General features: G+C 59.4%; 49 protein-coding genes and 1 pseudogene (1 of these 50 running past the window's edge). 25 read left to right on the top strand and 25 right to left on the bottom strand.

What is annotated here, in order from left to right:
- Window positions 1–161: 161 nt before the first annotated feature.
- Both HBH25_RS08730 and uvrD read right to left on the bottom strand, forming a co-directional pair.
- Window positions 162–1,016 carry a Tim44 domain-containing protein gene (locus HBH25_RS08730; protein WP_168083499.1) on the bottom strand — a complete coding sequence of 285 codons (855 nt, stop codon included), beginning with the start codon at window positions 1,014–1,016 and terminating at the stop codon, window positions 162–164.
- Between the two features lie 167 nt (window positions 1,017–1,183).
- Window positions 1,184–3,370: a DNA helicase II gene (gene uvrD, locus HBH25_RS08725; RefSeq protein ID WP_168083498.1), complete on the bottom strand. Its 2,187-nt coding sequence runs from the start codon at window positions 3,368–3,370 to the stop codon at window positions 1,184–1,186.
- Between the two features lie 173 nt (window positions 3,371–3,543).
- On the opposite strand from uvrD, the gene HBH25_RS08720 reads away from it, so the two are divergent.
- From HBH25_RS08720 to HBH25_RS08710, 3 genes are all read left to right on the top strand, one after another.
- A complete protein-coding gene (locus HBH25_RS08720) occupies window positions 3,544–6,429 on the top strand; it encodes a GGDEF and EAL domain-containing protein (RefSeq protein ID WP_168083497.1) in 2,886 nt (961 codons plus the stop codon).
- Window positions 6,430–6,504: 75 nt separating this feature from the next.
- Window positions 6,505–7,371, top strand: coding sequence for a transcriptional regulator HexR (gene hexR / locus HBH25_RS08715; protein ID WP_168083496.1), 867 nt, complete (start codon window positions 6,505–6,507; stop codon window positions 7,369–7,371).
- Window positions 7,372–7,464: 93 nt separating this feature from the next.
- A complete protein-coding gene (locus tag HBH25_RS08710; RefSeq protein ID WP_168083495.1) occupies window positions 7,465–7,665 on the top strand; it encodes a PA3496 family putative envelope integrity protein in 201 nt (66 codons plus the stop codon).
- Here the strand turns inward: HBH25_RS08710 and HBH25_RS08705 are convergent.
- Entirely contained in the window at window positions 7,628–8,569 is a 942-nt protein-coding gene (locus HBH25_RS08705; protein WP_168083494.1) for a LysR family transcriptional regulator, read from the bottom strand. The genes HBH25_RS08710 and HBH25_RS08705 overlap by 38 nt on opposite strands.
- 166 nt (window positions 8,570–8,735) lie before the next feature.
- On the opposite strand from HBH25_RS08705, the gene HBH25_RS08700 reads away from it, so the two are divergent.
- The 5 genes from HBH25_RS08700 (at window position 8,736) to HBH25_RS08680 (ending at window position 16,739) form a co-directional block, all read left to right on the top strand.
- Window positions 8,736–10,151 (top strand): acetyl-CoA carboxylase biotin carboxylase subunit, encoded by a 1,416-nt coding sequence (locus HBH25_RS08700; protein ID WP_168083493.1) that lies wholly within the window; start codon window positions 8,736–8,738, stop codon window positions 10,149–10,151.
- A 95-nt stretch (window positions 10,152–10,246) separates the two neighbouring features.
- Window positions 10,247–12,055: a sodium-extruding oxaloacetate decarboxylase subunit alpha gene (gene oadA, locus HBH25_RS08695; RefSeq protein ID WP_168083492.1), complete on the top strand. Its 1,809-nt coding sequence runs from the start codon at window positions 10,247–10,249 to the stop codon at window positions 12,053–12,055.
- A gap of 130 nt (window positions 12,056–12,185) precedes the next feature.
- A complete protein-coding gene (locus tag HBH25_RS08690; protein ID WP_168083491.1) occupies window positions 12,186–13,931 on the top strand; it encodes a sensor histidine kinase in 1,746 nt (581 codons plus the stop codon).
- Window positions 13,928–15,256, top strand: a complete 1,329-nt coding sequence (locus tag HBH25_RS08685; RefSeq protein WP_168083490.1) for a sigma-54-dependent transcriptional regulator — start codon at window positions 13,928–13,930, stop codon at window positions 15,254–15,256. The genes HBH25_RS08690 and HBH25_RS08685 overlap by 4 nt, the downstream gene beginning before the upstream one ends.
- 163 nt (window positions 15,257–15,419) lie before the next feature.
- Complete coding sequence (locus tag HBH25_RS08680; protein ID WP_168083489.1) at window positions 15,420–16,739, top strand: MFS transporter; 1,320 nt, start codon at window positions 15,420–15,422, stop codon at window positions 16,737–16,739.
- Window positions 16,740–16,794: 55 nt separating this feature from the next.
- Here HBH25_RS08680 and HBH25_RS08675 read toward each other — a convergent pair whose 3' ends face one another.
- From HBH25_RS08675 to HBH25_RS08665, 3 genes are read right to left on the bottom strand one after another with little or no spacing between them, the layout of a single operon-like run.
- Entirely contained in the window at window positions 16,795–17,469 is a 675-nt protein-coding gene (locus tag HBH25_RS08675; RefSeq protein WP_168083488.1) for a GNAT family N-acetyltransferase, read from the bottom strand.
- A gap of 8 nt (window positions 17,470–17,477) precedes the next feature.
- The gene (locus HBH25_RS08670) at window positions 17,478–17,924 is read right to left on the bottom strand and encodes a GNAT family N-acetyltransferase (RefSeq protein ID WP_168083487.1); all 447 of its coding nucleotides are present in this window, start codon (window positions 17,922–17,924) and stop codon (window positions 17,478–17,480) included.
- The gene (locus HBH25_RS08665) at window positions 17,921–18,580 is read right to left on the bottom strand and encodes an FMN-binding negative transcriptional regulator (protein WP_168083486.1); all 660 of its coding nucleotides are present in this window, start codon (window positions 18,578–18,580) and stop codon (window positions 17,921–17,923) included. The genes HBH25_RS08670 and HBH25_RS08665 overlap by 4 nt, the downstream gene beginning before the upstream one ends.
- A 97-nt stretch (window positions 18,581–18,677) precedes the next feature.
- On the opposite strand from HBH25_RS08665, the pseudogene pdxR reads away from it, so the two are divergent.
- Window positions 18,678–20,169: pseudogene (pdxR, locus tag HBH25_RS08660) on the top strand (MocR-like pyridoxine biosynthesis transcription factor PdxR).
- Window positions 20,170–20,203: 34 nt separating this feature from the next.
- Here the strand turns inward: pdxR and HBH25_RS08655 are convergent.
- From HBH25_RS08655 to HBH25_RS08645, 3 genes are all read right to left on the bottom strand, one after another.
- A complete protein-coding gene (locus HBH25_RS08655) occupies window positions 20,204–21,208 on the bottom strand; it encodes an asparaginase (RefSeq protein ID WP_168083485.1) in 1,005 nt (334 codons plus the stop codon).
- A gap of 3 nt (window positions 21,209–21,211) precedes the next feature.
- Complete coding sequence (locus HBH25_RS08650; protein WP_168083484.1) at window positions 21,212–22,627, bottom strand: alanine/glycine:cation symporter family protein; 1,416 nt, start codon at window positions 22,625–22,627, stop codon at window positions 21,212–21,214.
- 227 nt (window positions 22,628–22,854) lie between these two features.
- Complete coding sequence (locus HBH25_RS08645; RefSeq protein ID WP_168083483.1) at window positions 22,855–24,279, bottom strand: aspartate ammonia-lyase; 1,425 nt, start codon at window positions 24,277–24,279, stop codon at window positions 22,855–22,857.
- A gap of 174 nt (window positions 24,280–24,453) precedes the next feature.
- On the opposite strand from HBH25_RS08645, the gene HBH25_RS08640 reads away from it, so the two are divergent.
- The 5 genes from HBH25_RS08640 to HBH25_RS08620 all read left to right on the top strand — a co-directional run bounded on the left by HBH25_RS08640 (window position 24,454) and on the right by HBH25_RS08620 (window position 28,031).
- On the top strand, window positions 24,454–25,353 hold the full coding sequence (locus tag HBH25_RS08640) for a LysR substrate-binding domain-containing protein (protein WP_168083482.1): 900 nt from the start codon (window positions 24,454–24,456) through the stop codon (window positions 25,351–25,353).
- 165 nt (window positions 25,354–25,518) lie between these two features.
- Window positions 25,519–26,010, top strand: a complete 492-nt coding sequence (gene purE, locus HBH25_RS08635) for a 5-(carboxyamino)imidazole ribonucleotide mutase (RefSeq protein ID WP_168083481.1) — start codon at window positions 25,519–25,521, stop codon at window positions 26,008–26,010.
- A 2-nt stretch (window positions 26,011–26,012) separates the two neighbouring features.
- On the top strand, window positions 26,013–27,095 hold the full coding sequence (locus tag HBH25_RS08630; protein ID WP_168083480.1) for a 5-(carboxyamino)imidazole ribonucleotide synthase: 1,083 nt from the start codon (window positions 26,013–26,015) through the stop codon (window positions 27,093–27,095).
- A gap of 99 nt (window positions 27,096–27,194) precedes the next feature.
- The gene (locus HBH25_RS08625; protein ID WP_168083479.1) at window positions 27,195–27,440 is read left to right on the top strand and encodes a GlsB/YeaQ/YmgE family stress response membrane protein; all 246 of its coding nucleotides are present in this window, start codon (window positions 27,195–27,197) and stop codon (window positions 27,438–27,440) included.
- A gap of 57 nt (window positions 27,441–27,497) precedes the next feature.
- Window positions 27,498–28,031 carry a DUF3299 domain-containing protein gene (locus HBH25_RS08620; RefSeq protein WP_168083478.1) on the top strand — a complete coding sequence of 178 codons (534 nt, stop codon included), beginning with the start codon at window positions 27,498–27,500 and terminating at the stop codon, window positions 28,029–28,031.
- 92 nt (window positions 28,032–28,123) lie between these two features.
- Here the strand turns inward: HBH25_RS08620 and HBH25_RS08615 are convergent, their stop codons facing one another.
- On the bottom strand, window positions 28,124–29,020 hold the full coding sequence (locus HBH25_RS08615; RefSeq protein WP_168083477.1) for a D-hexose-6-phosphate mutarotase: 897 nt from the start codon (window positions 29,018–29,020) through the stop codon (window positions 28,124–28,126).
- A gap of 57 nt (window positions 29,021–29,077) precedes the next feature.
- Window positions 29,078–29,479: an acyl-CoA thioesterase gene (locus tag HBH25_RS08610; protein ID WP_168083476.1), complete on the bottom strand. Its 402-nt coding sequence runs from the start codon at window positions 29,477–29,479 to the stop codon at window positions 29,078–29,080.
- Between the two features lie 209 nt (window positions 29,480–29,688).
- Between HBH25_RS08610 and HBH25_RS08605 the strand changes: the two genes are divergently transcribed.
- The 8 genes from HBH25_RS08605 to HBH25_RS08570 all read left to right on the top strand — a co-directional run bounded on the left by HBH25_RS08605 (window position 29,689) and on the right by HBH25_RS08570 (window position 39,744).
- Window positions 29,689–30,978: an MFS transporter gene (locus tag HBH25_RS08605; protein WP_168083475.1), complete on the top strand. Its 1,290-nt coding sequence runs from the start codon at window positions 29,689–29,691 to the stop codon at window positions 30,976–30,978.
- A 40-nt stretch (window positions 30,979–31,018) separates the two neighbouring features.
- On the top strand, window positions 31,019–32,038 hold the full coding sequence (locus HBH25_RS08600) for a PstS family phosphate ABC transporter substrate-binding protein (protein ID WP_168083474.1): 1,020 nt from the start codon (window positions 31,019–31,021) through the stop codon (window positions 32,036–32,038).
- Between the two features lie 81 nt (window positions 32,039–32,119).
- The gene (locus HBH25_RS08595) at window positions 32,120–34,390 is read left to right on the top strand and encodes an ABC transporter permease subunit (RefSeq protein WP_168083473.1); all 2,271 of its coding nucleotides are present in this window, start codon (window positions 32,120–32,122) and stop codon (window positions 34,388–34,390) included.
- Window positions 34,391–34,404: 14 nt separating this feature from the next.
- Window positions 34,405–36,069: a phosphate ABC transporter permease PstA gene (gene pstA, locus HBH25_RS08590; protein WP_168083472.1), complete on the top strand. Its 1,665-nt coding sequence runs from the start codon at window positions 34,405–34,407 to the stop codon at window positions 36,067–36,069.
- A gap of 46 nt (window positions 36,070–36,115) precedes the next feature.
- The gene (gene pstB / locus HBH25_RS08585) at window positions 36,116–36,949 is read left to right on the top strand and encodes a phosphate ABC transporter ATP-binding protein PstB (RefSeq protein WP_168083471.1); all 834 of its coding nucleotides are present in this window, start codon (window positions 36,116–36,118) and stop codon (window positions 36,947–36,949) included.
- 65 nt (window positions 36,950–37,014) lie between these two features.
- The gene (phoU, locus tag HBH25_RS08580) at window positions 37,015–37,773 is read left to right on the top strand and encodes a phosphate signaling complex protein PhoU (protein WP_168083470.1); all 759 of its coding nucleotides are present in this window, start codon (window positions 37,015–37,017) and stop codon (window positions 37,771–37,773) included.
- A 149-nt stretch (window positions 37,774–37,922) separates the two neighbouring features.
- On the top strand, window positions 37,923–38,843 hold the full coding sequence (locus HBH25_RS08575; protein WP_168083469.1) for a response regulator: 921 nt from the start codon (window positions 37,923–37,925) through the stop codon (window positions 38,841–38,843).
- A 4-nt stretch (window positions 38,844–38,847) separates the two neighbouring features.
- Window positions 38,848–39,744, top strand: a complete 897-nt coding sequence (locus HBH25_RS08570) for a peptidoglycan DD-metalloendopeptidase family protein (RefSeq protein ID WP_168083518.1) — start codon at window positions 38,848–38,850, stop codon at window positions 39,742–39,744.
- Here the strand turns inward: HBH25_RS08570 and HBH25_RS08565 are convergent, their stop codons facing one another.
- From HBH25_RS08565 to HBH25_RS08545, 5 genes are all read right to left on the bottom strand, one after another.
- Window positions 39,745–41,085, bottom strand: coding sequence for a hemolysin family protein (locus HBH25_RS08565; protein WP_168083468.1), 1,341 nt, complete (start codon window positions 41,083–41,085; stop codon window positions 39,745–39,747). It abuts the gene before it with no gap.
- A gap of 135 nt (window positions 41,086–41,220) precedes the next feature.
- Window positions 41,221–42,534 carry a phosphate regulon sensor histidine kinase PhoR gene (gene phoR, locus HBH25_RS08560; RefSeq protein WP_168083467.1) on the bottom strand — a complete coding sequence of 438 codons (1,314 nt, stop codon included), beginning with the start codon at window positions 42,532–42,534 and terminating at the stop codon, window positions 41,221–41,223.
- A gap of 32 nt (window positions 42,535–42,566) precedes the next feature.
- Window positions 42,567–43,256 (bottom strand): phosphate regulon transcriptional regulator PhoB, encoded by a 690-nt coding sequence (gene phoB / locus HBH25_RS08555; protein WP_168083466.1) that lies wholly within the window; start codon window positions 43,254–43,256, stop codon window positions 42,567–42,569.
- 146 nt (window positions 43,257–43,402) lie between these two features.
- The gene (gene ubiA / locus HBH25_RS08550) at window positions 43,403–44,293 is read right to left on the bottom strand and encodes a 4-hydroxybenzoate octaprenyltransferase (protein ID WP_168083465.1); all 891 of its coding nucleotides are present in this window, start codon (window positions 44,291–44,293) and stop codon (window positions 43,403–43,405) included.
- Window positions 44,293–44,859: a chorismate--pyruvate lyase family protein gene (locus HBH25_RS08545; RefSeq protein ID WP_168083464.1), complete on the bottom strand. Its 567-nt coding sequence runs from the start codon at window positions 44,857–44,859 to the stop codon at window positions 44,293–44,295. Before HBH25_RS08545 ends, ubiA begins: the two co-directional genes overlap by 1 nt.
- A 78-nt stretch (window positions 44,860–44,937) precedes the next feature.
- On the opposite strand from HBH25_RS08545, the gene rd reads away from it, so the two are divergent.
- Entirely contained in the window at window positions 44,938–45,105 is a 168-nt protein-coding gene (rd, locus tag HBH25_RS08540) for a rubredoxin (RefSeq protein ID WP_168083463.1), read from the top strand.
- Window positions 45,106–45,289: 184 nt separating this feature from the next.
- Window positions 45,290–45,559: an HU family DNA-binding protein gene (locus HBH25_RS08535; RefSeq protein ID WP_168083462.1), complete on the top strand. Its 270-nt coding sequence runs from the start codon at window positions 45,290–45,292 to the stop codon at window positions 45,557–45,559.
- Between the two features lie 72 nt (window positions 45,560–45,631).
- On the opposite strand, the gene HBH25_RS08530 is transcribed toward HBH25_RS08535, so the two are convergent.
- From HBH25_RS08530 to exbB, 6 genes are all read right to left on the bottom strand, one after another.
- On the bottom strand, window positions 45,632–47,032 hold the full coding sequence (locus tag HBH25_RS08530) for an aminoacyl-tRNA deacylase and HDOD domain-containing protein (RefSeq protein WP_168083461.1): 1,401 nt from the start codon (window positions 47,030–47,032) through the stop codon (window positions 45,632–45,634).
- Window positions 47,033–47,107: 75 nt separating this feature from the next.
- Window positions 47,108–49,183, bottom strand: coding sequence for an ATP-dependent DNA helicase RecG (recG, locus tag HBH25_RS08525; protein ID WP_168083460.1), 2,076 nt, complete (start codon window positions 49,181–49,183; stop codon window positions 47,108–47,110).
- The gene (locus HBH25_RS08520; RefSeq protein ID WP_168083459.1) at window positions 49,180–50,115 is read right to left on the bottom strand and encodes a hydrogen peroxide-inducible genes activator; all 936 of its coding nucleotides are present in this window, start codon (window positions 50,113–50,115) and stop codon (window positions 49,180–49,182) included. The genes recG and HBH25_RS08520 overlap by 4 nt, the downstream gene beginning before the upstream one ends.
- 90 nt (window positions 50,116–50,205) lie before the next feature.
- Entirely contained in the window at window positions 50,206–50,937 is a 732-nt protein-coding gene (locus HBH25_RS08515; protein WP_168083458.1) for an energy transducer TonB family protein, read from the bottom strand.
- Window positions 50,934–51,359 (bottom strand): TonB system transport protein ExbD, encoded by a 426-nt coding sequence (gene exbD, locus HBH25_RS08510; protein ID WP_168083457.1) that lies wholly within the window; start codon window positions 51,357–51,359, stop codon window positions 50,934–50,936. The genes HBH25_RS08515 and exbD overlap by 4 nt, the downstream gene beginning before the upstream one ends.
- A gap of 2 nt (window positions 51,360–51,361) precedes the next feature.
- Window positions 51,362–52,303 carry a tonB-system energizer ExbB gene (gene exbB, locus HBH25_RS08505; RefSeq protein ID WP_168083456.1) on the bottom strand — a complete coding sequence of 314 codons (942 nt, stop codon included), beginning with the start codon at window positions 52,301–52,303 and terminating at the stop codon, window positions 51,362–51,364.
- 156 nt (window positions 52,304–52,459) lie between these two features.
- On the opposite strand from exbB, the gene HBH25_RS08500 reads away from it, so the two are divergent.
- On the top strand, window positions 52,460–53,311 hold the full coding sequence (locus tag HBH25_RS08500; RefSeq protein ID WP_168083455.1) for an NAD-dependent epimerase/dehydratase family protein: 852 nt from the start codon (window positions 52,460–52,462) through the stop codon (window positions 53,309–53,311).
- 5 nt (window positions 53,312–53,316) lie between these two features.
- On the opposite strand, the gene HBH25_RS08495 is transcribed toward HBH25_RS08500, so the two are convergent.
- The 3 genes in view from HBH25_RS08495 to spoT are tightly spaced (at most 50 nt apart) and all read right to left on the bottom strand, a layout consistent with a single transcriptional unit that may run on beyond the window.
- On the bottom strand, window positions 53,317–54,048 hold the full coding sequence (locus tag HBH25_RS08495; RefSeq protein WP_168083453.1) for a hypothetical protein: 732 nt from the start codon (window positions 54,046–54,048) through the stop codon (window positions 53,317–53,319).
- A 50-nt stretch (window positions 54,049–54,098) separates the two neighbouring features.
- Window positions 54,099–54,479, bottom strand: coding sequence for a RidA family protein (locus HBH25_RS08490; RefSeq protein WP_168083451.1), 381 nt, complete (start codon window positions 54,477–54,479; stop codon window positions 54,099–54,101).
- 19 nt (window positions 54,480–54,498) lie between these two features.
- Window positions 54,499–54,772, bottom strand: partial view of a bifunctional GTP diphosphokinase/guanosine-3',5'-bis pyrophosphate 3'-pyrophosphohydrolase gene (spoT, locus tag HBH25_RS08485; protein ID WP_168083449.1) — the 3' end only. It continues 1,835 nt past the right edge of the window; 274 of the gene's 2,109 nt are visible here — the last part of the coding sequence; its start codon lies beyond the right edge, outside the window; its stop codon occupies window positions 54,499–54,501.

Here is a 54,772-nt window from a genome sequence, read left to right as displayed (position 1 = left end):
GAAGAGATCGCCGAGGTCGAGCAGTTGCTGCTGAATGGGCATAAAAAATCCGATACCAGTGGGCTGGTATCGGATTTTCTAGAAACCCCGGCTTGGACTCAAATGCTTAAGTGAACAGCATTACGGCGCAGGGCCGGGGTTTTGTATGCCGCATTAGCGGTTTAACCGTTCTGGCGAATACCTGCAATAACCCAAGGTTGGTTCTCACCTTGTTGGCGTTCCATGTTCCAGCTTTCGCTAAAGGCCTCACCTTTATCGAAGCGGGAATCCTTCGATACGCCCGTGAAAGTCAGCGTAGCGATAGTGCGATCTGCACGGTCATCGATGCCATCAAGCTGCACCGACAGGTTATCGATGTAGGTGGACTGGTAGCCATCACCTAGCGCTGCACGTTCCTGACGCAGGAATTGCAACATCTGCGGGGTTACGAATTCGGCGATCTTGTCCATTTCATTGGCATCCCAGTGCTTTTGCAGCGCTTGGAAATGCTCGCGGGCAGCACCCAGGAAGTTCTGCTCGTTGAACCAGGCTGGAGCCTGAATCACAGGGCGCGCCGAGGCACTGCTGCTACCACCAAAAGGCGATGCAGGGGTTGCCAAAGGCTCTGCCTCACGCTGGTACGCTGGATGGCCGGCCATGGCCATTTGAGGTTGTTGCTTGCGACGGCGCGAGGAAATGAACCGGAAGATTACGAAGGCGACCAAGGCCAGCAGCAGGAAGTCCAGGAACTGGAACCCCTCGAAGCCATCACCCATGAACATGGAAGCAAGCAGGCCGCCCGCGGCAATACCGGCCAGAGGGCCAAGCCAACGCGAAGCGCCACTCGGCGCGCCTGGTGCGCGACCCGCCTGGGCCGGCGTGGTGGCTGAAGGTTGAGAAGGCGAGGCCTGGCGTGTTTGATGGCTAGGCGCGTCACCGAAGGACTTGCCGCCACCAAAGCGTTTGGCGGCGCTGGCGTCAAGGCTCAGCGTAAGGCTGAGGCAGAGCGCCATGGCGATGCTTAAAAAACGTTGCATGAAGGCATTCCCATTTAATGGATATATAGCAATGGCCATGTTGCACGCCACTTGGGGAGATAGCCAGCAGGAGATTGTTTCCGGCTTTTACGGAAAATTCCTACAGCCTGCACGCCCTACGTAAGCAGCGCGCGGGCATACAGGCTATTGGCTCAGGGAAAGAACATTTATTCCAACGGGACCAGCTTGGCATAGCCCAGCATCAGCCACTTGCTGCCCTCGTCGAAATTCACTTGGACCCGGGCCTGGGCGCCTGCACCTTCGAAGTTGAGGATTATGCCCTCGCCGAATACAGCATGCTGCACCCGTTGCCCCAGGTTAAAGACCGTATCTGGAATACCTGCCTGCCCAAATATACTGCCCATGTTGGGCTTGGCTGCCCCGCCGAAGGGGCGGCTCACGCTGTTGGACAGCCGTACCTCCGTAAGCAGGTTGGCAGGAATTTCACGCACAAACCTGGATACCTTGTTGTAGGTTTCGCTGCCGTACAACCGACGGGTTTCCGCGTAGGTCATCACCAATTGCTGCATGGCCCGTGTAATGCCCACATACGCCAGCCGGCGTTCTTCCTCTAGGCGGCCAGGCTCTTCCAGGCTCATCTTGTGCGGGAACAGTCCCTCTTCCAGGCCCACCAGGAACACGAAGGGGAACTCCAGGCCTTTGGCACTGTGCAAGGTCATCAATTGAATGCTGTCTTCATGCTCCTCAGCCTGGGTATCGCCTGCCTCAAGTGAGGCATGGCCCAGGAATGCCGCCAGGGGGGTCAGGTCTTCCTCGCCGTCAGCGTTTTCAAAGTTGCGTGCAGCGCTGACCAACTCCTCAAGGTTTTCTACCCGGGCCTGGCCTTTTTCGCCCTTTTCCTCTTGGTGGTAGAGGATCAGGCCTGCTTGCTCGATGACCGTCTGCGTCATCACATGCAAGGGCATGGTCTGGGTGCGTGCAGCCAGGTCTTCGATCAGGTCCATGAAGGCCTGCAGGGCATTGGCTGCTCGCCCCGTGACACCTTTATTGGCCACCAGCTGGCGCACTGCTTCCCACATAGACACATCGGCATGGCGGGAATGCTGACGAATAGCTTCGACTGTTTTTTCACCAATACCACGGGGAGGAACGTTGATCACTCGCTCCAATGCGGCATCGTTGCCACGGCCATCCAGCAGGCGCAGGTAGGCCATTGCATTCTTGATCTCAGCCCGCTCGAAGAACCGCTGGCCGCCGTAGATACGGTAGGGAATACGCTCGCGTAGCAGCGCTTCTTCCAATACGCGAGACTGAGCGTTGGACCGGTACAGAATTGCGATATCGCTGCGGGCAAGCCCAGTTTTTATGGCGCTTTCGATGGTTTCCACGACATAGCGGGCTTCATCATGCTCGTTATAAGCGGCGTAGAGGCTGATAGGGTCACCCTCCCCACCATCGGTCCACAGCTCTTTGCCCAGCCGGCCACTGTTATTGGCGATCAGGGCGTTGGCGGCATTGAGGATACCGGCTGTGGAACGGTAGTTCTGCTCCAGGCGAATGACTTCGGCGTCTGGAAAGTCCGTCGTGTATTGGCGGATGTTTTCAATACGGGCGCCACGCCATCCGTAAATGGACTGGTCATCGTCGCCGACGACCATCAGGCTCTGCCCGCCCTTGGCCAGCAAGCGAAGCCAGGCGTATTGCACCGCGTTGGTGTCCTGGAACTCGTCCACCAGCACATGGCGGAAGCGCCGTTGGTAATGTTCCAGCAGGGTGGCATTGTCCCGCCAGAGGTCGAGCGCACGCAGCAGCAGCTCTGAAAAGTCGATGACGCCAGCGCGTTCACAGGCCGCTTCGTAGGCCTCGTAAATGCTTCGCATAGTGGCCAGGAACAGGTCGCCCTTGGGCTGGATGTGTTGAGGGCGCAGGCCCTCGTCTTTCTGGCCGTTGATAAACCATTGGGCCTGGCGCGCTGGCCACTTCTGGTCGTCGAGCCCCAGTTCTCGGATCACACGCTTGACCAGGCGTTGCTGGTCATCGCTGTCCAGGATCTGGAAGTTCTGGTTGAGTTTTGCTTCCTGCCAGTGGGCGCGCAATAGCCGGTGGGCCAAGCCATGGAAGGTACCTACCCACATTCCGGCCGGGCTGATGCCCATGAGCTGCTCGATACGATGACGCATCTCGGCAGCGGCCTTGTTGGTGAAGGTAACGGCCAACAGCGAATGCGGCGAGGCATGCTCCACCTGCATCAACCAGGCGATGCGGTGCACCAGCACACGGGTTTTGCCAGAGCCAGCGCCGGCCAGAACCAACTGACGCCCTACGCTGGCGGCTACTGCCTGGCGTTGGGCATCGTTGAGCGAATTGAGCAACAAGGAGAGGTCATCATGCATGGCGGGCATTCTAGGGTGCAGGGGCGGGCTACAGCAAACGTCGCTTACGACCGGTGTGCTGATAGGTGACGAAGTATCGAAAAGCCACCGCGGGCAAAGGGCCATTGGCGGCATTCGAGGAAATCTTGTGTATGCTGCCATTCATCATGCAGGTCTGAACAAGAATAACGCTTATGGCCCTTGAATACCGCTCCCCGGGGCAAATTGCGCCTGTGCGCCAGGCCTTGGAACAGGATTTTTCTGCAAGCCTTGCAGTGGAGCGCACGCGGCTGCTCTATCAAGGCTCGCTTGTGCCTACGCTGTTGATGCTGATTACAGGGCTGGTGTGTGCCTGGATTCTCTGGTCTCCTGGCCACCATGGGCTGGTCAGCGTATGGCTGGGGTGGCTTATGACGCTTGTAGCGCTGCGAGTGATCCAGGTCGCAGCGTTTGATGCTTCCATGCCTGACCGGCAGGCATCACCCGTGTGGCGCCGGATGTTCCTGTTCGGCTCGGCCGCCAGTGGGCTTTCCCTGGCCGGTGCAGCCATCCTTCTCGCACCTTTCGACAGTTTTCTGCAGCAAGCCTGGATCTTTGGCTTGCTGGGCGCAGCCGCATTATCGGCAAGCATCGCCTATGCGGTGAGCTTTCCTGCCTTCCTAAGCTTTGCTGTTCCCTGTCTTGTTCCGCCTGTCATCTGGCTGTTTATGCACGGGGGCCTGCACCAGCAGGGTTGGGCTTGGCTTGGCCTGATGCTGTTGGGCGCACTGTGTGTGGTGGCCTGGCAAGTCAATCGGTTGATCGAGCGTGGGTTACTTCGGCGTTTTCAGAACCAGAGCCTCATTGCCAGCCTGCAGGCGGAGCAAGCCGTCATCACGCGGTTGAACCGGGAAATGACCGAGGAAATGGCCCGTCGTAGCGCTGCGGAGCGTGAGTTGCGTGCTGTCCAGTCCAGCCTCGAAGCCCATATCGCACAGCGTAGCCAGCAGCTGGATGAGGCGAACCAGGCGTTAAGCAAGAGTCAGGCACGCCTGGCGTTGGCGCTGGAAGCCAGCGAGCTGGGGTTATGGGATTGGGACCTGCGTACTGACGAAGTGCATCATACGGCGCTGGAGCGGTTGGTTGGCCTCGCGGCGCTAAACACGCCACTGCTGCTCAAGCACCTGCGCCCGCGGCTACACCCGGATGACCTTCCAACGCTTAAGCGCACCCTGATTGAACACCTCAAAGGCCGTAGTGTGGATTATCGCGTTGAATACCGTATACGGCACGACGATGGCCGGTGGTTATGGATTGAAGACCGCGGTCGCGCGGTGGAGCGCACACCGGGGGGGCGCGTGTTGCGAATGCTGGGTACCCGACGTGATATCACACGGTTGCGCGAACAGGCACAACAACAACGTTTGGCCGCAACCGTGTTCGATGCCATGAGCGAGGGCATCGTTGTGCTGGACCCGGATTTCAGGGTGCTGACGATAAATCAGGCATTCAGCCGCATAACAGGTTACCTGCCCTCGGCCTGCCTGGGCGAGCTGCTGCTGGACCTTCCTTGCAGCCGTGACCTTCGCCGCCATTTTCCTCAGATTCATCAGGCTCTGCTTGAACAAGGCGCCTGGCAAGGCGAAGTCGTAGAAACCCGCTTGAATGGCGAGCTGTACCCCCAATGGTTGCAGGTGACTGCCATTGTGGACGAGGCGGCCAGCCTGCGCCAAGTTGTGGTCTTCTGCTCGGACCTAACGTCACGACGCGCTTCTGAAGAGCGCTTGCATTACCTCACCTACCACGACGAACTGACCGGGCTAGGGAACCGCAGCCTGTTCCGCCAGCGTCTGCACGATGCCACCCAACGTTTGCGACACAACGGTCGCAGCCTGGCGCTGCTGCATATCGATCTGGACCGTTTCAAGCTGCTCAATGACAGTTTTGGCCATGATGCGGCTGATCAAGTGCTGCGCCAGGTGGCCAAGCGCATCGGGGCCGCCTTGCCTGAGGCAGATACAGTCGCCCGGCTATCGGGCAATGAATTCGGCGTATTGTTTGATGCCTACGCCAGCCTCTCCGGCCTGATCCAGGTAACCACGCGGCTGCTGGGCAAGATTCGAGTACCGTTGCGCCTCAATGGCCATGAGCTGACCATCACAGCGTCCATCGGGATCAGCCTGCTACCTGATACCACGCGTGAAGGGGCGGTGCTGCTCAATCAGGCTGCCATGGCGATGCAGGAGGCCAAACGGCTGGGCGGCGACGGCTTTCAGTTTTTCACCGAGCCTCTGCAGGCCGATGCCCATGACCGGCTTCAGCTTGAGCACCAACTGCGTCGGGCGCTGGAGCTGCAGCAGCTCGAAGTGTTCTATCAGCCCAAGCTGGACCTCACGAACCAGGCCCTGAGTGGGGCTGAAGCCTTGGTGCGTTGGCATCACCCGGAGCGAGGGCTGATGGCCCCAGGCACTTTTATCGAGTTGGCCGAAGAAACCGGGCTGATTACGGCCATTGGTGAGTTTGTATTGCGTACCGCCTGCCGTCACGCGAGGGAGTGGCAGCGTCATGGCCTGGGCGACCTGCGTGTGTGCGTGAACCTGTCGGGCCAGCAACTTCGGTATGGAAACCTGGTGAGCCTGGTGCGCCAGGTACTGGCCGAAAGCGGGCTGGCACCTACACTACTGGAGCTTGAGCTGACGGAAAGCCAGTGGCTGGACAATGTCAGCGCCATTCACGCAACTTTTGCACAGTTGAGGCAATTGGGGGTCAAGCTCGCTATCGATGACTTTGGCACAGGCTATTCGGCACTCAGTTACCTTAAGCGGCTTCCCGTAGACTTCGTGAAACTGGACCAGGCATTCGTGCGTGAACTGGAAGACAGCCATGCGGATGCTGCTATTACCCAGGCGGTCATCACCATGGCCCACGGGCTGGGCTTGAAGGTCACCGCCGAAGGGGTAGAAACCAGTGGCCAGCTTTCAACACTGCAGGCGCAAGGTTGCGATGAGGTTCAGGGCTACCTGATCGGCCGCCCAGCCACAGCGGCCGCGTTTGCACAGTGGCTTGTGGTACGGGGAAGCGAAGGTGTTCCCCTTGTTTGACTGGGCCTGTAACAGCCCATGTAGTATAACTACAAAAAACCGTGGCCCAGCCCGACACAATACGAGTCCTCACTTTTGAACCTTCTGCAACACATTGCCCAATCCCGTCACCTGCTACGCAAATCGGAGCTCAAGGTGGCCGATCATGTCCTGCTTGACCCCGCCGCGGTGATGCACAGTTCCATGGCAGACCTGGCCCATCACGTGGGCATCAGCGAGCCAACGATCGTGCGGTTCTGCAGGGCCATTGGGTGTACAGGGTTCCAAGACCTCAAACTCAGGCTGGCGCAGAGCCTGGCGGCCGGCGCCAGCTTCGGCCAATTCGCCATCCACGAAGACGACTCGGTCGAAGACCTTAGCCTCAAGATCTTCGATACCACGCTGCACACGCTGATGGAGGTGCGCGAAAAACTGGACACCGACGCCTTGCAGCGGGCAGTTACCGTCATGGCAAGCGCCCCTCGCGTGATGTTCTATGGTTTTGGTGCTTCCGGCGCTGTGGCGGCAGACGCCCAGCACAAGTTCTTTCGTTTGCTGCTGACCGCGGCTGCCTATTCGGACCCGCACATGCAAGCCATGTCTGCAGTTACCTTGCAGCCGGGTGATGTAGCGGTGTGTATCTCGCAGTCAGGTCGCTCCAAGGACCTGCTGATAACCGCCAACCTGGTGCGTGAAGCAGGGGCGGCCCTCGTGACCCTGTGCCCCAGCCAAACGCCGCTGGCAGAGCTGTCCACGGTGAACCTGGGCATCGATGTGCATGAAGACACTGAAATCTACACGCCCCTTACGTCCCGTATCGCCCACCTGGTGGTGATCGACGTGCTGGCCATGGGGGTTGCCATGGCCCGTGGCCCTACGCTGGTCAACCATCTCAAAAGCGTGAAGCGCAGCCTGCGCAGCCTTCGCCTGTCACCCAAGTCGATCAAGCACCCGGAAGACTGACCTGGCTGTAACCTGGCCGTCACTGGGCTGCCCTTAAAGCGTAACGCGGCCTTGCCATCGTGTAGCTCTCGCACACTTACCGGGAGAGGCAGCATGGCGCGTTCCTATGAAGGATCAGGCAACAGCAAGACTCGCCGTCAGGAAGAAGACGCTCGGCGGATGGCGTTCCGCCGCGCCATTGAAAGCCGTATCGAGGCGCGCAGGTTATTGGCCAGTACGTTCGACTTCCCTGAGCTGTACGCTTGGCAGGCCGGCGTTACGGACACGCGGCAAAGCGTTCAACCACGCTATTGAGTTGTGCGCGGTCCTCTCGAATAAATGCCAGGAACGCCGCCGCTACGGGCGACGGCCTTCTGGCCTTGGCCTGTACAAGGCACCAGCTGCGGCGCAGGGGTAGCTCGGCTACAGGCAATTCGCGCAACAGGCCGGCCCGTAGTTCGCCTACCACGGCGTGCCGGCTGAGCAGTGCCAGCCCAAGGCCGGCCATTACCGCCTCACGCTGGGCCTCGGCTGAGCCCATTTCCAGTGTCTGCTTGAAGTGCACCCGTTTTTCCTTCAAAAAAGCTTCGCAGGCCATGCGTGTTCCTGAACCGGTTTCCCGGACCAGTAACGGCCAGGGCTCCAATGCGCTCAGGCTCAGTTCGTGCACGTCGCATAAGGGGTGATCCGGGGCGGCAATGGCAATGATGTCGTTGGTCAGGAAGGGTAGAAACTCCAAGTCCATGCCTTGGGGTACCAGCGACATGATCAGCAGATCGTCGCGGTTGTCCACAAGGCGGCGCAGGGCTTGTGCGCGATTGACCACACTTAGCGTCAGGCTCACTTCACGGTGCTTGCGCTTGAACGCCGCAAACAGGTGCGGCACAAAGTAGGTAGCACTGGTTTCAACTGCCAGTTTCAATTGGCCCTGAAGCGAACCCTGCAAGTGTGAGAGCTGCATGTCGAAATTGTCGAGCCGGCCAAAAATGTCCCGGCTGGCCGCTTGCAAGGCTTCTGCCGCCTCGGTCAGGTACAGCTTTTTGCCCACATACTCAAACAGTGGCTGCCCCACCACTTCTTCCAACTGCCGGATCTGCAAGCTCACTGCGGGTTGAGTCAGGGCCATCTCCTCAGCGGCGCGGCTAAAGGAGCGCAGGTCACACACCTCGTTGAAGATGCGTAGCTGGCGAAGGGTAAGCCGCATGAGGGAGTGACGCATATCGCTCCAGAGATGCTGGGGAAACGCTGACTATAAGCTTTTGCTTATGCCTGGCCCAACAAACTCTGATTATTATTTATCTATCCCTGGGGTTAGGGTGAACAGGTGCCTGGCAACGCGTTACAAGGCACCGTACGTTGCCGCCTAATGGACGAGGGAAACCAGCGTGATAAGAAAAATCCTCATCGCCAACCGAGGCGAGATCGCGGTTCGTATTGTTCGGGCGTGTGCTGAAATGGGCATTCGCTCGGTAGCCGTCTACTCGGACGCCGATCGCCATGCCTTGCATGTAAAGCGCGCGGACGAAGCCCATAACATCGGCGCCGAGCCACTGGCGGGCTACCTGAACCCACGCAAGCTGGTCAACCTGGCAGTAGAAACCGGGTGTGATGCCTTGCATCCAGGCTACGGTTTTCTATCGGAAAACGCAGAGCTGGCAGATATCTGTGCGCAACGAGGCATCAAGTTCATTGGCCCTTCGGCCGACGTCATTCGCCGTATGGGCGACAAGACGGAGGCCCGACGCACCATGATGGCAGCCGGTGTGCCAGTCACGCCAGGCACCGAGGGCAACGTGGCAGACATTGCCGAAGCGCTTCGCGAGGGTGATCGCATCGGCTACCCGGTGATGCTCAAGGCCACCTCAGGTGGCGGCGGGCGTGGCATTCGCCGCTGCAATAGCCGTGAAGAGCTGGAGCAGGCCTTTCCCCGGGTGATCTCTGAAGCTACCAAGGCCTTCGGTTCTGCCGAAGTGTTCCTGGAGAAGTGCATCGTCAACCCCAAGCACATCGAAGCGCAGGTGCTAGGAGACAGCAGCGGCAACGTGGTGCACCTGTTCGAGCGGGATTGCTCCATTCAGCGGCGTAATCAGAAGCTGATCGAAATCGCACCCAGCCCCCAGCTTACGCCTGAACAGCGGGCGTATATCGGTGACCTGGCCGTACGCGCCGCCAAAGCCGTCCACTACGAAAATGCCGGTACCGTAGAGTTTCTGCTTGCCGAGGGCGAAGTGTATTTCATGGAAATGAATACCCGCGTGCAGGTGGAACACACCATTACCGAAGAAATCACCGGCCTTGATATTGTTCGCGAGCAGATCCGCATCGCCTCGGGTTTGCCCTTGTCGGTCAAGCAGGAAGACATTCAACATCGCGGCTATGCGTTGCAGTTCCGCATCAACGCCGAAGACCCGAAAAACAACTTCCTTCCCAGCTTTGGCAAGATCACGCGCTACTACGCGCCAGGCGGCCCTGGGGTGCGAACCGATACCGCCATCTACACCGGCTATACCATTCCACCGTTCTACGACTCCATGTGCCTGAAACTGGTGGTGTGGGCGCTTACATGGGAAGAGGCCCTGGACCGCGGCCTACGTGCCTTGGATGACATGCGGGTTCAAGGGGTGAAAACCACGGCGGCGTATTACCAGGAGATCCTGCGTAACGCTGAGTTCCGGAGCGGGGAGTTCAACACCAGCTTTGTGGAAAGCCACCCCGAACTTACCCAGTACTCGATCAAGCGCAAGCCCGAAGAACTGGCGCTTGCCATCGCCGCCGCCATTGCCGCCCACGCCGGGCTCTGAACAGCCGCTGCAAGCGGCGAGCCCCAAGTGAAGGCACAAAGGCGTTCACTTGTAGCTTACGGCTTGAAGCTTGGCGCTAGAAAGGAACTGTGAACATGCCCAAGAAGATCTTCGTCACCGATACCGTACTGCGCGATGCCCATCAATCCCTGCTTGCGACCCGTATGCGTACCGAGGACATGCTGCCCATCTGCGACAAGCTGGACAAGGTGGGTTACTGGTCACTGGAAGTCTGGGGTGGTGCCACCTTCGATGCCTGCGTGCGCTTCCTCAAGGAGGACCCTTGGGAGCGCCTGCGTCAGCTGCGCGCGGCGCTGCCAAACACCCGCCTGCAGATGCTACTGCGCGGCCAGAACCTGCTGGGCTATCGGCACTACAGCGACGACGTGGTACAGGCGTTCGTGGCGCGTGCGGCCGCCAATGGTATCGACGTGTTCCGTATCTTCGACGCCATGAATGACATCCGTAACCTGCAGGTAGCGATCGAGGCGGTGAAGGTGGCCGGCAAGCATGCGCAGGGCACCCTGGCCTACACCACGAGCCCTGTGCACACCGTGCAGGCGTTCGTCGAGCAGGCCAAACAGATGGAAGCCATGGGCTGTGACTCTATCGCAATCAAGGATATGGCCGGCCTGTTGACCCCTTATGCCACAGGTGAACTGGTCAAGGCGTTGAAGGCCGAGCAAAGCCTGCCCGTATTCATTCACTCTCACGACACCGCTGGCCTGGCTGCCATGTGCCAGTTGAAAGCGGTGGAAAACGGTGCCGATCACATTGATACCGCTATTTCCAGCCTGGCGTGGGGCACCAGCCACCCAGGCACAGAATCCATGGTCGCCGCGCTCAAGGGTACGGAATACGACACAGGGCTGGACCTGGAGCTACTCCAGGACATTGGCCTTTACTTCTACGCCGTACGCAAGAAGTACCACCAGTTCGAGAGCGAATTCACTGCTGTGGATACCCGTGTACAGGTGAACCAGGTGCCGGGCGGCATGATTTCCAACCTGGCCAACCAGCTCAAGGAGCAGGGCGCCCTCAACCGCATGAACGAAGTGCTGGCCGAGATTCCGCGCGTGCGCGAAGACCTGGGCTATCCGCCGCTGGTCACCCCTACGTCACAGATTGTAGGAACCCAGGCCTTCTTCAACGTGCTGGCAGGCGAACGCTACAAGACCATCACCAACGAAGTGAAGCTCTACTTGCAGGGTGGCTATGGCAAGGCGCCGGGAACAGTAAGCGAGCAACTGCGCCGCCAAGCCATTGGGAGCGAAGAGGTTATCGATGTTCGCCCGGCCGACCTGCTTAAACCTGAAATGAACAAGCTGCGCGCCGACATTGGTCCCGTGGCCCACAATGAAGAAGATGTGTTGACTTTTGCCATGTTCCCGGACATTGGTCGCAAGTTTCTCGAAGAACGCAATGCAGGCACGCTCAAGCCTGAAGTTTTGCTGCCTGTACCAGAAGCCGGTGCGGTGACGTCTGGCAAAGGTGAAGGTGTGCCTACTGAATTTGTGATCGACGTTCACGGGGAAACCTACCGCGTGGACATTACCGGGGTAGGTGTAAAGGCCGAGGGCAAACGCCACTTCTACCTCAGCATTGATGGCATGCCGGAAGAGGTCGTATTCGAACCGCTGAATGAGTTCGTAGGCGGCGGAGTAGGCAAGCGCAAGCAGGCCAGCGCACCAGGAGACGTTAGTACGACCATGCCCGGCAATATCGTCGAAGTGTTGGTCAAGGAGGGCGATCAGGTCCACGCGGGCCAGGCCGTTCTGATTACCGAGGCCATGAAGATGGAGACTGAAATTCAGGCACCCGTGGCAGGCACAGTGAGCATCATCCATGTGGCCAAAGGTGACCGCGTGACACCTGGCGAAGTACTGATTGAAATCGAAGGGTAGTTAAAGGTTTTCCTCAGGGGCTTCGGCCCCTTTTTTGTGTGCAAGGCTTACAGCACACAGGCGGCCAACTGGTATACGCTGCTCCCCCTTTACAGGCGCCGCCCTTGGGGCCTGTATTCGGGGTTACATCATGACCTACCGACATTTGCGTCTGGCCCTCATTCTGATCGTGGTGTTCGTTGGCACCTTGATCAGTGCTTCGCTCGCCATGCGCCATGCCTCCCGAGATGCCTTGCTCGAAGATTCGAGGCTGTCCGAACAGCGCTTGAACCTGTACGCCAATAACCTGGGCACCTTGATCGAACGCTATCGTGCGTTGCCAGCCGTGCTGGCACTGGACCCGGAGCTCGTGGATGCCTTGCGCCGGCCAGCCAGCGCCCAGCGGCAGCAGGAACTCAACATCAAGCTGGAGCAGATCAACAATGCGGCTCAGTCCTCGACGCTGGAGCTGCTTGATCGCAACGGTTGGGCCGTAGCAGCCAGCAACTGGCGCACACCTTACAGCTACGTGGGGCATAACTATGCGTTTCGGCCGTATTTCCTGCAGACACGCACTCAAGGGACAGGTCGCTTCTACGCGGTAGGCGTCACCAGCGGTGTGCCAGGGTATTTCCTGTCTAGCGCCATTACCGATGACAGCGGCCAGTTTCTAGGCGCCGTGGTCGTGAAGCTGGAGTTTCCACAGGTGGAACACCAATGGCAGCAGGACAGTGACCTGCTGATGGTCAGCGATTCACGCGGCGTAGTGTTCCTGGCCAGTAACCCGCGCTGGCGCTATCACTTGCTGCAACCCTTGAGCGAAGCCGATCGTCAGGCGCTGGCACAGACGCGTCAATACCACCGGCAATCTCTGGAGCCGCTTGGGTTGACCTCTGTGCAAACCCTGGCGGCCAATAGCCGGCTGGCACAGCTTGAAGATGAAACCTACCTGTGGAAATCGATGCCGCTGCCAAGCGAAGGCTGGACCCTGCACCTGCTGCGCCCACGCCAAGAGGACTACGACAGCCAGCGCAACGCGGCGCTGGGGGCTGCAAGTGCCTGGCTGTGTGTCATCTTTGGGCTGCTGTTCGGCTATCAACGCCTGCGCCTGGCCCGTCTACGACGTAACACCCAGCGCGAGCTGGAACGCCTCGTGGATGAACGTACCCGAGACCTGCTCACGGCCCAAGAGGGCCTCATACAATCGACCAAGCTGGCGGCCTTGGGCCAGATGTCTGCAACGCTGGCCCACGAAATCAACCAACCATTGACCACGCAGCGCATGCAACTGGCCAGCTTGCGTTTGCTTCTGGATCACGGTCGGCTGGAGGAGGCCAGGGCAGCTCTGCTACCTTTCGAACAAATGCTGCAGCGCATGAACGCGCTGACGCAGCACCTTAAAACATTCGCCCGCAAAAGCCCCAAAGGGCTGCGCGAACGCCTGGACCTGGCGTTAGTGATCGATCAGGCCCTGCAGCTGCTCAATGCTCGGCTTACTCAGGAAGCTGTGGAGGTGGTGGTGGACCTGCCTCGTCCCGCGTGGGTCTTAGGCGATCCCATACGCTTGGAGCAGGTATTGATCAATTTGCTACGCAATGCAATCGATGCCATGGCTGGCCAACCCTTAAAGCGGCTAACCCTTACCCTGCACGCGCAACCTTCGCAGTGGCGCCTTACGGTAGAGGATACGGGGCAAGGCATTACACAGGAGGATCTGGTGCATTTGTTCGAGCCTTTTTTCACCACTAAGCCAGCGGGTGAAGGGCTGGGGCTGGGGTTAGCCGTATCCGCTTCCATCGTGCAGGATCATCAAGGCCGCCTGGAGGCTGAAAACCTGTCACCCGGAGCCCGTTTTACCCTTTATCTGCCGCTCGCCCAGGAGGTATGCCCGTCATGAGCCTTGACCTACCCATTCTGGTCGTCGACGACGAAGCCAGCATCCGTGCGTCCATCGAGCAGTTCCTCACCCTCTCAGGCCTCAAGGTACACACGTTCGACCGTGCCGAAGCTTGCCTGGCGGCAGCGCTGCACATACCGGCCGGGGCCATTGTGAGTGATGTGCGCATGCCTGGGCTCGATGGCCTTGGGCTGCTGGCACAAGCCCAGCGGCAAGACCCTGGGTTGCCAGTCATTCTGCTTACGGGGCATGGCGATGTACCCATGGCGGTGTCTGCCCTGCGTGACGGTGCCTACGACTTCATTGAAAAGCCCTTCGACCCTGAAGCCCTTTTGCATGCCCTGCACCGCGCGCTTGAAAAGCGCCGGCTGGTATTGGAAAACCGTCAGTTGCATCAGCAGGTCGGGCAACAGGCTGAGCTTCAAGCACGGTTGTTAGGGGCAGGGCAGGCCATGGTTCGGCTGCGCGATCAGTTGCTGAACATGGCAGGGCTGCCCGTAAACGTGCTGATTCGAGGCGAAACCGGAAGCGGCAAGGAACTGGTTGCCCAGTGCCTTCACGACTTCAGCCCGCGGGCCAAAGGGCCTTTCGTAGCACTCAACTGTGCCGCGATTCCTGAAACTCTGTTTGAAGCCGAGCTGTTCGGGCATGAGAGCGGAGCCTTTACCGGGGCCCAGGGTAAACGTGTAGGTAAGCTGGAATATGCCAACGGCGGTACGCTCTTTCTCGATGAAATAGAAAGCCTGCCCCTGGCCCAGCAGGCCAAATTGTTGCGTGTTCTGCAAGAGCGCAAGCTGGAGCCGTTGGGGGGCAACCGCAGTGTTGAGGTGGACCTGCGCATTGTGGCGGCCACCAAGCCCGATTTGCTGGCCCTGGCGCGCGATGGTTTGTTCAGGGAGGACCTGGCCTACCGGTTGAATGTGGCGGAGCTGCATGTTCCCCCGTTACGTCAGCGTCGTGAGGATATCGCACTGCTGTTCGAGCACTTTGCTCGTCAAGCCGCCGTTCGGGTAGGCCGTGAGCCACCCTTGTTGCCGCATTCAGCGCTGGCCGAGCTACTGGGGCATAGTTGGCCAGGTAATGTGCGAGAGTTGGCCAATGCTGCCGAGCGGCACGCGCTGGGGCTCGGTAACGCTGCGCCTGCGGCTCAGGAGTCGTCCTTGGCCGAGCAGGTGGAGCAGTTCGAAGCACAATGCCTGCGCAGTGCCTTGGCGCGTCACAAGGGAGACATCAAAGCCGTGATGGAACAGCTGCAAATGCCTCGCCGAACCCTTAACGAAAAAATGCAGCGCCATGGTTTGGTGCGTGAAAGCTTCCTTAACTGATCGGCAAAAATCCGCCTATTACAATGCGCCTTCGAGCGGTTTTCCGCTTACCAGCTTGCCCTTCGCCCTTTAAATAGGGCGTTTGAAGGCTGGCATGGCCTATGCAGAAGAGTCTGTGTCCGCGCCCGTACCGGTGTGTAACAACAATAAGAGACTCCATGCGATGAATACGATTGCCTCATCCGCAGGTGCCACCAGCGCAGCTGCTCCCAAAACCCCCAGCTCTCGGCTCAAGTCCATTTTCAGTGGCTCGGTGGGTAACCTGGTCGAGTGGTACGACTGGTACACCTACGCTGCATTTTCGCTGTATTTCTCCTCCGTGTTTTTCCCCAAGGGAGATTCCACTGCCCAGCTGCTCAACACGGCTGCTATTTTTGCCGTGGGCTTCCTTATGCGCCCCATTGGCGGCTGGATGATGGGCGTGTATGCCGACCGCAAGGGCCGCAAGGCGGCGTTGCTGGCCTCGGTACTGTTGATGTGCTTCGGCTCGCTGATCATCGCGCTTACGCCTGGTTATGACACCATCGGTGTAGCCGCCCCCGTACTGCTGGTAGTCGCCAGGCTGCTGCAAGGCTTGTCCGTAGGAGGAGAGTACGGTACGTCCGCGACCTATCTGAGCGAAATGGCCAGCCAGCGTAACCGTGGGTTCTGGTCCAGCTTCCAGTACGTCACGCTTATTTCTGGCCAGCTCATTGCTTTGGCTGTGCTGATTGTCCTGCAGCAAACGCTGACTGAAGAGCAATTGCATGCCTGGGGCTGGCGTGTACCGTTCGTGATCGGCGCCATGTGTGCAGTCGCAGCGCTGTACCTGCGCCGTGGCATGGAAGAAACCGCATCGTTCAAGGCCACTGCTACCAAGGAGAAAAAGGAAAGCGCCTTCCGTGCGCTGATGCGTCATCCGCGGGAATTGGCAACCGTTGTAGGCCTTACCATGGGCGGTACGCTGGCGTTCTACACCTACACCACGTACATGCAGAAATACCTGGTGAACAGCGTTGGCATGACCAAGGCGGACTCCACCCTGATCTCTGCCGCTACCCTGTTCCTGTTCATGTGCCTGCAGCCAGTGGTAGGAGCTTTGTCTGACCGCGTTGGCCGCCGGCCTATCCTTATTGCCTTCGGCATATTGGGTACCCTGTGCACCTACCCCATTCTCAATACGCTGAATACTGTCAGCACGCTGTGGGGTGCCTTCTGGCTAATCATGGCAGCACTGGTGATCGTGAGTGGCTATACCTCGATCAACGCTGTAGTGAAAGCAGAGCTGTTCCCTGCAGAAGTACGGGCCCTAGGCGTTGGCCTGCCGTATGCCTTGACCGTATCGATCTTCGGCGGTACCGCTGAGCTGGTGGCCTTGCAATTCAAGCAAGCAGGCATGGAAAGCGGTTACTACTGGTATGTAACGGCCTGTATCTTCATCTCGCTGCTGGTGTATGTGTTCATGAAGGACACTCGCCACCATTCGCGTATCGAAACCGACTGAGCCTAGGTATCGGCCAGCGCCTGCCGGGCGCTGGCCTCTGGTTTGGGCGCCTTCATTAAAGCCCCCGCAATGCCTCCAGCGTTTTCACCTGCTTTCCATCCTTGAAGTTTTCTGGCGCCAGCCAGGCTTCAAACCCTTCTTTGACGGCTGGCCACTGGGAATCCAACAGTGAGAACCAAGCCGTATCGCGGTTGTGGTTCTTGACCACCATGTGCTGGCGGAATACACCCTCGGGCGTGAAGCCAAAGCGAGCTGCGGCACGGCGAGAGCGCTCATTGCGGTTGTCACATTTCCATTCAACACGGCGATAGCCTGCGTCGAACACCTGTTGAGCCAGCAAGTAAATGGCTTCAGTGCCCTTGGGTGTGCGCTGCATCGGGGCGCCGAAGGCCACATGGCCAATCTCAATACGGCCGTGCGCCGGCACGATGGACATCAGGCTCAGTACGCCCTCGGCTTTGCCTGTTTGCTTGTCGACCACACAGAACCCAAGCGGATCGTTGCTGATGGCATAGCTGTCCAGCCAGATATCGAACAGTTCCCGGTCATTGAAAGGGCCGTAAGGCAGAAAATCCCAGAACAGAGGATCTGCGCCTGGGCCTACCAGAACATCCCACAAGTCTTCGCTGTGGCGCGCGGGCACCAGTTTTTCCAGCCGGATGTAGGTCCCTTCTGTGGTCTCAGCGACGGGGGCCTTTACCGGCTTCCAGATCATTGCGGGGCTTACCATAACGGCTCCTAGAGGGCTTTGCGAAATTGAATGAAACCCGGTTGCTCTGCAATCTGCTCATACAGCGCAATAGCGGTGGTGTTGGTTTCGTGGGTCAGCCAATGGACCTTCGTACAGCCGGCGGTTCTGGCCTGGGCATACACGTATTCGATCAGTTGACGACCAATGCCACCGCCACGCTGGCTTTTGTCCACGATTAGATCCTGCAGGTAACAGGAGTTCTCTACGGTCCAGCAGGAACGGTGAAAGATCCAGTGCACCAAGCCTACGGCCTGCCCATCCTGCCAGGCGAGGGCAGCGTTGATGGGTTCATGGGCGTTCAGAATACGCTGCCACGTGGTCGCCGAAACAGCGTCTGGAATGTTTACCTCATAGAACTGCTGGTAGGCCTTCCAAAGTGCATGCCAGAAAGGCTGATCCTTCGCTTGCACAGGCCGGATGTCAATGGTGCTCATAGGGGAATACCTCCTGATAAGTGCACTTGAGTGCCGAAGGCCATCGCTGCAGCCAGCGCCTGGTCTGTGGCATGACGACTAGCGGCCAGCTGCTGGGCCACCCCTTGCTGGTCTGCCACGCTGCGGTTCTGGCTGAGCTTGCGTTTGCCTTCGAGCCGATCGACAGTGATGGAAAACCCAACAATGGCCTTGAGCATGTTCTGGATATAGGCCTGCGGCGCATCGCTGATTGCCCAGGGTTCAGCGCTGTGGCGTTCATGGCGTTGGGTCAACTGCTTGACCAGCGCATAAAGGCGCTCAGGGTCATGAAAGACTTCTGGGGTTCCTTGGGCTTGCACGGACACATAGTTCCAAGTGGGTACCACACTCGGGTTGTCGATTTTGCTGGGATAAAAGCCTGGGCTGACATACGCCTCTGGCCCACTGAACACCACCAGCGCAGGTGTACCTTGGGCAAGGTGCTTCCACTGTAAGTTGGCCTTGGCCAAGTGGCCATGAAGCAGCGTGCGCTCGCCTTCGTGGGTCAACAGCAAAGGTACATGGTTGGCCAGCAGGCCTTCATCGCTCTGTGTCACTAACAAGGCAAGGCCGCAGGTCTGGATGATCTGGTAAAGGGTTTCCGGGTCGGATTCACGAAAGGCGTTAGGTAGGTACATGGCAGGCCCTCACTATGGATAGGCTATGCTATGAGCGGAATTGGCCTACCGTAAGGTCCATTAATGGCTATGTTCATGGGGCCAATCAAGGGAGCGAATGTTGGATTTTGACCCATGCGGCTTCATCCTGGCCCCAGGCCGTGGCCTGGTACACCAACGCTATGAGCAGCTGCGTGACCTTGTACTTGACGGCCGATTACCAGCCGGTGCGCGCCTGCCTGCCAGCAGGGCACTGGCACGCTCCCTAGGGGTGTCTCGCAATACCGTGATAAATGCGTATGAGCAGCTGCTGGTAGAGGGCTTTACAGAGGCTAAGGTGGGGGCAGGGACCTATGTTGCTAGGCCCTCGTCTACAGCGACTGAAAGTACTGGCATTTCAGATTCATCCACAAACTTGTCCACAGGTTTTGGAGGGGGGTTGTACACAGGTTTACCCACAGATAGGCCTGTATTTTCATCCAGTACGCCTGTTGACACGCCCGCCTTCAGGCAAGCACTGACACGGCCCATTCCTCTGCCTGAATCTGGCATCCCGCACGCATTTTAGGTAGGCATACCTGCCTTCGACCTCTTTCCTTTCGACGTGTGGGGCAAGCTCTATAGCACTTTCTGGCGAAAGCCTGACCTTGCCTTACTGAGTTATCAACAGGCTGCAGGTGATGCCAGCCTTCGCGAAAGAATAGCGGCTTATCTACGTACTTCTCGCGGCTTGGTGTGCAGCGCTGATCAGATAGTAGTCACCTGCGGGGCGCAACAGGCTATTAGCCTTTGTGCACAGCTGCTGTTGCAGCCGGGTGACCGTGCCGCTGTGGAAAACCCAGGCTACCGCGCTGCCGGCCATGCATTGGCAAGCGCAGGCGCTGAAGTGGTGGGTATTGGCGTGGACGAGGATGGGTTGCGTTGTGATGAGTTGATGCACACGGCAACATGCAAAGTGGCCTACGTGACACCGGCACATCAGTATCCCACAGGCGTGACTCTGAGCCTGGCACGTCGGCTACAGCTGCTGGACTGGGCACGGCAAACAGGTGCCTGGATCATTGAAGATGATTATGACGGTGAGTATCGCTACAGCGGTGCCCCCTTGGCCCCGCTTGCTGCCCTGGACCCTAATGGTCGAGTGCTCTACATCGGCACCTTTGGCAAGGTGGCGTTCCCTGCTCTACGGCTTGGCTACCTTGTATTGCCACAGGTGCTGGCGCCCGCGTTCGCTCAGCGCCGGGCTATCGATATGCGGCACTCCGAGGTGGCCAGCCAATGGGTAATGGCGCAATTCATGGCGCGCGGGCATTTCCAACGGCATATCCGGCGAATGCGAAAAGCAGCGCTGCGCCGCAGGGATACCTTGCTGGCTGCACGTCAAAGTCGCAGTTGATACCTTGGCAAGAGAAACAGAGTTGGTCAGGCTGGCCCATCAGGCTGGTGTGCAAATTCAGCCCCTGAGCCATTATTGGCTGCCCAATACGGCAGAGCCTGCGGGCAAGTGCAGCGGGCTGGTCCTAGGGTTTGCTGGCGTGGAGGAGGCGGCCATCGCTGCCGCTGTCGAGCGGCTGCGAGTGGCCTGGGGGCTGGAGGCGTGCAAGGTTTGAGCCTTGCAGGTCTTTGCAGGTGGAGGGGAGGTGCCTAACGCGTGCCTGACAGCTCACCGCACAGGTCTACGCCCAGCAAACGTGCTACGTCATCGGTCTCCAGGCCAATACCCAACAACCCGTGAAGCTTGCCCAAGGCGGCTTCGCGTGTCATACCGCCGCCGGCAACCACGCCCGCGTCACGCAAACGGCTACCGGCTTCGTACACATCGAATACCACGCCCCCTTGCTGGCATTGGGTCACGGCAACCACCACCACGCCCTCAGCGCGAACCTGACGCAAGGCTGCCAGGAAAGCAGGGTTGTCGCCCGGGCCAGTGCCACTGCCATAGCACTCCAGCACCAGCCCTTGAACGCCCGACTGGGCCAACGCTACCAGCCAGGCAGGATCGAAGCCTGGCACCAAGGGCAGGGCAGCGACCTTGGCCAACACCTTGGGTTGCTGGTAATGCAGTTGCGAAGGCAGTGGCGCTATGGCAACGGGGGCTTGGTCCCGCATGAGCGGGGCAAAAGCGCCGCGCCCACTGCTACGTACCTTGGCGCAGCGGGTAGGCAGCATCAGCTGGCCGTGGAAGTACAGCCATACCCCCGCAAGCACGCCTTGGGACAGTGCAGCCAGGGTACCTTCAACGTTTTCCCAGGCGTCGCTGTCTGGCACGCCGGCGGGCAGCATACTGCCGGTGAAAACCACCGGTACCGGCAGGCCAATCAGCTGAAAGCTCAGTGCTGCCGCGCTATAGGCCAAGGTGTCAGTGCCGTGCAGTACCATGACGGCGTCACAGCCCTCCACATCCACAGCCCGCACAATAGCTGTACGCAACTGCTGCCAGTAAGCCGGCTCCATATTGGCGCTGTCGATCAGCGGCTGCATTTCTTCGAATGACCAGGCTGCGGTATGCAACCCGGTTTCTGCCAGCCTGCTTTGCATTCGCTGCTCAAAGCCGCCAGCGGGGACCAGGCCACTGGCGCTGGCGGCCATGCCAATGGTACCGCCGGTGTACAGCACTCTGATATGGCGCGCGGGCTGGGCGAGGGGCATAGGTCAGCTCCGGTCAACAGTGTGTGAATCGGCCTTGGGTGGCCAGGCGCGCGCATCCAGGTCCAGGTCGGCATATTGGGCCGGGTCGAACACGGGGGTTTTAACGCCGGCAGCCCGCTGGTCGTCATAGTCACGCAACAGGCGCAAGCCCACCTTGAACAGCAGGAACAAGGCCGTAAGGTTCACCAGCGCCAATAGGGTCATGGTGAGGTCGGCAAAAGCAAACACCGTTTCCAGGTTTTCGATCGCGCCCCACACCACCAATGCCAGCACGATCACACGGTAGGCGATAATGGTTTTCTTGCCACCGCCCAGGAAACGCAGGTTGTTCTCGCCAAGGTAATAGTTGTAGAGCATGGACGTGAATACGAACAGCGCCAGTGCAACGCTGATGAACACCTTGCCCCAGGGGCCGACGACCGCAGCGAGCGAATCCTGTGCCAGCACAATACCGTTGCCGTCGAAGCTGGTGCCGTATACACCTGACAGGAGGATCAGCAAGGCCGTGCAGGTACAGATCACGAAGGTGTCCAGAAACACGCTGAATGCCTGTACTACGCCTTGGGCTACCGGGTGGCGCACTTCCGCCACGGCTGCCACGTTGGGCGCGCTGCCCAGGCCCGCTTCGTTGGCAAATACGCCACGCTTCACACCCAGCACAATGGCACTGCCCACCAGGCCACCGAACACCGGGTCAAGGCCCAGTGCGCTTTTCACGATAGTGGCAAGCATCATTGGCACGTGGTCGAACTGCAGCACGATCACATACAGGGTAACGGCGATGTAGGCCAGGGTTTTGACGGGCACCAGCAGGTCAGCCACCTTGGCGATACGCTTGATGCCACCGATGAAGACCAACGCCATCAGCACAGCCAGGGCCAGGCCGGAGTACTTCACATCAAAGCCGAAGGCATCGTTCAACGAGGTAGTGACCGCGTGGGATTGCAGCCCATTGAAGGCAAAGCCGAAGGTCAGCAGCAACAGCGCCGCCATGACCATACCCAGCCAGCGCTTGCCTAGGCCGTGCTGGATATAGAACGAAGGGCCACCGCGGTATTGGCCATCGTCGTCGCAGCGCTTGTACAGCTGTGCCAACGAACATTCGAAGAAGCTGCTGGCCATGCCGACCAGAGCTGTGACCCACATCCAGAATACAGCGCCCGGGCCACCTAAGGTTACGGCAACGCCTACACCGGCAATGTTACCGGCGCCTACCCGGCCTGCGAGGCTGAGCATCAGGGCCTGAAAAGAGCTGAGCTGGCTGGAGCTGCTACGCAGGCTGTCCGCGAACACGCTGAACATGTGGGGAAAATGGCGAAGCTGGACGAAGCGCGAGCGCAACGTGAAGTAGCCGCCCAGCCCAACGATCAGCACGATCAGCACTTTGCCGGACAGGAAGTCGTTCAGGACTCCAAGCATATTGTTTCCTCGTGTTGGTAGCGGGCAGCGTTTCCACTGGCACCGACAAAAGTGGCGCACTATACCCGCGAATCGCGCCATCGTCTGCCCAGCCTTGGTGCATGCGTAGGTCAGATAACTGCTTATTTCGCCGAACGGTCCTAAAATGAGGCAAAAAAAGAGCCCCGTAAGGGGCTCGCAAAGGAGAGGGGTGTCTAGGCCCTCAACCTGGTGAGGCAGGTGTGTCTTCAGGCTTTGAGCGGTACCAGCCGAGGCGCGATCATGTTTTCCGGGCGCAGGATGTCAGCCAGCATGGCATCGTCCAGCAGGGCTTCCTCACGCACCAGTTCCAGTACCCCACGGCCGGTTTCCAAGGCAACACGGGCGATGCGGGTGGCGTTCTCATAACCGATATAAGGGTTAAGGGCAGTGACCAGGCCGATAGAATGTTCAACCAGTTCCCGGCAGCGTTGTTCGTTAGCCGTGATACCCACTACGCAATGCTCGCGAAGCATGTCCATGGCGCGTTGAAGGGTGCGGATGGAGTCGAAGATTTTGTAGGCAATCAAGGGCTCCATCACGTTGAGCTGCAACTGACCGCCCTCGGCGGCGATGGTCAAGGCCAGGTCGTTGCCCATGATCTCGAAGGCGACCATGTTCACGGCTTCTGGAATCACCGGGTTCACCTTGCCAGGCATGATGGAGCTGCCAGGTTGGCGGGCGGGCAGGTTGATCTCGTTGATGCCGGTACGTGGGCCACTGGACAGCAGGCGCAGATCGTTGCAGATCTTGGACAGTTTTACGGCAGTACGCTTGAGCATGCCGGAGAACAGTACGAAAGCACCCATGTCCGAGGTGGCTTCGATCAAGTCGGCTGCTGGCACCAGGGGCTGGCCGCTGATGAGGGCCAGGCGGGCGACGGCTGCATGCTGATAGCGCGGGTCGGCGTTGATGCCAGTACCGATGGCCGTGCCGCCCAGGTTCACTTCAGTCAGCAGCTCTGGCGCCAGCGTACGCAGCCGTTGAAGGTCTTCGCCCAAGGTGGTGGCGAAGGCGCGGAATTCCTGGCCCAAGGTCATGGGTACGGCATCCTGCAATTGCGTACGGCCCATTTTCAGCACATGGGCAAACTCGTCCCCTTTGGCCGCAAAGGCCTGGATCAGGCTGTCCAGGCTAGCCAGCAGGGCGTCATGGCCGAGCAGCAGACCTAGGCGGATGGCTGTAGGGTAGGCGTCGTTAGTGGACTGCGCCATGTTCACGTCATTGTTAGGGTGCAGGTACTGGTACTCACCCTTTTGCTTGCCCATGGCCTCCAAGCCGATGTTGGCGATCACTTCGTTGGCATTCATGTTGGTGGACGTACCGGCACCGCCCTGGATCATGTCCACAACGAACTGGTCATGGAAATCGCCACGGATGATTCGCGCACAGGCTTCGCTGATTGCCGCGTGCTTGCTGGCGCTAAGGTGGCCCAGTTCGCGGTTGGCATCGGCGGCAGCCTGTTTGACCATTGCCAGGGCGACCACCAGCTTGGGGTAGTGCGCCAGGGGAACGCCAGACAGCCGAAAGTTGTTCACGGCGCGAAGGGTCTGGATGCCGAAATAGGCATCTGCAGGGACTTCAAGGGTGCCGAGAAGGTCTTTTTCGATACGCGAAGATGCAGCGGAGGACATGATAGCGATCAGCTCTGAATGAACCCGGTAAACACCGGAATGCTGCTAATACTGCGCTTTAAGGCAATAATGCGGCCAATGCCGTTGCGCGCTGGCCCATGCACAAACGGCATAACAGTAGGTGTGACGAATGGTCGCCCCGAAGCGTATGGCGCCGGAAGGAAGTTGCCTGACATGAACCTCGAAACGAAATGGCTCGAAGACCTCACCGCACTGGCTGCCACCCGAAGCTTTTCCCAAGCGGCGGAACGGCGTTTTGTCACGCAACCTGCATTCAGCCGTCGTATTCGCAGCCTTGAAGCCGCTTTAGGGTTAACCCTGGTCAACCGCGCCAAGACGCCGGTGGAATTGACCGAGGCCGGGCAGCTTTTTCTCATCACCGCGCGCAATGTGGTGGATCAGGTAGGGGAGGTATTGCGTCATTTACATCATTTGGAAGGCGGCTCAGGTGAAGTGGTGCAGGTAGCGGCTGCCCACTCGCTTGCCTTAGGGTTTTTCCCAGGCTGGATTGCAAAGCTGCGCAACGAAGGCATGCCTATGGCAACACGGTTGGTGGCCACCAACGTGGGCGACGCCATTCATGCGCTGAGGGAAGGCGGGTGCGACATTATGTTGGCCTTCTACGACCCGGAAGCCACGCTTCAGATGGACCCTGAAATCTTCCCTTCACTGCACTTGGGTGCTACAGAAATGCTGCCTGTCTGTTCGGTGGACGAGCAAGGCCACCCACTGCACAACCTGGATAGCGGCGGCACCTTGCCCCTGCTTGCCTACAGTGCAGGGGCGTTCCTGGGCCGTTCGGTCAATGCCTTGCTGCGCCAGCGTGCCTTGCGCTACACCACTGTGTACGAAACAGCCATGGCCGATAGCCTCAAGGCAATGGCCCTCCAAGGCCTGGGCGTCGCCTGGGTACCTCGGTTGAACGTGACGGCAGAGCTCAAGCGCGGTGAGCTGGTGATATGCGGTGGGCCACAGTGGCATGTACCGCTTGAAATAAGGCTGTACCGCTGTTCGCTGGTACGCAAGGCCAGTGTGCGCCTGCTGTGGCGCAAGCTTGAAGCGCCGTTGGCCTGAAGCAGGGGGCCACGTGTGCGCATTTTAAAGGGGCTATAGGGTATACTGCGCGGCCTTCGGCCGGTGAGTGACCTGGCCTGCGAACCCAAGCCAAGCCACGCGTATGCCGCGTGGCTTGTTATTTTCCGACGCGCCACGGGCGCCCGAAATGAAAGAGGCTCGACGATGAGTGCACTGGTTGGCGTGATCATGGGCTCCAAGTCCGATTGGTCCACCCTTAGCCACACCGCCGATATGCTGGACAAGCTCGGCATCGCCTACGAGGTGAAAGTCGTCTCCGCGCATCGCACCCCGGATCTGCTGTTCCAGTACGCAGCCGAGGCCGAAGACCGTGGCCTGGAGGTCATCATTGCTGGCGCTGGTGGCGCGGCGCATCTGCCTGGCATGTGTGCTGCCAAGACACACTTGCCAGTGCTGGGCGTACCAGTGCAGTCGTCGATGCTCTCAGGTGTGGACTCGCTGCTGTCCATCGTTCAAATGCCTGCTGGCATTCCAGTCGCTACTCTGGCCATTGGCAAGGCCGGCGCCATTAACGCTGCCTTGCTGGCTGCCAGTATCCTGGGCGGCAAGTACCCCCAGTTCCACGACGCGCTGGTGCGTTTCCGCACCGAACAAACCACTACGGTGCTGGACAACCCGGACCCTCGCGAGGCCTGAGCATGAAAATCGGTGTTATCGGTGGTGGCCAGCTTGGCCGGATGCTTGCCTTGGCAGGTACGCCCCTGGGCATGCGCTTTGCTTTTCTGGACCCGGCGGCCGATGCGTGCGCGGCAGGCCTGGGTGAGCATGTACAAGCGGATTACTCAAGCGAAACCCATTTGCGTCAACTGGCAGACAGCGTAGACCTGGTGACCTTCGAGTTCGAAAGCGTGCCGGCGGAAACCGTCGATTTTCTTTCGCAATTCGTACCGGTGTATCCCAGTGCACAGGCCCTGCGAATCGCACGTGACCGCTGGTTCGAAAAAAGCCTGTTCCGCGAACTGGGCATTCCTACACCTGAGTTTGCCGATATTCAGTCTCAGGCCGACCTGGAAGCTGCCGTGGCCAACATTGGCCTGCCAGCAGTGCTGAAAACCCGTACGCTGGGTTACGACGGCAAGGGCCAGAAGGTGCTGCGCAGCGCCACCGACGTGGCAGGTACCTTTGCCGAGCTGGGCAGCGTGCCCTGCCTGCTGGAAGGGTTCGTACCGTTTACGGGTGAAGTTTCGCTGGTGGCGGTACGTGCACGTGACGGTGAAACCCGTTTCTACCCGTTGGTGCACAACACCCACGACGCTGGCATTCTCAAGCTGTCCGTAGCCAGCGATGAGCATCCACTCCAGGCCTTGGCCGAGGACTACGTAGGCCGTGTGCTGAATGCACTGGACTACGTAGGGGTGCTGGCCTTCGAATTCTTCGAAGTGGGCGGTGGGCTGAAGGCCAACGAGATCGCACCTCGGGTACACAACTCCGGCCACTGGACCATCGAGGGCGCGGAGTGCAGCCAGTTCGAAAATCACCTGCGTGCCATTGCCGGGTTGCCACTGGGGTCCACTGCCAAGGTAGGTGAAAGCGCAATGCTCAACTTTATTGGCGAAGTCCCTCCGGTTGAGCAGGCCGTTGCGATTCAAGGCTGCCATCTGCATCACTATGGCAAGGCGTTCAAACCGGGCCGTAAAGTAGGGCATGCAACGGTTCGTACCGCCGATGCCTCTGCACTTCAGGCCGGCATTGCCAAGGTGCAGGCCCTGATTGGCAACTGATACACACCGAGGCGGAACCTCCGCAAAGCCCAGCCCTCTCATTGCAAGGCGCCGGTAGCCCTGCTACTGGCCTTGTTCTTGAGAAAAGGGGCTTAATCCATGGGTATCATCGGCACTATCGTAATCGGCTTCATCGTTGGCCTGCTGGCACGTTTCCTCAAGCCTGGCGATGACAGCATGGGCTGGATCATGACCATCCTGCTCGGCATCGGTGGTTCGCTGGCGGCAACCTACGGTGGCCAGGCACTGGGCATCTACCGTGCAGGTGAAGGCGCAGGCTTCCTTGGCGCACTGGTGGGCGCGATCGTTCTGCTGGTGATCTACGGCATGATCAAAAAGGATTAACACCCTTTCCGAATCCGGGGGCTAGAATCTGGCCCCCTGCTTCCGGATGCTTCCGCCATGCGCGCTGCTCTACTTGCCTGCCTGTTGTCCTTTTGCACCCTGGCCTGGGGTGAACCGCCGGAAACCGACTGGCTGGCCTTGATGCCGAAGTCGGACCAGAAGGCGCTGGAGGACATGCCTGAAATCGACCATAACACTCCGGAAGCCGATGGCGCTTTCACTGCAAAAGGCGGATTGAAGAACCCCAAGGGGCTGCCGGCGGTGATGTACTCCACCAAGACAGTACCTGCCCTCAATGGCAAGACCATTCGCATCGGTGGCTACCCTGTGCCGTTGGAAACCGATAGCAAGGGACGAAGCACCCTGTTCTTTCTGGTGCCATACCCAGGTGCCTGCATTCACGTTCCGCCGCCACCGCCCAACCAGCTTATCCTCATCCGCTACCCTAAAGGGCTTAAGCTGAGCGATATCTATACGCCCCTGTGGGCCATTGGCACGCTCAAAGTAGAGACGGTAAACAACGACCTTGCTGATGCTGCATACGCGATGGATGCCAGCAAGGTCCGTGTTGTGGAAGAAAAGGACCTGTAGGAGCCTGCGTAGCGGGCGAACTCGGCTAGCCGCCGTACCGCGTCATCCCAGGTTCCCGGCCTCGGCCTTGTGGAGGCAGAAGCCCGAAACGGTTACAACGCCTCGCTGGAAATGGTTACGGCCAGCGTATGAGACTCGCCAGGGCCGAGGGTTTTGGCGTCGGCCAGCACATTGGCGGTTTCGATGCAGAACATACGTTGCCAGCCATTGTTATCCATATCGGGCAGTGCGGCAGCCCGTTCGATCCAGGGGTTCCAGATGACAGCACTGGCCGAGCCTTGGGTGTCGATAAGAATGCGACGCTTCCATTCGCTGTCGGCAATGCTAAGGCGCGCAGGGGTGTCGAGGTAAACGCGATCTGTTTCACCCGTGACTTCCAAACGCCCTTCCTGGGTACGCTGCTCCCAGTCTTCCAGCGTTTCGATGTACTCCAGCCCTGCTACCTCCTCAACAGCCACCTGGCGCACATCGCTTACGGCGAAATACGTATGCAAGGCCTGGCTGAGGTGCAGTGGCTCCACCCCTAGGTTGAGCGTAGTCAAGGAAAGGCTCAGGGTTTCATCCAGTACGATCCGGAGTTCCAGGCGGGCGGCATGGGGCCATCCTGGTAACTGGCCGTCGGCTTCGGGGAGGGTGAACACCAGGGTGACTTTCTGGCCTTCAACGTGGGAATCTACCGCCCACTTGAGCGTACGCACCAAGCCATGGGACGGTGCGGCGTCTGTGCCTTCGCGCATGCCCTGAATAGCCTGCGGGTTACGCGCCAGGTTGCCGAACCATGGCCAGCACACAGGCACGCCCGCGCGGATGGCCTTACCTTGCTTGAACTCGGCATGGTCGTTGAGCCAGATCAGTGGTTGTTCGCCCGTACGCGTGTAACTCAGTACCTGTGCGCCTTGCTCGGCCACCAGCAGCTCCGCGTGGTCGGTCTTTACCTGCCAGATGTCCAGTTCGCCCTGTTTGAGCTTTTCCAGCGTAGGGGTCGACATATCGCTTCCTCGATACCTGATGAGAGTGTGGCGTTGACCTCGGGCACTCTCACAAGTTTAACGCCTGGGCGGAACACTGCGCGTGCGGCCGCTGCCATCGATGGCCACGAAGACAAACACCGCCTCGGTCACCTTGCGCCATTCGCTGGAAAGGGGGTCATCACTCCACACTTCTACCATCATCTGGATAGAGCTGCGCCCGATTTCCAGGGTCTGGGTGTAGAAGGACAATTGCGCCCCCACTGGCACCGGCACCAGAAACGCCATGCGGTCAATGGACACGGTCGCTACACGGCCACCTGCTACCTTGCTGGCCATAGCAGTGCCTGCCAGGTCCATCTGGGACACCAGCCAGCCACCAAAGATATCGCCAAAGCCATTGGTTTCCCTGGGCAAGGCCGTAATTTGCAAGGCGAGGTCGCCTTGGGGAATAGGATCTTCTTGTTCGAGTTCAATCATGCCGGGGGGCCTCGGACCCATCACTTCGAAATGATCACGCAGTAATCAGTTATAGCTATTGGGACCAGTATATAGAGCGATGTGCCCGTACATAACCGTTCAATCACAGATATATGTGCAGGGTAAAGCAATTTGCTATCTTCCCCCGGCCGGTACTTGTGTTCCGGCGCAGCCTGCTGCCGAATGCGATCAACAAGAGAATGCACCTCATGAGCACCGCGCCTTCCAGCGCCGCGCTGTCTACGCGCCCGCTGAACCGTAATGATTACAAGACATTGTCGCTATCGGCCCTCGGGGGCGCGCTGGAATTCTACGACTTCGTCATCTTTGTATTCTTCGCTGTTGTCGTCAGCCAACTGTTCTTCCCACCCGACATGCCGGAGTGGCTCAAAGGCATGCAGTCTTTCGGCATTTTTGCTGCTGGCTACTTGGCCCGCCCACTGGGTGGCATCGTAATGGCTCACTTCGGCGACCTGCTGGGCCGCAAGAAAATGTTCACCTTGAGCATCTTCATGATGGCCTTGCCTACCCTGTGCATGGGGTTATTGCCCACTTATGCGCAAATCGGCTTTGCCGCGCCGGTATTGCTTCTGGTACTTCGAGTGATTCAGGGTGCTGCTATCGGGGGTGAAGTGCCAGGTGCCTGGGTATTTGTGTCTGAGCATGTGCCGGGCCGTAACATCGGCTATGCCTGCGGCACGCTGACCTGTGGCCTCACCAGCGGCATTCTGTTGGGGTCGTTGGTAGCCACGCTGATCAACAGCCTGTTTGCACCCGAAGAAGTCATCGCTTACGCATGGCGAATCCCGTTCGTGCTGGGCGGCGTGTTCGGGCTGTTCTCGGTGTATTTGCGCCGCTGGCTGCATGAAACGCCAATCTTTGCTGAGATGCAGCAACGCAAGGCGTTGGCCGATCAAATGCCGCTCAATACCGTATTGCGTAACCACCGCGGGGCGGTAGTGCTGTCCATGTTGCTCACGTGGATGCTATCGGCAGGGATTGTGGTGGTCATTCTCATGACCCCTACGTTGCTGCAAAAGGTATATGGCTTCCCTGCCAAGGTCTCGTTGCAGGCCAACAGCCTGGCAATCGTGCTGCTCAGCCTGGGCTGCATCATGGCAGGTAGCCTGGCGGACCGCTTCGGTGCAGGCAGGGTGTTCACGCTAGGTAGCCTGGCGCTGGGGATAAGTTCCTGGACCTTCTACCACAGCCTGCAAGCGCACCCGGACTGGCTCTTTCCGCTGTACGCTGTCACGGGCTTGTGCGTTGGGGTGATCGGCGCCGTACCTTACGTAATGGTTAAAGCCTTTCCACCTGCGGTTCGATTCACCGGCCTGTCATTTTCCTACAACGTGGCCTATGCCATCTTCGGTGGGCTTACGCCATTGGCCGTGACCTGGCTGATGAAAAGCAACCCTATGGGCGCCGCTTGGTACGTGGCTGGGTTGTGTGTACTGGGCTTTTGCGTAGGCCTTGCACTAATGGCTCGCCGGCAGTGAGGGAAACTGGCCGCTTGCAGCCCGCTGCCTGGAGCACGCCATGACCTTCCTGCGACGATGGGCGGCCTGTGCGCTGGTAGCCTGGCAGGTGACTGCTCAGGGGGCTGATGTACCCCGTGTGGTTACCCTGCCTGAAGCCAACCCTGCCTTGCCGCACTATGAAAAGGCCGCTGGGGTGGCCGGAAGCCTTACCAGTGTAGGTTCAGACACGCTCGCCAACCTGATGGCTTTCTGGGCCGAGGCGTTTGGGCATATTTATCCCAACGTGACTATTCAGGTCCAGGCCGCCGGCTCTTCTACGGCGCCACCGGCGCTTGTCCAAGGCACAGCCAACCTGGCGCCTATGAGCCGCAAGATGAAAGATGTGGAGCTGCAGGCCTTCGAACAGAAGTATGGCTATAAGCCTACCGCTGTCGCTGTGGCCATTGATGCGCTCGCGATCTTCGTGCACAAGGACAACCCCATCAAAGGCCTGACGATGGCGCAGCTGGATGCGATTTTCTCGGCTACGCGTTTGTGCGGTGCCACAGCCGGTGCCAGGTACTGGAAGGACTTGGGCGACACTGGCAGCTTGGCCAGCCAGCCCCTGCAGCTGTTCGGCCGCAACTCGGCGTCGGGTACGTACGGTTATTTCAAGGAACAGGCTTTATGCAAAGGCGATTTCAAGGCCAACGTAAATGAGCAGCCTGGGTCGGCCTCTGTGGTGCAGGCCATCAGCGGCTCGCTCAACGGTATTGGCTATTCAGGGTTCGGTTACAAAACCGCCAGTGTGCGCAGTGTGCCGCTTGCCCGCAGTGAAGGCGGGCCTTTTATCCAAGACACCGAGGCCAACGCCGTAAACGGCAGTTACCCCCTAGCGCGTTACCTCTATGTCTATGTGAACAAGGTGCCTAACCAGCCCTTGGCGCCCCTGGAAGCAGAGTTCCTGAAGTTCATCTTGTCGCAGGGCGGCCAGCAGCTGGTGGCAAGGGACGGCTATATTCCACTTCCTGCCGCGTCAGTAGGCCGAGTGCTTAACGATATCGGGCTAGGGGCAGCCTCCTTGGGTTCTTCGAACTGATCGAATCGGAGCTGATACATGGCAGCAAGCAACAGGGAAAGTTGTCATGTTTCTGTCATAAATGGCGGCTAGGGTGTGCGGATGAAAGATCCGGCTTCGCGCAAGATCGCCTCGGGTATGCCCTTGGCACGCATTGATTTCCATACGCCGGCTATGCAACGCCATCGCCGGGTGCGAGCACTCGTCGATCGCCTGACCCAGGGTTACGTTTGGGTGGGCGGCCTAGCCGTACTCGCGGCCATTACCTTGATCTTCTTTTATCTGGCTTATGTAGTTGCGCCGCTGTTCCAAGGTGCAAGCCTTACGGCAAAGGCGCCGCTTTCACCACCTTGGCTCGCCGATGCGGGGCAGCCTGTGCTGCTAACGCTTGAGGAGCAGAATCGCCTGGCCATGCGCGTGTCCGCACAAGGCGAAGTCGTCTTTTTCAGCACCCGCGATGGCTCTGTGGTCAGCCGGGTGCAATTGCCGATTCCAGCAGGCGTGACAGTTGCTTCCGTATCCCAGGACCCGCCCGGCAAAGGGCTGGTTGCATTGGGCCTGGGCAATGGCCAAGTGCTGATCTTTCGGCACCAGTACCAGACCCTATGGCCAGATAACCATAAAACCATCGCGCCTTCAGTGGAGTACCCCTACGGGCGGGCACTGTTTACGTTGAATGAGCAGGGCCATCCCGTACAGCATGTGAGCCTGAGCGCTACTGATGACAGTGTGGTACTGGCCGGCACGGACAACGCGACCTTGCAGGTGCTGACCCTGGCACCGGATGCCACAGGCACCTGGGTACAGCACCCCGTGGTTCTGCCACAGCTGACCGCCTCTGTGCAGGCCCTCTATATCGATCCCCGTCAGCAGTGGTTGTACGTGATAAACGGGCGCGCCTATGCCGATGTGTTTGACTTGCCCAAACGCGCCCTCAATGGCCGCTACAAGCTGTTGGAAGGCGCAGACGCCAGGGTTACCGCCAGTGCGCAACTGGTAGGCGGCGTTTCACTGTTGGTGGGCAGCGATACTGGGACCCTAGGGCAGTGGTTCATGACCCGTGACCCAGACGGTGAGCCTCGTTTGAGCCATATCCGCGACTTTCGCCTTGGCACTGCGCCGATTGCCCGCATTCGGGCCGAGCAGCGCCGCAAAGGCTTTATCGCGCTGGACGAAAGCGGCCGGTTGGGCGTGTTTCACAGTACGGCGCACCGGACGTTGCTGGCGGAGCCTGTGATCGACAGCGCAGGCCTGTTGGCACTCTCGCCGCGGGCGGACCGGGTGATGATAGAAACCCAAGGCGAGCTGCATCGGTTCAACGTGCACAACCCTCACCCGGAGGTCTCCTGGAGCGCCCTGTGGGACAAGGTGTGGTACGAGCATTACAACGCGCCTGAATACCTATGGCAGTCCACAGCGGCGAACGCGGATTTCGAGCCCAAATTGAGCCTGGCGCCCCTGGCGTTTGGCACATTGAAGGCAGCGTTTTACGCCATGTTGTTGGCGGCGCCCCTTGCGGTTGCGGCGGCTGTATACACCGCCTACTTCATGGCCCCAGGCATGCGCCGCAAGGTCAAGCCGGTAATCGAACTGATGGAGGCCATGCCTACCGTTATCCTTGGGTTGATTGCTGGCCTGGTGCTGGCGCCCTTCGTGGAAAGCCACCTGCCCGGCCTGTTCAGCCTCCTGCTTGTAACACCGTTGGGCATTTTGCTGTTCGGGCTGCTCTGGAGCCGCATGCCGCTGCGGCTTCGCCTAAGTGTGCCAGAGGGATGGGAAAGTGCCTTGCTCATACCCGTGATCCTGGTCATAGGCATAAGCTCGCTTACCGTGAGCCCCTGGCTCGAACACCTTCTGTTTGACGGCGACATGCGCCATTGGCTCAGCAATGCCTTGGGCCTGGCGTTCGACCAGCGCAATGCCTTGGTGGTGGGTTTTGCCATGGGCTTTGCAGTCATTCCCACGATTTACTCCATTGCCGAGGATGCGGTGTTCAGCGTGCCACGCAGCCTCACGTTCGGCTCGCTGGCATTAGGCGCTACACCTTGGCAAACCCTTACGCGGGTGGTGCTGCTGACGGCCAGCCCTGGCATCTTTTCGGCGCTGATGATTGGCATGGGCCGCGCGGTAGGGGAAACCATGATTGTGCTCATGGCCACGGGTAACACGCCCATCATGGACCTGAACCTGTTGGAGGGCATGCGTACGCTGGCGGCCAACGTTGCCATAGAGATGCCGGAGTCTGAAGTAGGCAGTAGCCATTACCGCGTGCTGTTCCTTGCCGCCTTGGTGTTGCTGTTGTTTACCTTTGTAATGAATACCGTGGCGGAGCTGATCCGCCAACGGTTACGCAAGCAGTATTCGTCACTGTGAGCAGGGATAGCGCCGTGAGCAAGGTTTCCCCTTCGGCCTGGGTGCGCAGTGGTGCTCCCGGCGTATGGCTCAGCGCGGGTGCTGTGTCAGTGGCCTTAATCATGACCCTCGGGCTGCTGGCACTTATCGCCATACGCGGGCTAGGCCACTTCTGGCCCGCGGACCTGATGCAAGCGTCCTATGAAGCACCCGGCCAGCCGGCGGTCTCTCTGATTGGCGAAGTGATACAGCAGGAACAGGTGCCACCACCACGTGAAGCCGGCTCGCTGTCGGCTGGCCAACGCGAGGCCACTGATACCCGGGCCTTGATCAAGACCGGCAACCGTGACCTGGGCGGCAATGATTTCAATTGGGTGGTGACCCGTTGGCTGGCCCACCCTGCATATCCTCCCGAACTGGTATCGCTGGAACGCCAAGCCTGGGGAAATGCCTACGGGCGCATAACCGACCTTCGCGAAGCGGGCCGGGTAGTGGCGGAAGGCGAAGAGGCCTGGGCCCAGTTGCCGGCCCGGCTCGCGCGGGCTCAGGCTTTGAACGCACAGCTGAGCCAGCTTGAAAAAAACGAGGTGGGCGGCATCAATCACGCGCTTGAGCGGTTGCGGCTGCAAAGCCGAAGCCTTGAACTCAAAGGGCAGCTAAGCGACATGGCGCAAGCCGATATCGCCACTGAGCGCAGCGCACTCAACGCCCGCTACCAAGGGCTTGAAGCCCAGTTGAACGACCTGAGGCAACAGGCTTCCCGAGACAGCCTCACCCTGAGCGATGCACAAGGGCGGCTGCTTGAGGTTAATTTAAGCGACGTACTTAACGCTTACCGGCCCAATGCCATGGGCGTGTTGGAAAAGGCCCGTTTTTATATCAGCAAACTGTGGGCGTTCCTAAGTACGGCCCCACGGGAGGCCAATACCGAAGGCGGGGTGTTCCCGGCAATTTTCGGAACGGTCATGATGACATTGCTGATGGCAGTCGTGGTGACGCCGTTTGGCGTGCTGGCGGCCGTGTATTTGCGTGAATATGCCAACCAAGGCTGGATGACACGCCTGATACGCATTGCCGTGAACAACCTGGCAGGTGTGCCGGCGATTGTATACGGGGTATTCGGCCTGGGCTTTTTCGTTTACGTGCTCGGCGGCTCGCTGGACCGGCTGTTCTTCCCGGAAGCATTGCCAGCCCCCACATTGGGCACCCCTGGCCTGCTTTGGGCATCTTTGACACTGGCGCTACTGGCAGTCCCCGTGGTCATCGTGGCAACCGAGGAGGGGTTGGCCCGCATTCCTCGCTCCTTGCGCGAAGGCTCCTTGGCCCTGGGTGCTACCAAGGCCGAAACCCTGTGGAAAATCGTATTGCCCATGGCCAGCCCGGCAATCATGACAGGGTTGATCCTGGCGGTTGCACGGGCGGCAGGTGAGGTGGCGCCCCTGATGCTGGTGGGGGTGGTGAAGCTGGCGCCTTCCTTGCCCGTAGACGGCAATTACCCTTACCTGCACTTGGACCAGAAGATCATGCACCTGGGCTTTCACATTTACGACGTGGGCTTTCAAAGCCCCAACGTGGAAGCAGCGCGCCCGCTCGTCTATGCCACGGCGTTGCTGCTGGTCCTGATCATCGCCCTGTTGAATCTCGCCGCCGTCGCATTACGTAATCACCTTCGTGAAAAATACCGAACCCTGGATACCTGACCTGTCAGGCCCTGTGAGGAAGACGCACTAGCGTATTGGAGCTTGCATGCAGCAACACAACCCTGGCCATGGGCCTGGCAGGCTGGCGACAGCCCGTAACACACCAGGCTCAGGCAGTGCCGCGCAGGCCATAGCGATCGAAGTGGCTGGCCTCAACCTGTATTACGGTGCCCAGCAGGCCTTGTTCGATATCGCGCTCAGCATCCCGCAGCGGCGAGTGACCTCGTTCATCGGCCCTTCTGGCTGTGGCAAGTCCACGCTGCTGCGTACGTTCAACCGCATGAACGACCTGGTGGACGATTGCCGCGTGGAGGGCGCTGTCAGCCTCTACGGTCATGATATCTACCGAAAGGGTGAGGACGTTGCCGAACTGCGCCGTCGGGTAGGGATGGTGTTTCAAAAGCCCAACCCCTTTCCCAAGACGGTCTACGAAAACGTGGTGTATGGCCTACGTATCCAGGGCGTCAGGAAAAAGCGTGTATTGGATGACGCCGTGGAATGGGCCTTGCGGGGGGCTGCCTTGTGGGATGAGGTGAAGGACCGTATGCATGAGTCTGCGCTAGGGCTGTCAGGCGGGCAGCAGCAGCGCCTGGTCATTGCTCGCACGATTGCCGTGGAGCCTGAAGTATTGCTGCTGGATGAGCCCTGCTCGGCACTGGACCCCATTTCCACGCTGAAAGTGGAAGAGCTGATCTACGAATTGAAAACACGCTTCACTATCGTAATCGTGACTCACAACATGCAGCAGGCCGCCAGGGTATCGGATTTCACGGCGTTCATGCACATGGGCAAGCTGGTCGAGTTTGGTGATACCGACCGCATGTTTACCAACCCGAAGAAGCGGCAGACCGAGGACTACATCACTGGCCGCTACGGTTGAATGGGCGTCACCGCTACTGCATCGAACCTGTTGTCGCCAACCCTTTGGTATCAAGGACCTGACCCATGATCGACAAACTGAGCCTCAACCACCACATTTCTCAACAGTTCAATGCAGAGCTGGAGGAAGTTCGCAGCCACCTGCTGGCCATGGGCGGGCTGGTAGAAAAGCAAGTCAACGATGCTGTAAGCGCCTTGATCGAGGCAGATTCAGGCCTGGCACAGCAGGTGCGTGACCTGGACGACGAGATCAACCAGATGGAGCGCAATATCGATGAAGAATGCCTGCGCATCCTTGCGCGGCGCCAGCCTGCGGCTTCGGACCTGCGGCTCATCATCAGTATTTCCAAGTCGGTCATCGACCTTGAGCGCATTGGCGATGAGTCGACCAAGATCGCCCGCCGCGCCATTCAGCTGTGTGAAGAGGGCGAAGCACCCCGTGGCTACGTGGAGGTACGGCATATCGGCGACCAGGTGCTCAAGATGGTGCGCGACGCACTGGATGCCTTCGCCCGGTTCGATGCCGACCTGGCGCTGTCAGTGGCTCAGTACGACAAAACCATCGACCGGGAATACAAGACGGCCCTCCGTGAATTGGTGACTTACATGATGGAGGACCCACGGTCCATTTCCCGTGTATTGAATGTAATCTGGGCACTGCGCTCGCTGGAGCGTATTGGTGACCATGCGCGAAACATCTCCGAACTGGTGATTTACCTGGTGCAGGGCACAGATGTGCGCCATCTTGGCCTTGAGCGGATGAAAGAAGAAGTGCGCCGTAACACCGAACGGGCTAATGTTTCCCCACACGCTGACGATAAGTAGGTTTACCCGAGTAACGACGCCCGGCCTGTGCTGGGCGTTTTCGTTCATACTGGGAGCAGATTTTTAAGCATTCGCCGGCGGGCGTGTGGTCCGGGCGCATGGCGACGGAGCGCACGCTATGCTGTGCGGATGAATTTCAGGAGCCCTTAATGGCCAAGGTCAGTGTTCTGGTGGTGGATGACGCGCCTTTCATCCGCGATCTGGTAAAGAAATGTTTGCGCAACGCTTTCCCCGGCATGCAGATCGAGGATGCGGTCAATGGCCGCAAGGCCCAGGCCATGCTGTCCAAGGACACCTTTGACCTGATTCTCTGCGACTGGGAAATGCCGGAGATGACAGGGCTGGAGCTATTGAGCTGGTGCCGTGAGCAGGAACATACGAAGACCGTTCCCTTCATCATGGTAACCAGCCGTGGTGACAAGGAAAACGTGATTCAAGCCATTCAGGCAGGCGTATCGGATTTCGTGGGTAAACCGTTTACCAACGAACAACTGCTGACCAAGGTGAAGAAGGCTCTGCATCGTGCAGGCAAGCTCGAATCACTGATGAGCGGGCCAGGTTCGCGCCCGAATGCTTCAGCGTTCGCCAATGACTCCCTGGCAGCACTGACCAGTGCACGGCCGGAAGGCTCAGTGGCAGCCGCGCCAGCTCCTGCTCCCGCACCCACGCCAGCAGCAGCTGCTCGCCCTGCGGCGGCACCGGCGCCTTCAGCAAAGCCGGCGTCAGCGGGTAGCGGCCGAGGCCAAGGCCAGTTGCGCCTGGCCAGCGGCGGCGCCATGGCGTGTGTGATCAAGGCGCTGAGCCTTAAGGAAGCGCTGTTGGTGGTCAAGCGCACCGATGCCTTGCCCCAGATACTGGAGCAGGCTGTTCTGGACCTTGAGCAAGGGGACAATGAGGTCGCCCGGCTTAATGGCTACCTGCATGCTGTGGTCGCCTTTGAGCCAAAGCCAGATAGCGAATGGCTGCAGTTGACCTTCCGTTTCGTTGACCAGGATGCGCAGAAGCTGGACTACATCTCGCGCTTGATTGCTCGTGGTACCGTTCAGAAGCATTTCGTACCCGGGGCTTGAAGCGGTGGTAGGGCGCAGCCTGCTACCTGTGTTGTTCTGCGTAGCCTGCGGGTATGCCCAGGCGTCCGCTATCTACAAGTTTGTGGACAGCAAAGGCGTGGTCAACTACACCGACCGCGTTACGCCCGGTGCCAAACGGCTGGTATTCGAAGACCGTATGGTGGAGTCATTGGCGGGTCAGGTTCGTTTGAACACGCAGCGATCAGGCAATGCCGTGACCTACCAGGCGCAGAATGACCTGTATGCACCCGTAAGGGTGGAATTGCGCCTGGCCGGGCTGCGCAATACGGCGGGGCTACCTCTGAGCACCATCAGCCGAACCATCGCGCCGCGCTCTACGGTGACCCTCATAACCCTCGCGCCTGCCAAACCTGGCACACCTATTACCGGCACCCCCGTGTTTCACTATGCCCTCGGAGACCCTGCTACCAGCCCCAGCGCCTATCGCTACCCTTTCCCTTGGGTCGGTGGCCCGTTCCGCATCAGCCAGGGCCCTAATGGCCGTTTTAGCCATAACGGTGCACGCGGTCGTTATGCCATCGACATTGCCATGCCAGAAGGCACCCCCATTATCGCAGCGCGTGGCGGAACAGTGATCAAGGTGGAGAACAATCAGGGTGCGGACAGTGCACAACCATCCGGCAACTTTGTGCGCGTGCTGCATGGCGACGGCACCATGGGCGTTTACCTGCACTTGATGCGTGGTTCGATTACCGTGCGTGAAGGCGACAAAGTGATGGTAGGTTCGCCCCTTGGCCGATCGGGCAATACCGGCCACAGCACCGGGCCCCACCTGCACTTTGTCGTGCAGCGAAATACAGGGGCAGGGTTGGAGTCGATTCCTTACGAATTCGACAGCCCCATACAGGCGCTGCCGAATTTCGCAGTAGGGGGGCAGTGATCAGGTGATCTTGAGCACTTTGGCTAGCACGATCTTCGGGCCTTTCATCTTCTTGATGATAATGCGCAAGCCTTCGACCTCGATAACCTCTTCGTCCTCTGGCACCCGGTTGAGGCTGTCATAGACCAGGCCTGCCAAGGTTTCAGCCTCGATGTGGTCCAGATCCACGCCTAGCAGGCGTTCGACCTTGAACAGAGGAGTGTCGCCACGCACTAGCAGCTTGCCCGGCTGATAGGCCACGATCCCACGCTCGGCCTTGCGATGTTCGTCCTGAATGTCACCTACCAAGACTTCCAGCACGTCCTCCATGGTCAGGTAGCCGATCACATTGCCGTCAGCTTCCTCTACCAAGGCAAAGTGTGCCGCGCCTGTACGAAACTGTTCCAGCAACTCGGCCAGCGGCATGTGACGGGACACGCGCTCCAGGGGGCGGGTAAGCTCGGCCAGGTTGAACGACGCAGGCACGTGATCCAGTGCCGCCAACTCCAGCAGCAGGTCCTTGATGTGCAACAGGCCTACGAATTCACCACGGCTGCTGTCGTATACCGGGTAGCGGCTGTATTTGTGCCGGCGGAAGGTGGCGAGGATTTCCTTCAGTGGCGCTTCATATTCCAGCACGATCAGGTCTTCACGAGAATTGGCCCAATCCACCACTTCCAACTCGCCCATTTCCACAGCCGATGCCAGTACGCGCATGCCTTGGTCGCTTGGGTCCTGCCCACGGCTGGAGTGCAGAATCAGCTTGAGCTCTTCCCGGCTGTAGCTGTGCTCATGGTGCGGGCCGGGTTCCCCTTGGCCCGCGATGCGCAAGATACCATTGGCACTGGCGTTCAGCAGGTAGATGGCTGGGTACATGGCCCAGTAGAAGAGGTACAACGGTACGGCGGTCCATAAGGACAGCAGCTCAGGCTTTCGAATGGCCCAGGACTTGGGCGCCAGCTCGCCTACCACGATATGCAGGTAGGAAATCACAAAGAACGCTGTGAAGAACGAGGCCCCTTTGATCACTTCGGCCGATTCAACGCCCAAGGCGCCGAGCAGAGGCTCCAGCAGGTGTGCGAACGCCGGTTCACCGACCCAGCCAAGGCCCAGAGATGCCAGGGTGATACCCAGTTGGCAGGCTGACAGGTAGGCGTCCAGTTGGCTATGAACGGTACGCAGGATTTTGCCGCGCCACCCTTGTTTCTCGGCAATGGATTCAACCCGCGTGGCGCGTAGCTTGACCATGGCGAATTCTGCAGCAACGAAGAAGCCGTTGAGCAGGACGAGAAACAGGGCAAAAAGGATCATGCCGAAATCGGCGAAGAGTGCAGACAGCGATAACGCAGGGGAAGGGTCCATTGGGGACGTTTGGAATCCATGCTGATTAAGGAGGTTCGTACCCTCCGCGGGCACGAATGAAGCAATTTAGCGATTAGCCACACGGTTTGCCAGTGTTAAAACGTAGCCAACTCCTACAGAACGCTTGTGTCGCGTTCAGTTATCGCATTCGGCGGTCACTGCAAGCGCAGCGGGAAAATGGCAGGTAAAGGTGCTGCCTTTGCCGGGTACGCTGGTGATTTCCAGCGTACCTTTGTGGCGTAGCAATACATGCTTGACGATGGCCAGGCCCAACCCTGTACCGCCGGTGCTGGAGCTGCGGCTTGAGTCCACACGATAGAACCGTTCGGTGAGCCGCGGTATATGCTTGGGTTCGATCCCGATACCCGAGTCTTGGACGCTCAGGTGTGCACCGTGCTCATCCTGCCACCAGCGCACGTGAACCCGGCCTTTGTCTGGCGTGTATTTAATGCCGTTGAATACCAGGTTGGAGAACGCACTGCGCAGCTCCGGTTCGCTCCCCTTCATATGCAGGCCCGGTGAGGCCTCCAGCGTGACTTGGTGATGCCGCTCGCCAGACAACGCGGTGGCATCGTTGGCGATGCTCTGCAACAGGGTATTTACGTCTACGGGCTGGTTGTCAGAGGGGTAGTCGGTTGCTTCCAGCTTGGCTAGCAGCAACAGGTCGTTGAGCAAGGTTTGCATGCGGCTGCCTTGCTGCTGCATCTGCTGCAAGGCACGCAGCCAGCGCGGGTTGAGGTGGCCGGCATTGTCCAGCAAGGTTTCCAGGTAGCCCGTGATCACCGTCAGCGGTGTGCGCAGTTCGTGGGATACGTTTGCGATAAAGTCTTTGCGCATCTGCTCCAGCTGATGAATACGGGTGACATCGCGTACCACCATCAGGTGTTCGTTATTGCCATACCGGGTAATCATGAACTGAAGGCGCAAGCGGTCATTGAGGGGAGAAGGCATCTCCAGCGGCTCGGCATAATGCTCGGCTTCGAAGTACTCTTTGAACCGCGGGTGGCGTACCAGGTTGGTGATGGGCTGCCCGCCATCCTGGGGGGTCTTCAACCCCAGCAGGGTTTGGGCTGCACGGTTCCACCACTCCAGGTTGCCGTCGGCGTCCAGCATGACCACCGCTTCGCGCAAGGCGGCAGTGGATTCCTGCACGCGGTCGATAACGCCTTGCAAGCGTGCGCGTGCGCGGCTGTCCTTACGTTGCAGGTTATAAAGGGTGTCGAACACATCGCCCCAGAGCCCAGTGCCCTCAGGGGGTGGTTCGTCAGGTTGCTGGTGGCGAAGCCAGTGCTGAAGGCGAAGCAGGTGCCGCAGGGTGTGGGCCAGGTACAGGCCAAGGCCCAAGGCAAGGCAGAGGCCGTAATGGCTGGTAAGCAGCCCCAACAACAGGCATGCGCTGACCAGCAGCAGCAATTGGCGGAGCAGAACGGCGTGCCAGTTCCGGTTCAATGGGCAGTCAATCCTTTGCAGTGCCTGGCGGTTCAGCCTTTGGTGGAAAAGCGATACCCAGTCCCACGAACGGTCTGCACCAGGTTTTCATAAGCCTCTCCCAAGGCCTTGCGCAGCCGCCGGATATGCACATCCACCGTACGCTCTTCCACATAAACGTTGCCGCCCCAGACCTGGTCCAGTAACTGGCCACGGGTATAGGCGCGTTCCTGGTGGGTCATGAAGAACTGCAGCAGCCGGTATTCGGTAGGCCCCATGTCAGCAGGGCGGCCATCGATGGTGACACGGTGGCTGATAGGGTCCAGCAGAAGCCCGCCCACCTCGATGGGGGTTTCGTTGTCCGTGGCGCCTGCACGGCGCAGCACGGCCTTGAGGCGAGCCACCAGCTCCCGCGGGGAGAAGGGCTTGGTAATGTAGTCGTCGGCACCTACTTCCAGGCCTTGGATCTTGTTGTCTTCTTCGCCTTTGGCCGTAAGCATGATGATAGGGGTGCCGGCAGTGAGCTCGTCACGCTTGAGCCGGCGGGCCAGTTCGATGCCCGAGGTGCCTGGCAGCATCCAGTCCAGCAGGATGAGGTCTGGCTTGCGGTCCACGATAACAGCGTGGGCCTGTTGGCTGTTTTCCGCTTCCAGGCAGTCATAGCCGGCCATTTCCAGAGCGACGGCGATCATCTCGCGAATAGGTGCTTCGTCGTCGACGATGAGAATGCTTTTGCCAACCATGGTTTAACCTCAGCCTGTCCTGGATGTTGGGCTGCATTAGATAACGGAAATATTGCAGTCACATGACAGTCCCGGGAAGGGTAACAACTTATGAGCTGAGCGTTACAGCATTTCATGCACCTGAGCACGTGATTACGGGCGTTGTCTTAACGCGCGGCGTAGTCCAGCACAATGCCAACAAAGATTGCCATTCCGGCCCAGTGGTTGTGCAAAAAGGCTTTGAAGCATGCCAAGCGCTCCCGAGTGCGCGTATGCCAGGCTTCCCATACAAAGCAGGCCGCTGCTACCCCCAGCCCTGCGTGGAACCATCCCCCCAGCCCGAACGAGGTGCCGGCGAACAAGAGGCAGAGAATAGCCAACCCTTGAAGCAGGCCGATGATTCGCCTGTCCCAAGCCCCAAATAGAATCGCTGTGGATTTGACGCCTATACGCAGGTCGTCTTCTCGATCCGTCATCGCGTAGTACGTGTCGTAAGCCACGGTCCACAGCAGGTTCGCCAGGTACAGCCACCAGGCTGCCGCTGGTACATGGCCGGTTTGGGCTGTGAAAGCCATGGGCATGCCCCATGAGAAGGCAGCGCCCAATACAACCTGGGGGTAATAGGTGTACCGCTTCATGAAGGGGTAGCAGGCCGCCAGGGCTAACCCACCGAGCGACAGCGCCACGGTGGCGGTATTGGTACATAGCACCAGCAGGAAGCTCAGGCTTACCAGTAAGGCAAAGAACATCAGCGCCTCTGAGCTGCGTATTCTTCCACTCACCAAAGGCCGCTGTTCAGTGCGCTGTACATGGCCATCGACCTTGCGGTCGGCAAAATCGTTGATTACGCAGCCAGCTGCCCGCATCAGGACCACACCCACTACGAAGATAGCCAGGTTGCCAATCGAGGGCTGGCCATTGCCTGCAATCCACAACGCCCACAAGGTAGGCCACAACAGCAAATAGACACCGATGGGCTTGTCCAGGCGGGTGAGCTGGATGAAGTCCCACGCGCGTGGATGCAAGCGGTTCATGGCATGAAGCAGGCGCACGTACATCAGGGCGTCTCCAGGGAACAGGGCACTGCAGCCCAGAATTCAGGTAGGAACACTTCAGCCACCAGCAGGCTCAGCGTACCGCGATCAAAGCGCGAGCGACGTGCCCACGGGGGGGTATGCAATGGGTTGCCTGGGAGCAGGCCAGGTGGATACAGGCAGGTTTCGATCGGGCCTCGGGTGAACCCGCCTTCTACAAACAACAACTCGCCCAAGGATCGCGAACCCAGTACGGCCAGAGGAAAATCATGTTGGCCCAATGCCTGCTGGCCCGCCACGCTGCGGGCGAACACCCAAGGCGTGCCTCGACCATTGAGGAACACTTCGCGTACCCAGCCTTTTGTTCCTGGCACAAGGCCCAATGCCTGACATTCGTCTTCGCGCAGCTCGGCCAGCCCTTGCCGAAGAGGCGTTACCGAAAAATGACCGGCTGAAAGCTGTTTAAGCCGACACGTCAATGAACCTGTATCGAACAGCCAGTTCTGACACAGGGTATCGGCGGGCTTGGCAAGGTCTGCCCAGGCAGGCAGTCGAGGAAAATCGGCAGGCAGCGGCACGGTATGGGACATGGCAATAGGCAGGCCATGAGCTTAGCATGAATGGTCAGCGGCTCCAGTACCTGGCCAAACGCAACGAAGAGGAATGACATGAAGAAATGGCAGTGTGTGGTATGTGGCTATATTTACGATGAAGTGGCGGGCGATCCAGACGAAGGCTTGGCCCCGGGTACACGTTGGGAAGATGTTCCCGAAGATTGGCTATGCCCCGACTGTGGGGTAGGAAAAACCGACTTTGAAATGATCGAAGTCCTGTAAAGCCGCCGTACTAGCCGTCGGAATTTGCCCGAAATAACCGTAATAAAGCCGTTTGTAGCACTGGCGCGGGTGCGCTGGGCGTGCCATTCTCGATGCGTTAGCCGTGGATAGGGGTCCACGCGCACATCTGGCACGGGTACACCCGGCCGGCCATAAAAACAAAAATCGCGAAGAGGCATCATTCATGCGCAAACCTGAACTCGCCCAGGCTATCGCCGACCGGGCCGACATTACGAAAGACGAAGCCAACCGTGTGCTGAACGTGCTGCTTGAGCAAATTACTCAAGCGGTCAACGAGGGCAACGTTACCCTTGTGGGCTTTGGTACCTTCGAGAAACGCCATCGTGGCGCCCGTACGGGCAAAAACCCGCAAACCGGTGAGCCGGTGAAGATCCGCGCAAGCAATACCGTGGCGTTCAAGCCTGGCAAGAACCTGCGCGAGAGTATTGGCTAGGCATTATTGCCAGCGCTGTCGCGGGACGAAGGCCGGGTTTGGCACCCCGGCCCATGCGACACGTCAGAGGGTTTACCCTTGCCCGAACTGCTGTGCCAGCTCACGTAGCAGCTGTTCAGCATTCAATACCTTGGTGACCACATCATCCGCCTTCTCGCGGGTAATGCTCAGCCGCGCCAATAGCGCTTCGGGAATCTCTTCTTCCACCTCGAAACCTTTGCCACGGGTACGCAACAAGCGCACGGCCAGGCACACCAGGTTGGCATACACAGCATGCTCACCCTCGTAGGTGGCGTCATTCTGATATTGCAAGGCCGTGACGAGTTCGTCTGGCATGTCCCAATGCCTCATCAGCCAAGCCCCTACCTGCTCGCGGCTGATCCCCAGCAAGTGGTGTTCAACGTAGGCATGAGGCAGGTGCGGATTGACCTCAAGATGACGGCACACCAGCGAAAAATGTGGCGGGAAGACATGCGCCAGTAGCAGGTAACCGAAGTTGTGCAGCAAGCCACCCAGATAAGTAAGGCCCGCCTCAGGGCGCTCGGCACGCGGCATGGCACGGGTAAGGCCTTCAACCACAGCAGCGGTATACAACGACTGCTGCCAATAGGGCGTGGCATGCTGCGGTTTGTCTTTGGGCAAGGTGAGGGTTTTACCCAAGGCCAGGCCTAGAGCCAAGTTGATTACCAGGTCGAAACCCAGCACCCGCACAATGGCATCTTCTACGGAGCGGATCTTGCCAACCGAGCCGTAATAAGGCGATGCAGCCCAGCTCACGACCTGCGCGGCCAGCGCGGGGTCAGTTTCCACCACGCCGGTCACATCGTCAGTGCTGGCATCCGGGTCTACCCGTAGCTTGATGATCTTCTGCGCGGTGGTCGCCAGGGGCGGGATCTCGATGGTGTCCTCAAGGCGCTGCTGGATACGCCGCGCAGTAAACGCCTGCACACCCTTGGAGATGACACTCAAGGAACCTGATAGCGGCTGCACCGTTGGCTTGCTGACGTCTTCGCCAAACCGGGCCGAGCTGGCATTGGCCAAGGCCTTGCGGAACTGGTCCTGGTCGGTGGAGATTTCCAGCAGAATGCCCGGTTGACCCGAAGCGACCAGCACGTACTCGATGTCCAGCAGGCGCTCGTCATAGACGCAGGGCGCGCTGACAGCCAGGGGAATACCGGGCAACTCGCCCAGGTTCAGGGGGCGCAGCAGCCTTGTGAGCTTCTCAAGCGGCACGGCAGTCAGCGTACGGCCATAGATCTCGGCTAGGCGCGTGAGGTCCAGCAGTTGGTCCTTGCGCAGCAGCACCAGAAGCAGGCCAACCGCATCTCCCAGCAGAACCGCCTGCACCTGCCGGGCGGGGTTGAGCAGCGGTGAGTCAGTCACCTCGCGGTAGCCGATGCCATGGGTACGCAGTAACTGCTGGATGGCATCGGGAGCGTGCGGTGTTGCTACTTCCAGGGCAACTTCAGTCATGGCTGTATCCGAACGTGTACAAAGCCGCAGTATACCCGTCTAGGGAAAATTCGCAGGCAGATTAAGAAAGGCGCCTCACACTTGGCCGTATTGCTGCCCGTGCCGCAGCCAGCGTTCAAGTAGGGGTGTCACGTGGTCAGGCCAGCGTAGGATCAGCTGCTGCGCGGCTTCACGTACCGCAGGCAGCAAATGCGCATCTCGCATCAGGTCCGCCACTTTGAACTGTAGCAGGCCAGTTTGCCGTGTACCGAGCATTTCGCCAGGGCCCCGCAGCTCCAGGTCTTTCTCGGCAATCACGAAGCCATCGTTGGTTTCACGCATGATACCCAGGCGTTCACGGCCGATGAAGGAAAGGGGGGGGTGATACAGCAATACGCAATGGCTGGCTGCACTGCCACGGCCTACGCGGCCGCGTAACTGGTGCAGTTGTGCCAGGCCCAGGCGCTCGGGGTTTTCAATGATCATCAGGCTGGCGTTGGGCACGTCGACCCCCACTTCAATTACAGTGGTGGCCACCAGCAGTTGCAGTTCGCCCTGCTTGAATCGCGCCATGACGTCGGCTTTTTCTACCGGTTTCATTCGGCCGTGTACCAGCCCTACCCGCAGTTCACCCAAGGCGCTGGTAAGCTCTTCGAAGGTGGTCTCTGCGGCCTGGCAGGTCAGCTCTTCAGACTCTTCGATCAGCGTACACACCCAATAAGCCTGGCGCCCCTCGGCGCAGGCAGCGCGCACGCGTTCGACCACTTCAATACGGCGACTGTCCGCCACCAGCACCGTGTTGACCGGGGTACGGCCGGGCGGCAGTTCGTCGAGCACAGACGTGTCCAGGTCGGCGTAGGCACTCATGGCCAACGTCCGCGGGATGGGTGTAGCGGTCATGATCAGCTGATGCGGGCATAAACGACCTTCCACGCCCTTCTGTCTCAAGGCCAGGCGCTGCTGCACACCGAAACGGTGCTGCTCGTCGATGATTGCCAGCGCCAGGCGGCTGAAACAGACCTCAGGCTGGAACAGCGCATGCGTACCCACCACCATGGGTGCGCCGCCGGCGATACGCTCCAGCGCAGCCTGTCGCACCTTGCCCTTGAGCTTGCCAGCCAACCAAGCCACTTCAATTCCCAATGGCTCGAACCAGCGCTGGAAGTTGAGGTAATGCTGCTCAGCGAGGATTTCGGTGGGGGCCATCAAGGCAACCTGGTAGCCCGCTTCAATGGCCTGCAGGGCCGCCAGCGCTGCCACTACCGTTTTGCCTGCACCCACATCGCCCTGCACCAGGCGCAGCATGGGTGCGTTCTGGCTGAGGTCGTAGCTGATCTCTTTGCCAACACGTTGCTGAGCACCCGTGGGCGCAAAGCCCAGGTTCGCCAGGTAACGCGCCGGCAGGGTTCGAGGAAGGGGAAGGGGTGGCGCCTGCTGGGCGCGAACGCTTTCTCGAAGCCGCTGCTGCGACAATTGATGGGTAAGCAGTTCTTCGAAGATCAGGCGCTCCTGCGCCCAGTGATGACCCAAGGCCAATTCATCCACATCGGCATCGGCAGGGGGCTGATGCAGGTAGCGAATGGCATCTGCCAATGCACCGAGGTGATGTGCCTTTGCCACTTCATCAGGCAGCCAGTCGGGTAGGCTGCGAGGGCCCAGCATGGCCAGGCTTTGAACACACAGCTGGCGCAGGCGTTGCTGAGTCAGGCCTTCGGTCGATGGGTAGATGGGCGTGAGGGTCTGTTCGACCGGGGCCGGCTCGTCTTCGATCAGCGCGCGGTACTCGGGATGGTAGATCTCCAGCCCCGAGGCGCCGGGCCGGGCTTCGCCATAGCAGCGTACGGCGGTCCCTCGCTTGAGGGCTTCCTTCTGCGCATTGCTGAAGTGATAGAAGCGCAGGCTCACCACGCCTGTGTCATCGCCCAGGCGCACCAGCAGGCTACGCCGCTTGCCCATCATGACATCGGCCCCGCGCACCGTGCCTTCAATGACGGCGTCCTGGCCAGGGCGCAGGCTGCCGATAGGGATTACCCGGGTTCGGTCCTGATAGCGCAGGGGCAGGTGGAACAGTACGTCTTGTACGGTTTCAAGGCCTACCTTGGCGAGCTTTTCCGCCATGGCATCGCCTACGCCCTTGAGTGCCGTAACTGGCACACCGGCCAGTTCGGTCATACAGAGGCTTTAGCAGGTGGGTTGGGTGCCTTGGCCACTGAGCACAGGCGAATCGAGTCGGCCAGTATTTCAATAGCCTTGGGCCGCGGGAAGCTTGCACGCCAGGCGATGGCCACCGTGCGGAAAGGTGCGGGTGCCGTCATGGGCCGTACTTCGATCACCCCTGGTGCATAGTGGTGGCTATGGACCGCCGAGAGAGGAAGTACTGATACGCCCAGCCCCGAAGCAACCATGTGGCGAATGGTTTCCAGCGAGCTGGATTCCACCGTGGTATGCCTGGCCGCTTCTGCACCTTTGCCCATGGTTGGGCAGGCTTCGAGCACTTGGTCTCGGAAGCAGTGGCCTTCACCCAGTAGCAACAGGCTTTTATCGTTAAGCAGAGCCGAGTCGATGGTTTCCTTGCGTGTCCACGGGTGGTCACTGGGCATCAGCACTTGGAAAGGCTCATCGTACAGTGGCAGCGTCAGCACATCGGCTTCGTTGAACGGCAGGGCTACAATCACCGCATCCAACTCACCGTTACGCAGCTTGTCGCGCAGCAGGTGGGTGAAGTTTTCTTCGATGTACAGCGGCATCTGCGGGGCAACCCGGTGCAGCTGTGGAATAAGGTGTGGGAACAGGTAAGGCCCTACGGTATAGATAGCCCCTACTTTCAATGGCGCAGTGAGCTGGTTCTTGCCTGCCTGCGCCAGTTCACGAATGCCTTGGGCCTGCTCAAGCACCTTTTGTGCCTGGGCCACGATGCTTTCGCCCACGGGTGTGAGCCGGACGGCGCTCTTGCTGCGCTCGAAGATCAGCACGCCTAGTTCGTCTTCGAGTTTTTTCACCCCGACCGATAACGTAGGCTGGCTCACATGGCAGCGCTCAGCCGCATGGCCGAAGTGCTGCTCCTGCGCGAGCGTGACAATGTAGCGTAGTTCTGTAAGGGTCATAACGGGCGTCCATGAGGTTGCCGCTCCAGCATAGCGGCTGCCGTCGATAGACGCACGTTATCGAACGCTTAAGCGTGCAACAAAATACGTTTATTTCGTAAGTGTGAAATTGAACGGTGCCTTGAGCTTTACCGTGCCATTGATCAATTGGCTTGCGGGCGGTACCGGCAGCGGCTGGGCACGGCTTACCGCACGCAGGGCTGCACGGTCCAGAAGGCTGCTGCCAGAGCTGGTTAAAACGCTAGAATCCAGCACGCGGCCTTGGGCGTCCATGGTGAATTCCACTACCACTGTACCCGTGGTCCCACGGGCGCGTGCTGGCGGAGGGTACTCCTTGAAGCGCTGCAAGCGGGCCATGATCTCGCCTTGCCAGCTTGGTGCTGCATTGGCAGGAGGGGGCGGTGGCGCAGGCGGCGCAGCAGGCGCCTTGGCAGGTGCAGGCGGAGCGGCCGCTGCAGGCTGCTCCACTGGCGCTTCCTTGGGTGGCTGCGGTTGTGGCTTAGGCTGCGGCTTAGGCGGTTGGGGCTTGGGTTTAGGCTTGGGCTTGGGCACTTCGATCACAGGCTTAGGCGCCTCCACGAGCTTGGGCAGTGGCGGCTCCTCAACCGGCGCAGGCGGCTGTACCACGGGAGGCGGCAATGGCTGGGGCTCGGGCAACGGCGCTAGCTCCATCATCATTGCGGGTGGTGGCAGCGGTGCAGGCGAGGGTGGGCTTTTCCAGTTCAAGGCAACAGCGATAGCCGCTGCATGTACGGCCAGTACCAGCAGCAGGCTACCGCCATACCGCGTGAATTCCGGTAGGGGGCGACTGGTGGCGATCATTGCTTGCCTGCCGTCTCAAGCCCTACCAGGCCCACCTTCAGGTAGCCGGCGCCGCGCAGGGCGTCCATGACTTCCATCAAGTCGCCGTAATCCACGCCTTTGTCAGCCTGGAAGAAAATCGTAGTGTCCTTTTTTCCATGGGTACGGGCATCGAGCACCTGGCCCAACGCGGCGCGGTCCACGGCATCGTCACCCAGGTACAGTTGCTTATCCGCCTTCACACTTAGGAACACTGGCTTCTCAGGCCGGGGCGAGGGCTTGGCCGTTGAGGCAGGCAAGTCGACCTTGATATCTACAGTGGCTAAGGGTGCGGCGACCATAAAGATGATGAGCAGAACCAGCATCACGTCGATAAAGGGCGTAACGTTGATTTCGTGGTTTTCGGCGAGCTCGTCAGCGCCTTCCTTCAGGTGCAGGCCCATGCTTAACCCACTTTGACCATGGTATGAGGCTGGCTTGCACGTTCGGCAGGCTGGTGGTCCAGGTCACGGCTTACCAGCAGCAGTACCTGAGCACTGGCGTCGGCAACCTGCGCTTTGTAACCCGTGATAGAGCGGGCGAACACGTTATAGATCACTACCGCGGGAATGGCCGCCACCAGGCCCAATGCCGTTGCCAACAACGCTTCGGCAATACCAGGCGCGACCACTGCAAGGTTGGTGGTCTGGGTTTTAGCGATGCCGATGAAGCTGTTCATGATGCCCCACACCGTGCCGAACAAACCTACGAAGGGTGCAGTCGAACCGATGGTCGCCAGTACGCCAGTGCCGCTGCTCATCTTGCGGCCGCAGGCGGCGACAAGGCGCTCCAGGCGGAAGCTGACGCGCTCCTTGATGCCATCCTTGTCACGCGCCTGTGCAGACAGCTGCAATTCTTCCATTGCATCCTGTACCAGCAGATGCGCTAGGGTGCCAGGATGGTTGGTGGCATCGCCTGCAGCCTTGAGGGTGGGCGCGCGCTTTAGTACGTCGATTTCGCGGCGCAGGCGGCGCTTGGCGCCCAGTACTTCCAGGCCTTTGGCGACCCATAGTGTCCAGGTAATGATGGAGGCGAGGGCGAGGCCGATCATGACAGCCTTCACCACAATGTCGGCGTTCTGGTACATGCCCCAGGGCGATAGGTCGTGGCCAAGGTTCAATGACGTATCGGCCACGTCTGGCGCACCCTCAGCAAGAACCGGGGTATCCGTGGCCGGTGCCTCGGTCGTAGCTGGGGTCGTCAGGGTGGCGGGGGGGGACGATGCCGTAAGCGTGTCAGCGAACGCTATCGGCGTTGCCAGGCTTGCAAGCAGGACGGCGAGGGTAGCCCACGCACGTGGCACCAGGCGTACCGTGGAAAGCGAAGTGGATAGCAGAGTAGAAGTCATGCTGGCTGAACCCGAATAATGTAGGTGGCAGTCCATGCAGGCAGAGGGGCGCCGGGACAAAGAATGCGGCATTATTGCAAGTAATTCTTAATAGCAGAAGCATTTGCGTCGGATTTTTCATATGGGCGGGTGTATAGGCCCTTTATTGAGGTAACCATGAGCATTCCCCAAGTAGTTATTGCCGGTTGCGGTGACGTAGGCAGCCGCCTTGCACTGCAGCTTCAGCAGGCCGGCTGGCGAGTGACGGGCATACGCCGCAATCCGGCACGTTTGCCACAGGGTGTGGCGGGGCTTGGCGCCGATTTCAACGATTCTCGTTGCCCAGCGGGGTGGGAAACGCTTGCCCCGGACTACCTTGTCTATGCCGTAGCGGCCGACCAGCACGATGAGGCGGGGTATCGCCGTGCATACATTGACGGGTTAGCTAATGTAATGAGGTGGATCAGGCAGCATGGGCAAGCGCCACGGCGGCTGGTGTTCGTATCCAGCAGCAGTGTCTATGGGCAGACAAACGGCGATTGGGTAACCGAAACATCGCCCACTGAACCGGCAGGCTATTCAGGTGCAGTAATGCTGGAAGCCGAAGCGCTGGCGCACGCCAGCTCAACGCCTGCGACGGTGGTAAGGCTGACAGGCATCTACGGCCCTGGGCGGGAGCGGCTGATCAACCAGGCAAGGCAAGGCTATTACGCCGAGCAAGAGCCGCCCCAGTACGGCAACCGAATCCATGCCGACGATGCTGCTGGCCTCATTGCCCATCTGTTGCGCCAGGATTGGGCCGGCGTACCCCTCGCGGGCTGCTACCTGGGCGTGGACGACGCCCCGGCAGCCTTGCACGAGGTGCTGGCGTGGTTAAGAGAACGGGTGGGTGTACACGCAGAGCTGCAGCAGGCGCCGTTGCGCCGGACGGGCAGCAAACGATGCAGTAATGCCTTGGCAAGAGGCACGGGGTGGGTGCCTCGTTATCCTACCTACCGTGAGGGGTATGCCACGCTTGTTGATGCGTGAACCGGTTAGCGCGTAAGCCGCCACGCCACTGCACCAGGTCGCAGGCTAGGCATCTCGCCTTCCGCCGCCTGGTTGGCGGCCTGGTAGATATCCAGCTGATGATCGGTACGCTGAAGAATATAAGCGGCACCCTGGTCGCGGCCCTGGAGCCAGATGCTGTCGAACGCGCCGCTCATGGCCGCGCAGTCACCGCCCAGGCACAAAGCATAGCGGTCGATGCCTTCCAGGCCTTCAACGTGCCCATCCGGCAGGAAGCGAACAGCAGTACCTAATCCGCTACCCTCGCTAACCGTCCAGTTACCGCCCATATAGGCAGCATAAAGCTGGTGTTCGAATGCCCCACCCGGTGGCAGCGCAGCCTGAGCAGGTTCGGGCCGTGTAAAGCGTTGCTCGGCTGCAGTGTCACTGGCGCTCTGAACAAGCTCTTTGCCTTCGAGCGCAAGGTTTTCGGCACCATTACCGTAGAAGTCGACACGCCACTCGCCTTTTCCTGTGGTAGCAAGGACGCCCTCAGCCACCTCGAAGCCATTGGTGGAGGTGGCCTTGCTGGCGGCCGAGTCGATCTGCCATTCCAGTGTAGGCCCCATGCCGAGCAGGGCCTGGCGAAGGTTACCGCCTTTGAGGGCAGCTTCTATTGCATTTTCGTTCACCCATACGCCACTTGCGTCAACAGGGTGGCTCGCACAGCCAGCGAGCAGCGTCGCCATCACGGGGATCGCCAGAAACAGGGTGCGCATGGAGAGTCCTTGCAGATAAGCGCGGCGGCTTGAAGGCGCGCCGCCAGGGGTCATTCCAGAACCAGAATGGCGTCCATTTCAACCTGCGAGCCTTTGGGCAACGCGGCAACGCCAATGGCGGCGCGGGCAGGGTAGGGTTGCTGGAAATAGCGGCCCATGACTTCGTTCACCGTAGCGAAATTGCTCAGGTCGGTCAGGAAGATATTGAGCTTTACGATATCTTTGAACGAACCGCCTGCTGCTTCCGCCACGGACTTGAGGTTCTCGAACACCTGTACGGTCTGCGCCTCGAAGCCTTCAACCAGCTCCATGGTGGTTGGGTCCAGTGGGATCTGCCCGGACATGTACACGGTATTCCCGGCCTTGATGGCTTGGGAGTAGGTGCCGATGGCTGCTGGGGCTTTGTCACTATGGATGACACTTTTGGACATCAAGGTTTCCTCGTATGAATTAGGCACGCATGCGAGTGATACGGATCACTCCAATAAGCGCACGCAATTTGCGAATCACACGGGCCAGGTGAACCCGATCATGAACGCTGACGACCAGTTGGACCACGCTTGTGCGACCATCGCGCTCGTCCATGCTGATCTTTTCAATATTGCCGTCCGCAGCATTCACGCTGCTGGCCAGCAAGGCAATCAGGCCGCGCTGGTGTTCCAGCTCCACGCGCAGTTCGACATTGAACTCCCCGCTGACATCCTTGGCCCAGGCCAGTTGTATG

This window comes from Pseudomonas quercus (assembly GCF_012033695.1).
GTDB lineage: Bacteria > Pseudomonadota > Gammaproteobacteria > Pseudomonadales > Pseudomonadaceae > Aquipseudomonas > Aquipseudomonas quercus.
The sequence above is the reverse complement of the archived record's forward strand: the minus strand, read 5'-3'. Positions and strand labels throughout refer to the sequence as shown.

What these genes read in the sequence shown, in the direction of transcription:
- HBH25_RS08730 (WP_168083499.1), bottom strand. Translation starts at nt 1,016, where the DNA reads ATGCAACGTTTTTTAAGCATCGCCATGGCGCTCTGCCTCAGCCTTACG.
- uvrD (WP_168083498.1), bottom strand. Translation starts at nt 3,370, where the DNA reads ATGCATGATGACCTCTCCTTGTTGCTCAATTCGCTCAACGATGCCCAA.
- HBH25_RS08720 (WP_168083497.1), top strand. Translation starts at nt 3,544, where the DNA reads ATGGCCCTTGAATACCGCTCCCCGGGGCAAATTGCGCCTGTGCGCCAG.
- HBH25_RS08710 (WP_168083495.1), top strand. Translation starts at nt 7,465, where the DNA reads ATGGCGCGTTCCTATGAAGGATCAGGCAACAGCAAGACTCGCCGTCAG.
- HBH25_RS08705 (WP_168083494.1), bottom strand. Translation starts at nt 8,569, where the DNA reads ATGCGTCACTCCCTCATGCGGCTTACCCTTCGCCAGCTACGCATCTTC.
- oadA (WP_168083492.1), top strand. Translation starts at nt 10,247, where the DNA reads ATGCCCAAGAAGATCTTCGTCACCGATACCGTACTGCGCGATGCCCAT.
- HBH25_RS08690 (WP_168083491.1), top strand. Translation starts at nt 12,186, where the DNA reads ATGACCTACCGACATTTGCGTCTGGCCCTCATTCTGATCGTGGTGTTC.
- HBH25_RS08685 (WP_168083490.1), top strand. Translation starts at nt 13,928, where the DNA reads ATGAGCCTTGACCTACCCATTCTGGTCGTCGACGACGAAGCCAGCATC.
- HBH25_RS08680 (WP_168083489.1), top strand. Translation starts at nt 15,420, where the DNA reads ATGAATACGATTGCCTCATCCGCAGGTGCCACCAGCGCAGCTGCTCCC.
- HBH25_RS08675 (WP_168083488.1), bottom strand. Translation starts at nt 17,469, where the DNA reads ATGGTAAGCCCCGCAATGATCTGGAAGCCGGTAAAGGCCCCCGTCGCT.
- HBH25_RS08670 (WP_168083487.1), bottom strand. Translation starts at nt 17,924, where the DNA reads ATGAGCACCATTGACATCCGGCCTGTGCAAGCGAAGGATCAGCCTTTC.
- HBH25_RS08665 (WP_168083486.1), bottom strand. Translation starts at nt 18,580, where the DNA reads ATGTACCTACCTAACGCCTTTCGTGAATCCGACCCGGAAACCCTTTAC.
- HBH25_RS08655 (WP_168083485.1), bottom strand. Translation starts at nt 21,208, where the DNA reads ATGCCCCTCGCCCAGCCCGCGCGCCATATCAGAGTGCTGTACACCGGC.
- HBH25_RS08650 (WP_168083484.1), bottom strand. Translation starts at nt 22,627, where the DNA reads ATGCTTGGAGTCCTGAACGACTTCCTGTCCGGCAAAGTGCTGATCGTG.
- HBH25_RS08645 (WP_168083483.1), bottom strand. Translation starts at nt 24,279, where the DNA reads ATGTCCTCCGCTGCATCTTCGCGTATCGAAAAAGACCTTCTCGGCACC.
- HBH25_RS08640 (WP_168083482.1), top strand. Translation starts at nt 24,454, where the DNA reads ATGAACCTCGAAACGAAATGGCTCGAAGACCTCACCGCACTGGCTGCC.
- purE (WP_168083481.1), top strand. Translation starts at nt 25,519, where the DNA reads ATGAGTGCACTGGTTGGCGTGATCATGGGCTCCAAGTCCGATTGGTCC.
- HBH25_RS08630 (WP_168083480.1), top strand. Translation starts at nt 26,013, where the DNA reads ATGAAAATCGGTGTTATCGGTGGTGGCCAGCTTGGCCGGATGCTTGCC.
- HBH25_RS08625 (WP_168083479.1), top strand. Translation starts at nt 27,195, where the DNA reads ATGGGTATCATCGGCACTATCGTAATCGGCTTCATCGTTGGCCTGCTG.
- HBH25_RS08620 (WP_168083478.1), top strand. Translation starts at nt 27,498, where the DNA reads ATGCGCGCTGCTCTACTTGCCTGCCTGTTGTCCTTTTGCACCCTGGCC.
- HBH25_RS08615 (WP_168083477.1), bottom strand. Translation starts at nt 29,020, where the DNA reads ATGTCGACCCCTACGCTGGAAAAGCTCAAACAGGGCGAACTGGACATC.
- HBH25_RS08610 (WP_168083476.1), bottom strand. Translation starts at nt 29,479, where the DNA reads ATGATTGAACTCGAACAAGAAGATCCTATTCCCCAAGGCGACCTCGCC.
- HBH25_RS08605 (WP_168083475.1), top strand. Translation starts at nt 29,689, where the DNA reads ATGAGCACCGCGCCTTCCAGCGCCGCGCTGTCTACGCGCCCGCTGAAC.
- HBH25_RS08600 (WP_168083474.1), top strand. Translation starts at nt 31,019, where the DNA reads ATGACCTTCCTGCGACGATGGGCGGCCTGTGCGCTGGTAGCCTGGCAG.
- HBH25_RS08595 (WP_168083473.1), top strand. Translation starts at nt 32,120, where the DNA reads ATGAAAGATCCGGCTTCGCGCAAGATCGCCTCGGGTATGCCCTTGGCA.
- pstB (WP_168083471.1), top strand. Translation starts at nt 36,116, where the DNA reads ATGCAGCAACACAACCCTGGCCATGGGCCTGGCAGGCTGGCGACAGCC.
- phoU (WP_168083470.1), top strand. Translation starts at nt 37,015, where the DNA reads ATGATCGACAAACTGAGCCTCAACCACCACATTTCTCAACAGTTCAAT.
- HBH25_RS08575 (WP_168083469.1), top strand. Translation starts at nt 37,923, where the DNA reads ATGGCCAAGGTCAGTGTTCTGGTGGTGGATGACGCGCCTTTCATCCGC.
- HBH25_RS08565 (WP_168083468.1), bottom strand. Translation starts at nt 41,085, where the DNA reads ATGGACCCTTCCCCTGCGTTATCGCTGTCTGCACTCTTCGCCGATTTC.
- phoB (WP_168083466.1), bottom strand. Translation starts at nt 43,256, where the DNA reads ATGGTTGGCAAAAGCATTCTCATCGTCGACGACGAAGCACCTATTCGC.
- ubiA (WP_168083465.1), bottom strand. Translation starts at nt 44,293, where the DNA reads ATGTACGTGCGCCTGCTTCATGCCATGAACCGCTTGCATCCACGCGCG.
- HBH25_RS08545 (WP_168083464.1), bottom strand. Translation starts at nt 44,859, where the DNA reads ATGTCCCATACCGTGCCGCTGCCTGCCGATTTTCCTCGACTGCCTGCC.
- rd (WP_168083463.1), top strand. Translation starts at nt 44,938, where the DNA reads ATGAAGAAATGGCAGTGTGTGGTATGTGGCTATATTTACGATGAAGTG.
- HBH25_RS08535 (WP_168083462.1), top strand. Translation starts at nt 45,290, where the DNA reads ATGCGCAAACCTGAACTCGCCCAGGCTATCGCCGACCGGGCCGACATT.
- HBH25_RS08530 (WP_168083461.1), bottom strand. Translation starts at nt 47,032, where the DNA reads ATGACTGAAGTTGCCCTGGAAGTAGCAACACCGCACGCTCCCGATGCC.
- recG (WP_168083460.1), bottom strand. Translation starts at nt 49,183, where the DNA reads ATGACCGAACTGGCCGGTGTGCCAGTTACGGCACTCAAGGGCGTAGGC.
- HBH25_RS08520 (WP_168083459.1), bottom strand. Translation starts at nt 50,115, where the DNA reads ATGACCCTTACAGAACTACGCTACATTGTCACGCTCGCGCAGGAGCAG.
- HBH25_RS08515 (WP_168083458.1), bottom strand. Translation starts at nt 50,937, where the DNA reads ATGATCGCCACCAGTCGCCCCCTACCGGAATTCACGCGGTATGGCGGT.
- exbD (WP_168083457.1), bottom strand. Translation starts at nt 51,359, where the DNA reads ATGGGCCTGCACCTGAAGGAAGGCGCTGACGAGCTCGCCGAAAACCAC.
- exbB (WP_168083456.1), bottom strand. Translation starts at nt 52,303, where the DNA reads ATGACTTCTACTCTGCTATCCACTTCGCTTTCCACGGTACGCCTGGTG.
- HBH25_RS08500 (WP_168083455.1), top strand. Translation starts at nt 52,460, where the DNA reads ATGAGCATTCCCCAAGTAGTTATTGCCGGTTGCGGTGACGTAGGCAGC.
- HBH25_RS08495 (WP_168083453.1), bottom strand. Translation starts at nt 54,048, where the DNA reads ATGCGCACCCTGTTTCTGGCGATCCCCGTGATGGCGACGCTGCTCGCT.
- HBH25_RS08490 (WP_168083451.1), bottom strand. Translation starts at nt 54,479, where the DNA reads ATGTCCAAAAGTGTCATCCATAGTGACAAAGCCCCAGCAGCCATCGGC.